This is a genomic window from Streptomyces sp. NPDC050997, assembly GCF_040660135.1.
Classification (GTDB): domain Bacteria; phylum Actinomycetota; class Actinomycetes; order Streptomycetales; family Streptomycetaceae; genus Streptomyces.
On sequence record NZ_JBFAGK010000011.1, the window covers coordinates 115,344 to 171,633 of the forward strand.

A 56,290-nucleotide genomic window follows, 5' to 3' on the forward strand; every position below is an offset into this window, starting at 1 on the left:
GCGCTCCACGCCCTCGTCGATATTGCGGGCCGGGGAGCCGAGGGCGGCCAGGACACCGTAGGGCGCCCAACTGAAGCGGTAGCGGAAGTCGTTGGGAACGGCGGGAATGCCACCGCAGTAGGAGGTGAAGTCGACCGACTCGGCCGTGTCGCCGACCGCCGCGCGAGCGCGTTCGACGAGCTGGTGGGCCATCAGGTGGTCGATGCCCGGGTCGAGTCCGGCCTCGGTGAGCACCACGACGCCGGCGTCCGCCGCGGCCGCGGCCTGTTCGGTGAGGGCGTCGGAGACGTAGCTGGTGCAGGCGAAGTGGGCCCTGCGGTCGAGGGCCAGGCGCAACAGGCGGGGGTGTTCGGCGGCGGGCAGCATGGAGACGATCACGTCGCCGGCGCCGACCGCGTCCTGGAGGGCGTCGTCCGTGAGCGCGCGGGCCTCGGCGCGGCCGGCCAGGCCCAGTGCGGTCAGGCGGTCGGCGGCGCGTTCGGCGGTACGGTCCCACAGCACCACGCGCTCAGCCCGGTCGCACAACAGGCCGAGGCCGGACGAGCCGGTGGACAGGCCGGTGCCGATCCAGTGGACGGTGCCGCTCGCGGGGGCCGGCGCGGGCGCCTCGGTGGTGTTTCGGCTAACGGGCACGGGTGCTCCCCTTGAGGTTGGTGGCGGCCGCGGTCTCGAAGGCCAGCAGCGCGCGCTCCCAGGCCGTGCCGGCGTCGTTCAGTCGCAGCAGCTGGGGGTACAGCTCGGCCGAAAAGGCACGGCTGGCTTCCACGGGCAGCAGCGAGGGCAGGTTGTCGATGGCGATGAGGTCGGCCGGCCGTGCGCCTTCGCGCAGCCGCCGGACCGGGTGCTCCCAGTCGGTGATCTCGTCGTAGACCGGCAGGACGTTGCACTCGGAGGTGACGTCGCAGGTGACATCCGCGATGGTCGACAGGCGCCGCCCGGGGTCGTCGAGGTCCGCGGAGGTGAGGAAGGGCGGTATGGGCCGTGTGGTGAGCACGGTGTTGACAAGGATGTCGTGGTCGAGCAGCGCCGTCCGGTCCAGGGCGCGCGTCTCCGCCACGTCCCAGCGGGTGGGAGTGACGCCCGCCGTCTCCAGGGCGTCGCAGGCGCCGCGGCCGCAGCGGCCGAGCGCACCGATCACCAGGGCCCTCTCGCCCGCCGGTGATCGGGTGGCGGCGAGCCGGGCGTCCAGTGCGGCGCGGTCCGACGGGTGCAGTGGGGCCTGGAGCAGCCCGCGGTGGTGGAGCACGGCCAGTGCCGCGCCGACGTAGCCGGCCCAGTACCCGAACGCGGCCACCCGCCGGCCGTCGTCGTCCGTCAGGTATTCCAGGTCCAGCAGCGCTCCGCCGTCGGGCGTGAACCGGCCGAGCAGCTCCTGGGCACCGCTCTGGCCCTTGTAGGCATGGCCGAAATAGATGTGGCGGTGAACCAGGCGCCCGGGTTCGGCGGGCAGTTCCTTCAGGCCCAGGATGTAGTGGTCTCGCGGGGCATCGGTCCAGCTGCCGGCCGGCGCGGTGCGGCAGCCGGCCGCGACGTAGTCCGCGAGGGGGAAGGCGCGCTGCGGCGCCTCCTCTACGGTGATCTCGACGCCCTGCGCGACGAGCCGCGCGGCGTCCTCGGGGACGAGCGGTGCCCGGCGCTCACCGGCACGGGACTCGTGCCGCATCCACAAGCGTGGCCTGTCCGACATCGGCTTCGTACTCTCTCTTCGAGGAATCTCTTCGAGCAATCTCTTCGGGGGGATCTCTTCGAGGGATTGCTGTGCGTGGGTCGTGCGAGGGCTAGAGCACGGGAATACGGGCGTTGGCCAACGGCCGGTACGTCACCTCGCCCGGCAGCTGAGCCGGGTCGAAACCTGCCGCGAGCAGCTCGCGGACGACCGCGACCGCCACGGTGACGGCCAGGGTCTGCCCGGGGCAGCGGTGGGCCGCGGCGCCGAAGGTGAAGACCGCCGGGTCCGGACGGCCGGGCGAAAAGGCGTGCGGATCGGGGTTGACAGCCGGGTCGCGGTTGGCGGCGGCGAGGACCACCAGCACCTGCTCGCCCGGGGAGATCTCGGCCTCGCCGTGGCGGAACGGCTCGGCGGCGAAGCGGCGGGTGTTCTGGATCGGCGCGTCGTGGCGTACCACCTCGCGGACGAACGCCTCGGCGTCGGCGAGGCCGGACGGCAGCCGCGCACCGCGAGCCAGCGCCACCAGGGTGTTGCCGATCAGGCCGGCCGTGGCGTCGTAGGTCTGGGACAGGAAGCCGACCGCGTTGGACAGCAGCGGCGCGGTACGTGACCAGGAGGCATGGCGCGCGGCCCGTACGAGGTCGGCGAGCAGGCCAGTGCCGTCCTCCCCCCGCTCGATGCCGGGACCCAGCAGCTCCTGGATCCGGCCGGCCGCGAGCGCCGCGGCCTTCTGCTGCTCGGGGGTGGCGGAGGCGGGGATGCACTGGACGAAGTCGCCGATGAGCCTGGCGGCTTCGGCGTCCGCCCCCTGGTCGAGCCCGCAGAGCGCCGCCACGACCCGGGCGGGCACACCGAACATCAGCTCCTCGAACGGCGGCCGGCCGCCTGCCGCAAGGGCGTCGCGAGTCCGTTCGGCGGCCAGCTGGGCCGCGCGCACCGTGTCGACATGCCCGAGGGCGTCGACGACCACGGCCTTCAGGCGGTGCTGCGGTTCACCGTCGGTCATCCGCACCAGGTCGCCGAAGACCTCGCCGGCGGAGGTCCCGGCGATTCCGGCGGGCACCGGCTCGGCGGGCGGGCGCACCCGCAGGGCGGTGGCGCTCAGCACGGCTCGTACCGCCGCCGCGTCGCACGCCACCCAGGCGCCCACGGCCTCGTCGAACGCCAGCGGACGCTCGGCCACCAGCGTCGCGTAGTAGGGGTACGGGTCCGGCTGCCGGACCGCTTCGATCGGGGTGGTCACCCGGGGGACTCCTTGTGGGCTCAACGGCGGGGCTGGAGTGGTCAGAGGTCGCGGGCGGCACGGTCGGCACGACGTGTGTCGAGGGTGCCCGCGATGGTCAACCGCATGATTTCCGAGGTGCCCTCGTAGATCCGCAGCGATCGGATCTGCCGGTACAGGCGCTCGGTGACACTGTCCTTGACGACACCCGAGGCGCCGAGCAGTTGCACGGCGGTGTCGACGATGCGCTGGGCCTCCTCGGTGGCGTGGAGCTTGGCGATGCTGGAGTGGCGGGCGAAGCGGGGGCTGCCCCGGTCGGCCTCCCAGGCGGCCCGGGCCACCAGCAGGGCGGCCGCGTTGAGCTGGACGTCCATGTCGGCCAGGGACGCCTTCGTCAGTTGGTGGTCGATGAGCAGGGACCCGCCGACCTGTCGGGTGCGGGCGCGCGCCAGGGCGGTGTCGGCGGCCCGGCGGGCGAAGCCGAGTGCCGCCGCGCCCACGGTCATCCGGAAGCGTTCGAGCAGGTCCATGGCGATGACGAAGCCCCTCCCGGGCTTGCCAAGCACGGCCTCTGCCGGCACCCGGCAGTCCTCGAAGGCGAGGTGGGCGAACGAGCGGGGGGCGAGGGGGACCGGCCGGCCGCTGACCCGTACACCGGGGGTGTCGGCGGGCACCAGGAAGGCCGTCAGTCCCAGCGGGCCGGGGCCTTCGCCGGTGCGGGCTATGACGATGTACACGTCGGCGATGGTGCCGTTGGCGATCCAGGCCTTGTGCCCGTTGAGGACGTAGCCGCCGTCGTCGGTGCGTTCGGCGGCGAGACCGACGGCGGCGACGTCGGAGCCCGCCTGTTCCTCGGAGACCGCGAAGGCGCCCACGAGCGAGCCCTGCGCCATGCGCGGCAGGTAGCGGAGCTTCTGGTCCTGGTTGCCGAAGCGGATCAGGGGCGTCGCGGCCAGTGCCTGGATGGAGAAGGCGAAATCGGCGAGGTCCTCGGCGTAGGCGAGCGCCTCGCGCATGAGGCAGATGGTGCGGTAGTCGCCCGGCTGTGCCTCAGGATCGGCGCCGGGATCCAGGAAGGCGAGCCAGCCGTCCTCCCCCAGTTGTCGTACGAGGCGCAGGCCGGCCTTGTCCGGTTCCTCCGCTCGGACCTCGTCCCACAGGGCGGTGCGGTCGTCGCACCAGGTGCCGACGGCGTCGGCGAGGCGACGGTGCCGGTCGTCGTAGAAGGGGAGGCCGAGGATTTCCGGGTCGAAGCTCGTGCTCGGGTCCAAGGTGGTTCTCCGTGCTGGAAAGAGGGGTGGAAAAGAGGGGTGGAGGGGCGGTGGTCGTGCACGGAAAGTCAGATGAGCAGGTCGATGTCGCCGGGCGGGGCTGTGGGCGCCGAAGCCGCCGGTGTGCGCTCCTGTGCCCGGATCTGCTTGACCAGTTGATGCTCGACGAAGTAGGCGAAGGAGGCGTAGCCGCGCCAGATTCGGCGCCATTCCTGCTGGACGGCCGCCTCGCCGGAGCCTCGCCGCACGTCGTCGAGGTAGGAGACGATGATGTCGGCCGACTGCCGGGCGTGTCCGGCGGAGAAGTTGTCGATCGACAGATGGGCCTCCTCGTAGGAGACGTCGAGGTTGTGCCGGCGCAGCTTCTGTATCTCGTGGAGCCGCATCTCCCCCAGTCCGAACATCTCGATGCCCAGGTTGTAGCCGAGGATCTCGTTGTAGAGCGTGTCGGGGAAGAGCGACAGGCAGACCTGGTGGATGGAGAACCCGTAGAGGTGGTCGGGGAGGTCGCCCTGATCGAGGAATTCCGTCTGCCGGATGTGCGGCAGGTGGATGTCCATGCTGGCGAGGACCTGGTGGATGAGCGTGATGTGGTTCTTGGTGACGTCGCCGCGGCCCATTTCGTCGGCGTAGATCCCGAACAGCATGGCGTCGCTCTGCCGGTGGTTGCGGCCGAGGTTGCCGATGCGGTGGGCCCAGCTGCCGTCGATGAGGCTGCCGAGTGCGAAGGTGGTCTGCTCGAAGATGACCTCGTCGCGGTGCGGGATCTCGGTGAGCGGCTGGTAGGGGTCGACCAGCTTGTCCCAGTAGACGCGCTCGACACGCTCCATCAGCGCCTCGGGCGTGTAGTCGAAGTACTCGGCGTTGGTGAGCCGTCCGCCGGCGCCGTGGGTGAAGAGGACTTCCGCGTCGGTGAGGCCCGCCTCGGCCCGGTCCCGGGCGGCGGCCAGGATGTGGGGATACTGCTCGACGTTGACGACGCGGTGGAACAACTGCCGGTCGTCCAGACCGCTTTCGGCGTCTTCGAGGACGATGTCATCGAGGTCCTCGGATGCGGTGTCGCGCAGGGCCCGGGCCCAGCCGTCGGCCCGGTCGTCTCCCGCGGTGTTGGGGGCGAAGTCGAGATCGGCGGGTTCGCCGGCTTCCACGGCGTGCGCCCATGCCGTGAAGGTGGCCGCCTCGCGCTCGTCGAAGATGCCGAACATCGGGCCGCCGAACTTGATGGACTTCAGGAACCGGCAGGTTCCGTCGCGGCCGGGCCTCAGCTGCCGCGAGGCGCGGAATTCGGCGACGAACGCGGCCAGGTCGACGGGTTCGTCGCCGAGCCAGTCGGACAGCCGCCGGTCGCCCATGCGGACGCTGCGGTGCTGGCGTCCGGCGAACGGCGCGTGGCGGGCCACGATCTGCGCGACCCTGGCGTCCAGGGAGAGCCCCTCGTGCCAGGCGGCCAGTTCGGTGAGCAGGGCGGTGTGCTCCCGCTCCAGCCTGAGGACGAGGGCGATCGCGGTGAGCGTGCGGCGGCGGTCCTCGTCCCCGGTCGGCGACTGGTCGGCGAGCGAGAGGTAGTCGGCGAGGACGGTACGGGCCTCGGCCTCCGGCAGGTGCGGCTCGGTGCCCAGGAGCAGATCGTCGATGCCCAGCGCGGCCATGGCGTAGTGCACGCCGATCACTTCCGGCAGGAAGGAGGCCGGCAGCCGGGAGAGCGCGAGGTGGAAGGAGGCGTGCAGGACGGTCAGGGGGCGGGCCGAGGCCTGCCGCAGGAAGTCCGCGGCCTCGATCTCCGGCAGGTGGACGCCCAGTTCGGTCAGGGCCCGTCGGCGCCGGGCCAGCTGCCCACGCTGCGGGATGCCCTCACCCTGCATGAGGAAGTACTGGCCGAAGAGGCGGTTCACGATGACGGACGGCTGGGTGGCGGCCTGCGAGACGGTGTCGAGCCAGCAGCCGCCGAGCAGTGCGAGGGGGGCGCGCTGACGCAGCACGAGTTCGCGCGTCTCGGGGGCGGCCTCGCGCAGCGCGATGAGGTCCGGCGCGAGCTCGGTGCGGGTCTGCTCCACCCACGCGGCGATGGCGTCGGCGTCCGTGCCCGGCTGCGACGGGGGCTGCGACTCCGACCGCGCGGCGGTGAGGAACGTGTCCAGGGTGCGGCGGGAGACGAGCAGGGTGGTCTCGCTCTCCTGGTCGCCGAGTAACTGCCGGAAGACACCGGCGGGTTCCCCGGCGATGACCGCCGCGGCCTCCTCGGCGGCTTTCGGGCTGAAGTGGAAGGGGGCGCGGGGCAGCGACGTGGTCAGGTCGGGAAGGGGGAATCCGGTGTGTGCGTTCATCGAAGCTCCCGGGTCTCGGTTGCCGCCGCCTCGGTTGTCGGTGCGGTCGGCAGCTTGCGCAGCAGCACGCCGACCCGGACGCCGGGCACGCTTGCCGCCAGCAGGTAGTGGCCGTCGTCCCGCAGCTGCCCGGCCGTGGCCCGGTCCGCGAGGTTGATGAGCGGATCGGCGGCGAAGCAGTGGCCGATGCGGGGGATGTTGTCGAGGAACAACTGCTCTTTCGTGAATCCGGCCTGACGTTCCTTCAGCACGACTATGGGCTTGTATAGGTTGAGGTGCAGGACACCGTCGATGTCGCCGATCTTCATGTCGGCGGCGTCGAGGATGCGTTCGTTGACCACGCGGGCGAGGTCCGAGCTGATCTCGTTGGTCCACTCCAGCGCCCGGGGGTTTTGCGCGGACGCCCCGGCCACGATCTCGTATGCGTCCGGGCCCTGGGGAACGTCGCTCACCAGGACGGCGGCGGCGCCGTCGCTGAACAGGGCGAAGTTCTCCATCCGCGCCGCTTCGTCGGAGATCCGGTCGGTGGTGACGACCAGCACCCTGCGGTGGTGTCCGGCGGCCACGAGCGCCTGTGCGGTGCGCAGGCCCACCAGGAGGTTGGTGCAGCGGTTGAGGGTGATGCCGGTGAACGCGGCGTTGTCCAGGCCGAGTCCGGACATCACGGTCTCCATGAACTTTCCATGGGTACGCGGGCCGCCGGGGAAACGGGTGGAACACAGCACGAGGCAGTCGACGGACGCGGGGTCGGTCCCGGCGGCCTCCAGCGCCGCCAGACCGCTGCGCACGGCCAGGGCCTCAAGGCTTTCCTTCGTGATCCTGACGCTGCCCCAGCCCCACAGCGATGCCTTGGGAGGCATGCCGAACTCCCGGGCCTTGCGGGGCAGGTCCTTGACCGAGGTGTGGTCGGCCTCGGTTTCGCCGATGACGTAGCGGGGGGCGGACAGATGTACCTGTGCGACATTCACGGTGCGGGATCACTCTCCGGGCCGGCCGGTCGGGCAGGCGCCATCATCGCGTTGGCATCGGGGTACGGGACGGCTTCGGCCCCGAACCCGAAGGTGCCGAGGTCACGGATCTCTGTCGCCGCGCGGACGACCGCGCCGAGCGCGGCCCGGGACAGCGCCGAGCCGACGCTGATCCGTCGCACCCCCAGAGCGCCCAGTTCGGCCACGGTCAGCGGCAGTGCGGGCGACCCCATCAGGACGTTGACCGGGCGTTGGACGGAGGAGCACACCGCGCGGATCGCGTCGGCGTCCGGCAGCGCGGGCGCGTAGAGCACATCGGCGCCGGCTTCCTCGTACGCCTTCAGCCTGCGGATGGTGTCGGGCAGATCGGGCCTGCCCTGGAAGAAGTTCTCGGCCCGCGCGGTCACCGTGAAGGGGAAGTCGAGCTCCCTGGCGGCGGCTACGGCGGCGGCCACCCGCTCGACGGCCTCCTCCAGAGGACGTACGGGGTCGTCTGCGCGGCCGGTGGAGTCCTCGATCGAGCCGCCGACCAGGCCCGCGGCGGCGGCGCGCCGGATGGTCTCGGCGACCTCCTCGGGCGTGTCACCGAATCCGCTCTCCAGGTCCGCGGTCACCGGCAGGGTGGTCGCGGCGACGATCGACCTGGCGTTGTCGAGGACGTGTCCGCGGGTGAGAGAGCCGTCGGGCAGGCCGCAGCCGTGGGCCAGGCCCGCGCCGGTGGTGGCGAGCGCGGAGAACCCGAGCCCGGTCAGGACGCGCGCGGTGCCCGCGTCCCACGGGTTGGGGACGACGAAGGGGTCGGGGCCCTCATGGAGGCTGTGGAAGGTGACGGCCCGTCGGTACTGGTCGGTGGCGGACTGGCTCATGGTCGTATCCCCTATGCGGTGCTCGTGAGGCAGGTGTGAGGCACTGCTCAGATAACCTCAACATGCGTGCCGCCAGGTGGATTCGCGCCACGATCGGTGCTCAGGAGCGACCGGAGGACATCAGTGACGGCGCTGGGCCGGCCGTCGAAGTAGAAGTGGCCGCCGTCGGCCCGGTGCTGGGCCGGCTCGTCGGCGCATTCGCGCGCCCACGCTTCGAGTCCGGCCTCTTTCACGTGCGGGTCGTCGACTCCGTTGATGAGGGTGACGGGCACGGACAGCGGGGCGCCGGGCCGGTAGGTGTACTGGGCGACCATGCGGAAGTCGGCCTTCAGATGCGGCAGCAACAGCTCCTGCAAGGCCTCGTCGGCGACCACTTCGGGCGGCAGCCCGCCGAAGAAGCCCACAGCCTCGGTGAACGCACGGCCCTCCAGGCGCGCGGTCTCCACCACGCGTCTGCTGGGCAGCAGCGAGGGCGCCGAGCAGCCGGAGGCGACCAGATGGCGGCAGTCGGGCAGGCCGCCGACACGGCGTGCGACCTCGAAGGCCAGGACCGCGCCGAAGCTGTGTCCGAAGAGGGCGAAGGGCCGGTCGGCGGTGGCGACGATGGCGGCGGCCGCACCGTCGGCGAGCTCCATCACGTCAGTGGCGGAGGGTTCTTGGTATCTGGGGCCACGGCCCGGGGGGCAGACTGCGACGATCTCGGCGTCGTCTCCCAGATCCCGCTGCCAGGCGAGGAACGAGCGCGGGTTTCCGCCCGCGTGGGGGAAGCAGTAGATGCGGGCAGCCGACTCGGACGCTGCCGGGTCACGCAGAAACCACGGAGAAGAACTCACAGGATTTTACCGATCTCTTGCGCCTTGGAGCGGTCAGACAGCCAGCCGAGAACCGACCGCATTCCAGCCGACATCGCCGAGCGTGACAGCTTCGGCCGGATGCCGGGAGTCCGAGTGCGGGAGTTCACAGACTCCCAGTGTTCCCGTCAGTGCAACGGTAGCGACAGCGAATCCGACGCTGACCGCGCACAATGCCCTTTGGGGCATACGGGAGGGCAAAGAATTCGGCAACATGTACCCAAACCTCTCTTGCCAAACGCGCAGCAGGAATCGAGGGGAATTTCTAGGGGATGGCAAGGCGGCTCGCCCGACACCAACCACTGAGGCGATCTGCGGCTCAAACCGACCACCTGGCTTCAGACTTCCTTGCTTCGAGCCCGGACTGAAGTTTTAAGATGGCTCAGGTTTCCGCACCGCCGAAAGCCGAGGGATGCATTCCGGGGGAAAGTTGTCGATAACGGACACCAGGGGGTAAGATCATGATGTCAATCGAGCACCCAAATGACGACATAGCAGAGCAATTTGGGAGCGAAACGGCTACACCGCAGGAAGGGCCGGAGGGTGCACTGCGAGCCATTGCTGAACAGTTGGACACGCTGTCCCGGCTAACGACTGGCCGCCTCATTGACATCAGCAGAACGAAGAAGTCGATGAGTGTGTCGATCTCCGAAGCATCCCGCATCACATACCTTCGTGGGCTGGACGCGATCAACTCAGCCATCGACGACGCACTCAACAGCGCGCAGCACGAAATACTGACCGCGCAGCCCGATGGCCCCCGCCCGGGCCAGGTCCTGGACAACGCCCTGGAATCCGTACGTCGCCACATCGAGGCCGGGGTTGCCATGCGTACGCTCTATCAGCACACCACGCGTTTCGATGAGGCGACGAAGAGCTACGTGCGGTCGGTCACCGATTACGGAGTCCGAGTACGGACCTTGGCAGAATTCTTCGACCGCCTCATCATCATCGACGACTCAGTAGCGTTCATTTCCGCCAACGAGAGCCGGACCGTGGGACTGGCCATCAGGGAACCAGCGATCGTGCGCTTCCTCAAGGACATCTTCGAACGCTCCTGGGACCGCGCGAAGTCCTTCCCGTTCGTGCCCCTGCACGCCGCGAAGGCGGCCGACGACGTCATCCCGTCGCTGCGCGAGTCGATCAGCGGGCTCCTCATCGGCGGCTACTCCGACAAGCGGATCGCGCGCCGCCTCGGTATCAGCGAACGGTCGTTACAGGGTCATATCGCGGCGATGAAGCAGCAGTTGGGGGCGAACACGCGGCTGCAGCTCGGCTATCTGCTGGGCAGGGACGAGACCACGCTGGTGCTGTGAGCGCCATGCTGTGAACGCCATGCTGTGAACGCCACAAGACGAGCGCCCCCGGAGGACAGGGGAACCCCTGGGGGCGCTCGTGTGTACGCGGGGAAGGCGGGGGCGAGGACCCCCGATGTCCTGCGCTTCGCCGCGCCCAGGTCAGCGCGTCGGCTCCACCGCGGAAGCCGGAGTGCCGTCCTGTACCGGCGGGGCAGCCGGCGGGGGCGTCTGAGAGGGGCGGGGGCGCAGCCGGGAAACGGCCACGCCGCCCAGGCAGATGGCGCCGCCCAGGAGCGTGACCCAGCCGGGCACTTCCTCCAGGGCGATCCAGGAAATGAGGATGACGATCGCCGGCACCGCGTAGGTGGTCGCACCCAGCCGACCCGCGGTGGTCCGCGACAGCGCGTAGGCCCAGGTGCTGAACGCCAGAGCGGTCGGGAACAAGCCCAGATAGACGACGTTGAGGACCGCCGAGAGCGGAGCCGCGGACAGATCCGAGACAAGTTGCCCACTGAACGGCAGGCATGCGACGGTGCCGATGAGGCATCCGAACGTCGTCACCTGTATCGGTGTGGCATACCGCAGCGCAGGCTTCTGCGACACCACTCCGGCCCCGTAGGCAAGGGCCGCCAGCAGGCACAGCGCCACGCCCAGCACCGATGACGAACCGCCGCCGGACGTGGAGAAGCCCACCACGACCGCGCCCACGAACGACACTCCCATGCCGGCGAGCAGCAGCGGCGGGAACCCCTCCTTGAGCAGCCAACCACCCAACAGCGCGATCACCATGGGTCCGACGTTGACAACCATGGCGGCGGTGCCGGCGTCCACCTTCGTCTCGCCCCAGTTCAACACCACCATGTAGCACCCGAACCAGAGCACTCCGGAGCAGACGATCCCGGGCCATGCCTTACGCGGCGGTATACCGCCCCGCTTGACCAGGAGAACGCACACCAACGCGAGGGAGCCCGTCGCAAGCCGCCCGAGGGCCAGAGCACCAGGTCCGAAATAGTCCGCTGATGCACGAATGGACACAAAAGCCGAAGCCCATAAGAAGACCGTGACCGAGACCGCAAGCAGGGCTCCACGGTCCATTTCGGAACGCTTACTCAGTGGATTCATGCGAGCGATCTAACCATGTGTAGGTGTCACCAAACGGATCGTCGCCGGATCCCGCTCCCGCACGCCGGGGGAACCTCACGACGGCATTCACGATGCGCTGACCAGTTGCGCCGACCAGTACGGAGTGTCGGCGGTGATCCGGCCGATCGGCAGCAGGATGCCGTCCAGGGATCAGGAATGCCTTCGCCGAAGCCGCCGTCATGGCCTCGGCCAAGGCCCGCGCGAGGGCGGCCAGCACGCAGTCAGGTCGAGGGACCTTTCTCCGCCTGACACGGCAAGCCCCCGAAAGGTCGGAAAGGGCCTCCGACGCGGGTCAGAGGTCCTTTCAAAGCAAAGCCGCAGGTGGCGGCAGACGAGTCGGGCTATACGCCGGGTTCTGTCACCCAACCGCCTCGCGGCGGCCGGGGAGACGGCCATCCATCTAGGGCCGGCGTTGCCACCGGCCTCGTGCGGTCTACCCAAGGACTCGGGCGGGCAGCCCTCGAACGTCCTCGCAGAAACACCGGGGTGTTTCCTTTTGACCTTGCTCCGGGTGGGGTTTACCTAGCTGCCCAGGTCGCCCTGGGCACTGGTGGTCTCTTACACCACCGTTTCACCCTTACCGGGGGCCGAAGTCCCCGGCGGTCTGTTTTCTGTGGCACTGTCCCGCGGGTCACCCCGGGTGGCCGTTAGCCATCACCCTGCCCTGTGGAGCCCGGACGTTCCTCGGGAAGCCCCCTAGGGGGACTCCACGCGGCCGTCCGCCCGGCTCGTCTGCCGTGTCGACCATGCTACCCGGCGTGTGCCCTTGTCCGGACCGGCAGGAGGACCGTCAGGCGCGGCGGCCGTAGCCAGTACCGAGCCCGCCAGGATGAGGGTGAAGGCGATCGCGATGCCCGTCGTGAACGGCTCGTCCAGGAGCACCGCTCCCGCCGCCACCGCCACCGCCGGGTTGACGTAGGTGAAGACCGTCGCCCGGGTCGGGCCGACCTCCTTGATCAGTTCCAGGAAGGCGACGAAGGCAAGTGCTGTGCAGATCACGCCCAGTCCGATGAGGGCCGTCAGGACCGACGTCGAGGGCAGCTCGCTCGGCCAGGTCATGGCCGCCGCCGGCGCGTAGACCAAGGCCGCCAGGGTCAGGCAGGGGGCAATCAGCTGGAGCGTCGGGACGTCCCTCAGCCACCGCGCGGCGATCAAGGGCGCCGTCGAGTAGCCCAGCACCGTCAGGAACACCTCCGCCAGGGAACGGGCGTCGCCCCCGGTCAAGTGCGGCACCGTGAGGACGCCGACGCCCGCCAGGCCCAGGGCGAGGCCCGTCACCCGCCGCGTGCCCAGGCGTTCCGTGTCGCCGAAGAAGCGGGCCAGGACGACGCCGACGATCGGGACGCCCGCGATCAGCAGACCGGCGGTCGAGCTGGACAGGTGGCGTTCGGCGTCGGTGAGGGTGAACCACGGGCCGATGATCTCGATGCACGCGAAGCCCAGCATGGGCAGCCAGTGGGTGCGGACGGTCCGGATCAGGCCGCCGCCGCGTAGCGCGAAGGGGAGCAGCAGCGCCGCGCCCAGGGCACAGCGCGTGAACACCACCACGGACGGGGAGAGCGGGGCGTCCACCGCCACCTTGATCATCAGGTAGGGGATGCCCCAGACCACTCCCATCAGGGAGAACAGGAACCAGCCGCGTGCAGTCATGCGGCCATGCTCACCGCATCAGCGGCGCCCGTCTTGAACGCTGTTGCGGTACGCCGCCGGGGTGACCCCGAGGACCCGCCGGAACCAGCGGGTGAGGTGCGCCTGGTCGGCGAAGCCCACAAGCCCCGCGACCTCGGCCGGCTTGAGTCCGGACTCCAGTAGGCCGCGGGCCCGGTGCACCCGGTACTGCGCCAGCCAGGCGTACGGGGGTATCCCCATCGTCGTACGGAAAGCCCGGAGGAGTTGGTAGCGGGACAAACCCTGCTCGGCGGCGAGCAGAGCGAGGGAGGGCGGTGCCAAGAGGTCGTCGGCGAGACGGTCGCGTACCGCGTGGGCGATGTGGGCGGCGCCGGGCACGGTGTCGTTCGTGGCGCGGGCGGTGGAGTGGCGGCGGGCCAGGGCGGTGAGCAGCCAGGGGAGGCGGGACTCCGTCTCCAACGGGTCGGGGCAGACGCTGAGTTCGGTGTGCGTGGCGCGGAGGGCGGCGGCCAGTTCCGGGTCGTCGAGGAGGGGCTCGCGGAAGTGCGGGATGCCCTCGGTGAGGGTGCCGTCGGTCAGCAGCGAGGGGCCTGCGTACAGGGCGCGGTACGCGTAGCCGTCGGTGGCGTTGCCGGGGCCGCCGGTGTGCATCTCTCCCGGCGCCAGGACGACGATGGAGCCCGGGCCGGTGCGGATGTGGCCGCCGCGGTAGTCGATGATCTCGGATCCGCCGACACACACGCCGATGGTGAACTCGTCGTGCGCGTGCGGGGCGTAGACGTGCTGGTCGAAGCGGGCGGTCAGCAGGTCGAGGGGCGGACCGTCGCGGCCGAGCCGCGCCCTCGTCCACAGGGCCTGTTCCCGTGCGCTCATCGTCGTCCCCCTCACGTCCTTGGGGGTGCAACGCCTTCAGGCCCTGATTTCATGCCGTGCGGCTCAGAGAAGGTCGGCTCAGAGGAAGTCGCTCGTGTCCAGGTCGAAGGCGAAGGGCTCGGGGAGGGTGAGCGGTTTGCCGAAGGGGAGGGTGCTGTGCTGGCGGTAGTCGTCCTTCTGCGGGTCGCTGAACAGCGTGACCTGGGAGGTGTCACGGTCGACGAGCAGGTAGAGAGGGACGCCTCCTCGGGCGTAGCAGCGGCGTTTGGCCTCGCGGTCGGCCACCGGCTTGGTGGATGTGACCTCGACGACCATGGCGACGCCCTCGCACGGCATCCAGGCGTCGGCGCCCCGGAAGAGCAGCAGGTGCGCGGGCGCGAGGGTGACGTCCGGAATCGCATGGTTCTTCGGGTAGGCGCCCTCGCCCTTCAGCTTCAGGCCCTTGTTCCCGGAGAAGTCCATGTCGGTGTCGGACCGCCGGATCACCTGCTTCGCGATCCGGCTGATGTAGTGCTCGTGATCCCCGTCCGGCGGCGGCGTCACAACGATCTCCCCCTCGATCAGCTCCGCCCGGAAACCCTCCGGGGTGTCCAGGGCGAGGAAGCCCTCCAGCAGGACCTCCGCCGGCGTGAGCGGCTCATGGGCCATGGCAGTCATGTCACGCCCCTCCTTCGGTCGCTCGCCATGCTGGGACATCGGCTGATCACCTGGCCGTGAGATCGGGAACCGTTCCCTCGATCGTGGCACAGGACCGGCTCCCACGTCAGGCACCGCCCCGCGTCCTTGACCCTGCCGCAGCGTCAGCGTTTGTACTGGTCCCATGCGAATCGGAGAACTCGCCCGGGCCGTCGGCGTCACCACGCGGACCGTCCGGCATTACCACCATCTGGGGCTGCTGCCCGAGCCCGAGCGGCGTGCCAACGGCTATCGGGACTACACGCTCCGGCATGCCGTCGTGCTGGCCCGGATCCGGCGGCTGACCGAGCTGGGGCTGGGGCTCTCGGAGGTGCGGGACGTGCTCGCGGAGGACGCCGGCAAGGATCTCGTCGAGGTCCTCACCGAACTCGACGAGGATCTGGCGCGCCAGGAGGCGGCGATCCGGGAGCAGCGGGCGCGGCTGCGGGACCTGCTGGAGGGCGGGGTGCTGCCGGCCGAGGGGCCGGTGTCGCCGGAGCTCGCGGCGCTGTTCAGCGAGGTGGGGCAGGTCTCCGACTCCCCCATGGCGGCCAAGGACCGAGAGGTCCTCGCGCTGTTCGACACCGCGGCGACCCCCGAGGGCCGCCAGGAGCTGATCGGGCTGGTGGGCAGCGCCTTCGGTACGCCGGACGGGGTGGAGCGGGCCCGTGCCGCGTACGCGCTGCTCGACGCCCTCGTCGACGCCGATCCGGCGGACCCGCGTGTGGACGAGGCCGCGCGGGCCCTCGCCGACTGTCTGCCCGGTGAGCTGCTCCCGAAGGCCGGCATCGACGACGACCACAGTTTCCTGCGCGCCTTCTACGCCGACTTCGCGCCCGCGCAGGCGGAGGCCATCCGGCGGACGCTGAGGATCATCACGGAGGGAGGGCCATGAGGACTGCCCGTGTTCTGCTCCGGCATGAGCTGCGGATGCTGGTGAGTCTCGCGCTGTGGGTGGCGAGGCGGAGTCACGGCACGAGCGGCGGGCGCGGCTTCGGGTACGCGCGCGGGCAGGGCGCCGTGTTGGTCGGCTTCGGCTTCGTGTGCCTGGTCGAGACGGTGATGATGTCCGTGCTGCTGCGGAACTTCCCGGTCGTGCACGGGGTGGTGTTCGTCCTGGACGTCTACACCGTTCTATTCATCGTCTCGTTGCACGCGGCGAACGTGGTCCGGCCGCATGTGCTGGAGCCCGACGCGCTCCGCGTCCGCCGGGCCGTCCACGTCGATCTGCGCATACCGCTGGAGCGGATCGCCTCCGTGCGCCGCGAGACGAGGTGGGTGCACACGCGGACCGACGGCGAACTCGACGTCGCCATGGGGGCGCAGACCTCCGTCACTCTCGAACTCACCGAGCCCGTCGGCCACTTGACCTTCTTTGGTCGAAGCCGGGAGGTCAGTCTGGTGCGCTGCCACGCCGACGACGCCGACGCACTCGTACAGGCCGTCAGGCAGGCGCGAAGCGCACGGTCGCCGCTGCCGGATCGGCCCGCGTGAGCCGTGCGGTGAGGGCGGCCCGGAGCGGGGCCTCGGGTGCGCCGGTCACGCCGATGTGGCGTCGGGGCATACGGCGAGCGTGGGGCCGGGGCGGCCAGGTGGCACGCCGTACGCTGTCTCGGAGCTCAACCGAAGGAGATCGATCCCGTGCTTGTCCTGCTGCCGCCCTCCGAAGGCAAGGCGTCCTCCGGTCGTGGCGCCCCGCTGAAGCTGGAGTCGCTGTCGCTGCCGCGGCTCACCGAGGCCCGTGCGGCGGTGCTCGACGAGCTGGTCGAGCTGTGCGCCGCCGACGAGGACAAGGCGCGCGAGGTGCTCGGGCTGAGCGAGGGCCTGCGCGGTGAGATCGCGAAGAACACGGAGCTGCGGACGGCGGGCGCGCGGCCGGCCGGGGAGGTCTACACGGGGGTGTTGTACGACGCCCTCGACCTGGCGTCCCTGGATACGGCGGCGAAGCGGCGCGCGGGCCGGTCCCTGCTGGTCTTCTCAGGGTTGTGGGGCGCCGTCCGGGTCACCGACCGGATCCCCTCCTACCGCTGCTCGATGGGCGTGCGGCTGCCCGGGCTCGGCGCGCTGGGCGGGCACTGGCGTACGCCGATGGCGGCGGCGCTGCCCGAGGCGGCCGGGGCCGGGCTGGTGCTGGACCTGCGGTCGTCGGCGTACGCGTCGGCGTGGAAGCCGAAGGGCGAGGTCGCCGGGCGGACGGCGACGGTACGGGTGCTGCACGCGCCGACCCGGAAGGTCGTCAGCCACTTCAACAAGGCGACCAAGGGGAAGATCGTCCGGAGTCTGCTGTCGGCCGGGGCCGTGCCGAAGGGCCCGGCCGAACTGGTGGAGGCGCTGCGGGACCTGGGTTACGTCGTCGAGGTGGAGCCGCCGGCGAAGGCGGGGACGGCCTGGGCGCTGGACGTGCTGGTGACCGAGGTCCACTGAGCGCGACGAAACCGAACGCGTTGCACGGTACGCAACGACCATTGCGCAGAGTGGCGCGCCGGGGCACGATGAGGCCATGTCCGCCTCCGTGCCCTCCTCGCCGTTGCCCGTGTCCGTACTGGACCTCGCTCCCGTCATCCCCGTGGTGGTCGTACACGACGTCGCCGACGCCGTACCGCTCGCCCGGGCGCTGGTCGCCGGCGGGCTGCCCGCGATCGAGGTGACCCTGCGGACGCCCGTCGGCCTCGACGCGGTCCGGGCGATCGCCGCGCAGGTGCCGGACGCCGTGGTCGGCGTCGGCACCGTGATCACTCCGGCGCAGGTGCGGGAGTCGGTGGCGGCCGGGGCGCGCTTCCTGGTCAGCCCGGGCTGGACGGACGTACTCCTTGAGGCCATGCGGGAGTCGGGGGTGCCGTTCCTGCCGGGGGTGTCTACGACGTCCGAGGTGGTCGCGCTGCTGGAGCGCGGGGTGCGGGAGATGAAGTTCTTCCCGGCCGAGGCGGCGGGCGGCACGGCGTATCTGAGGTCGCTGGCCGGGCCGTTGCCGCAGGCGCGGTTCTGTCCGACGGGCGGGGTCGGTCCGGGGAACGCGCCGGAGTACCTGGCGTTGCCCAACGTCGGTTGCGTGGGCGGCACTTGGATGCTTCCCCAGGACGCGATCGAGGCGCGGGACTGGGAGCGGGTCGAGGCGCTGGCGCGGGCCGCGGCCGGACTCAGGGACGGTTCAGGGGCGCAGGTGTAGGGACGCAGGCGTAGGGACGGTTCAGGGGCGCAGGTGTAGGGACGCAGGCGTAGGGACGGCTCAGGGGCGCAGGTGTGACGTGTCGTTGAGGAGCCGGACGCTCGCGTTGCCGTCGGCGTAGTACGCCACCACCGACAGGGAGGCCGCCGACAGTTCCATGCGGAACAGGGACTCCGGCGGGGCACCGAGGGCGAGCCGTACGAACGTCTTGATCGGGGTGACGTGGGTGACCAGCAGGACCGTGCGGCCGGCATGGGCGGTGACCAGCTTGTCCCGGGTGGCGGCGATCCGGGTGGCGGTCGCCACGAAGCTCTCGCCGCCGCCGGTCGGTTCGGCGTCCGGGTCGGCCAGCCAGGTGTTCAGGTCGTCCGGGTAGCGCTCGCGCACCTCACCGAAGGTGAGCCCTTCCCAGGCGCCGAAGTCGGTCTCCCGCAGTCCGTCGTCGATCGTGACGCCGAGACCTAGGCGGGCGGCGACGGTCGCGGCGGTCTCACGGGTACGGGTCAGGGGCGAGGAGACGATCTCCTGGATCGTGCCGCGCCGGGCCAGCGATTCGGCGGCCCGCTCGGCCTGCCCGCGCCCCACGTCGGAGAGCGAGGGATCGCTGCCGCCGCTGCCGGAGAACCGCTTCTGCGGAGTCAGCGGGGTCTCCCCGTGCCGCAGCAGCACGAAGGTCGCGGGCGTCCCCATGTCGGCGGGGGCCCAGCCGGGGGAGGCCACCGCGCGGGCGGCGCGGACGTCGGTGCCGGCCTTGTCGCCCGCGTCGGCTCCCGACCGAACGGACGACTCAGGAGCTGCTACGGCCCCCTGCGGGCCGGACGGCTCGGGAGCCGCCGCCCGGGTGGCCGCACGTGCGGCCGCCGCATCCAGCTCGGCCGTCGACGCCGAAGCCGACCACCGCTCGCCCCGCTTGCCCGCGTCCATGGCCTCGTTGGCCAGCCGGTCCGCGTGTTTGTTCCGCTCCCGGGGGATCCACTCGTACGTCACCTGGGACGACGGGAAGACACCGGCCGCCTCGGTCGCCAGGGGCTTGATGTCGGGGTGCTTGATCTTCCAGCGGCCGGACATCTGCTCGACGACGAGCTTGGAGTCCATACGGACGTGGACGCGCGCCGTCGGGTCCAGGGCGTGCGCGGCGCGCAGGCCGGCCAGCAGACCCCGGTACTCGGCCACGTTGTTCGTGGCGGTCCCGATGAACTCGGCCGCCTCGGCGAGCGTCTCGCCCGTCGCCGCGTCGAGCACCACTGCTCCGTAGCCCGCGGGCCCCGGGTTGCCCCGTGACCCGCCGTCGGCCTCGACGATGAACTCCCGCACGCCGTCAGCCCCTTACCGAAGTCTCTTGCCGCTCACCGAAGTCTGTCGCCGCCTACCGACGCCTCTTGCCGCGGTCGCCTACAGGCCGGACTCGGACGTGCGCACCAGGATGCGATGGCAGTTCTCGCAGCGCACCACCGTGTCCGGCGCCGCCGCGCGGATCTCGTTGATGTCCGTGATCGCCAGCTCCTGCCGGCAGCCCTGGCAGGAGCGCTGGTACAGCTTGGCCGCGCCGACGCCGCCCTGCTGGCCGCGCAGCTTGTCGTAGAGCTTGAGCAGGTCCGCGGGGATCGTGCCCGCGATGACCTCGCGCTCCTTCGTCGCCTTGGCGGCCTCGCCGTCCAGCGACTCGGTGGCCGCGTCCCGGCGGGCGGTCGTGTCGTCGATCTTCGACTGGACGGAGGAGACCCGCTCGGTCAGTTCGGCGGCCCGCTCCTGCGCGGACTCGCGGCGCTCCATGACCTCCAGGACCACATCCTCCAGATCGCCCTGTCGCTTGGCGAGGGAGGTGATCTCGCGCTGGAGGTTCTCCAGGTCCTTCGGGGAGGTGACCGCGCCGGAGTCCAGACGCTGCTGGTCGCGGACGGCACGCTGGTGCACCTGGTCCACGTCCTGCTCGGCCTTGGTCTGCTCGCGGGCGGTGTCGCTCTCCTCGGTCTGCGCGGCCACGAGCAGGTCGCGCAGCTGCGTGAGGTCCTTGGAGAGCGACTCGATCTCGGCGTGCTCGGGCAGCGACCTGCGCTTGTGCGCGAGCTGCTGGAGGCGTACGTCGAGGTCCTGGACGTCGAGGAGTCGGATCTGGTCGGCAGGCGCGGCGTTCAGTTGGGGGCTCCCAGGGGGTCAGAAGAAGACGGGCGCGAAGCGCTCGTCGGAAGTGCGGCGGACGCCGCGTGGGCGGTCCAGGGGTCGGTGACCGTCCTGGAGACGTGGACCCTCAGGTCCCATCCCTCGCGGTCGGAGATCTCGTCGAGCTGTGCGGCGGCCAGCTCGCACCAGGGCCATTCGGTGGCCCAGTGTGCCGCGTCGAGCAGCGCGAGGGGGCTGTGGGCGCGGGCCGCCATGAACTCGGACGCCGGGTGGTGGCGCAGGTCCGCGGTGAGGAAGGCGTCGACACCGGACGCGCGGACCTGGTCGAACAGGCTGTCGCCGGAGCCGCCGCTGACGGCGACCTTGCGCACCAGCGCCTCCGGGTCGCCGGCCACCCGGATGCCCTGCGCGGTGGCGGGCAGCCGTTCGGCGGCGCGGGCGGCAAGCTCGCGGACGGTCACCGGGTGGTCGAGTTCGCAGATCCGGCCCAGGCCCCGGCGGCCCTCCGGGTCGGTCGGGTCCGGCACCAACGGGCGGACGACCCGCAGGTCGAGCGCGCCGGCGAGGGCGTCGGAGACACCCGGGTCGGCCGTGTCCGCGTTGGTGTGGGCGACGTGCAGCGCGATGTCGTTCTTGATCAGTGTGTGCACCACGCGGCCCTTGAAGGTGGAGGCCGCGACCGTCGTCGTACCGCGCAGATAGAGGGGATGGTGGGTGACCAGCAGATCGGCGCCCAGCTTCACCGCCTCGTCCACGATCTCCCGGACCGGGTCGACGGCGAAGAGGACCCGCGCGACCTCCTGGTCGGGGTCGCCCACGACGGTTCCGACCGCGTCCCAGGACTCGGCCCGCTCGGCGGGCCACAGGTTCTCCAGGGCGGTGATGACTTCAGACAGACGGGGCACGGGCAAAGGCTACCTGGCTGTCCTCCCCAGCTGAACCGGTGCCGCCGCCTGCCGCCCAGCGCCCTCCCAGCCAGCACAGTCGCCCCGCGGTCCTCAGGCGAATCGTTCCTGGGCCACCCCTTTGTGTGAAGTGACCGTCTGTCGGTCTCACGTCCGTGCGTACGAAAACTACCTTCGTCGCCGGAGGTGACCGAGCGATGACAGCCTGTGCGATTGAGCCCACCGCGGCGGACGAGGACGGCTGGACCCCGCTGGCAGGGTGCGCGATCACGGTCGACGGCTGCTACGCCGCCCGGCTCGCGCGGGACGGCGACTCCCTGTTCCCGGAGCGCTGGACCCTGGACGGCCCCGAGCCCTACGCGGTGCCGCTGCCCGGCAACCAGCCGGAGGAGCCCGGCACCGAGGTCCAGCCGATGGGTGACGGGCGGGTGCTCATCCGGCGGCTGGTGGCCGGACGGCACGCCTTCTCGCTGCTCTACCCGACCGGGCCGGACACCGGTGAACTGCCGCTGGGCGCGGTCGAGTGCACCGACGAGGGCACCCGGCTGCGGCTGCTGCCGCCCGCGCCGGGCGGCCGGAAGGCGTACGCCCTCGCCGTGGGCCGGCACTCGAGCGCGGTGTGGCTGGTGGCGGGGGGCGGCTTCGGGCCGAGGCACCTCGCGGAGATCCCCGGGCGGTGCTCGGGCGGGGTGTGGCTGGACGGGACGGCACGGATGCTGGCGCTGGACCGGGAGGCCGGCGGGCGGACCAAGACGGTCGTGGTGGACCTGGAGCGCGCCGGCGAGGTCTCGCCGCTGCTGCAGATCGCGGCGGACAGCGACGACCGGCTGCTGCTCGCCGACCCGGACAGCGGGCTGCTGCTGATCCGCTCGGACGCGCCCTCGCCGGGGCGGGAACGGTTGGGCTGGGGTGTGCTGGGCAGCATGCTGCCGGTGCGCTTCCCGGCCTGTCTGCGGGCGGACGGCTGCACGGTCACGCCGTTCGCGATCCAGCCGGGGCAGGTCCTGATGCCGGAGGGCTGCGCGGTGGCGCTGCGGATCGACGGCCCGCTCGGCAGCTGGGTCGGCGTGTGGCGGCCCGCGACCCGGCGGGTCCTCCATCTCCCGGCGCCCGAGGGGTGGTTGGCGGGTGCCGGGCACTGGACCGAGGACGGGGTGCTCCACCTGCCGTACGCCACGGCCCAGGCGCCGTGCGGCGTGGCTCGGGTGGCGGCGCCCTCGGGGGAGACGGCGGCGGCGACGGGGGACGGGGGTCCGGGGGGTCCGGGCCCGGTCGAAGGCGACGGCGACGGTACGGCCGTACGCGCGATGTCGGGGAGTGTGCCCCCGGGGTCGGGCGAGCCGTCGGAACCGGATCCTCCGGCCCCGGTCGCGACGCGTCCGGTGCCGTTGCAGCAGGCGCCGTTGGGGTCGTTCCGGCGGATCAGGCCGGAGGAAGGCCACGGTGCCTGATCAGTACGGGTGAGCGGGGGGGGCTGGGTGCGCGCGGTCACATGGCGCATGGCGCATGAGGGAGTCGATGCGGGGCATCGGAAAGTGAGGACACCGCGGCAGATGTGGGCGCCGGGCCCACGTCTCCGGCACGGTCCGCCGGGCAGTCCCGTCGGCTTGTAACGAACTCGTGCCGGTTGGCGTGGCCGCCTGGATTCGGCCCGTGGGATGCCGGTTAAACTCGCCCGGCTGTAAGAAAGATCATGTTGACGGGGAGAGTTACTTCCGATGAACGACGCCAACACGACCCAGCGGACGCCCGACGTCCAGGAGCCCTCCGGCCACGGCCGGCACAGGGGTCCGGTCGCGGCCCACGACGGCGAGGCGGCCCCCCAGGGCCGTCACCGCAAGCCGGTCGAACAGACCGAGTGGGCGGCCTGAACGACACACTGCCCCGCCCCTTCACGTAGGGGGCGGGGCCGTGGTGTGTCGTCTCCCCTGATGCCCTACTCCCGCTTGAGGCCGAGCACTTCGGCCGCCGCGAACGTCTCCCCGTCCGGCCGTCCCGCGTAGTGCGGGGTGAGCAGCGCGTCCAACTCGTCGTACGTGAACGTGTCCTGCTTGCTGTCGAACTTCGCGGCCACTCGCGGCCGTTCGACGACCGCCACCATGCCTCCGTGGACGACGAGCAGCTGGCCGTTGACCCGCGCGGCGGCGGGTGAGGCCAAGTAGCCGACGAGCGGGGCGACATGCTCGGGAGCGAGCGGGTCGAGACCGTCCGCGGGGCGTTCGAGGCCGGCGAAGACGTCCTCGGTCATGCGGGTGCGGGCCCGGGGGCAGATCGCGTTGGCCCGCACGCCGTACTTGGCGAGCGCGAGGGCCGTGGAGGTGGTGAGCCCGACGATTCCGCCCTTCGCCGCCGCGTAGTTGGGCTGCCCGGCCGACCCCGCGAGGAACGCCTCCGAGGAGGTGTTCACGATCCGCCCGTACACCGGCCCGTCCGCCGCCTTGGAGCGGGCGCGCCAGTGCGCGGCGGCGAAGTGGGTGGTGTTGAAGTGGCCCTTGAGGTGGACCCGGATCACCGCGTCCCACTCGTCCTCGGTCATGGAGAAGACCATGCGGTCCCGCAGGATGCCCGCGTTGTTGACCAGGATGTCCAGCTTCCCGAACTCGGCGATCGTCAACTCCACGAGTCGCGCCGCCTGTTGGAAGTCGGCGACGTCCCCGGTGTGGGCGAGAGCCGTGCCGCCCGCGGCCCGGATCTCGTCGGCGACCTGTTCGGCGGGCGCGGCGGAGGCCTCGCCCGAGCCGTCCCGGCCGGGCTGCCCGTAGTCGTTGACGACGACGGCCGCGCCGAGCCGGGCCAGCTCCAGCGCCTCGGCCCGGCCGAGCCCGCGGCCTGCACCGGTGACGATCGCGGCGAGCCCTTCGAGTGGCAGCGACATCCCGCGCCCTCAGATCTCGATGCAGGTACGCAGGGACGCTCCCGTGCGCATCTGGTCGAGCGCCTCGTTGATCTCGGCCAACGGCACCCGGTGCGTGATCAGGCCGTCCAGGTCGACCCGGCCGGCCCGCCACAGGTCGATGGTCCGCTCGTAGGAACGCAGGACGTCCCCGCCGCCGTACAGGGACGGCAGGATCCGCTTCTCGTCGAAGAACAGCTCGAACATGTTGAGCTGGAGGAAGTCGTCCATGGCGCCCGCTCCGACGACGACGAGCGTGCCGCCGCGCCGGGTGTAGTCGTACGCCGTCCGGGCGGTGGCCGCCTTGCCGACGACCTCGAAGACGTAGTCGAACCCCTCGCCGGCGGTGACCTGTTGCTTGGCGTCGGGCAGCTCGTCCGGCGAAACGGCCCGTGTGGCACCGAACTTGAGGGCGGCCTCGCGGCGGGAGAGGACCGGGTCGACGGCGACTATCTCGGCGGCGCCCTTGAGTCGCGCCCCCTGGATGGCGGAGATGCCGACCCCGCCGCAGCCGATCACGGCGACCGACGAACCGGCCTCCACGTCGGCGGTGTTGAGGGCGGCGCCCAGCCCGGTCGTCACCCCGCAGCCGATGAGGGCGGCGATGTCGAAGGGCACGTCGTCGGGGATCGGCACCGCGCAGGCGGCGTCGACGACGACCTCCTCGGTGAACGTGCCGGTGCCCGCGAAACCGAAGACGTCCCCGCCGGGGCGCTTGAAGTTGGGGGTGCCCGCGTTCATGAACCCGGCGAGACAGAGTTCGGTCTGGCCGCGCTTGCAGGCGGGGCAGGCGCCGCAGGCGGGCAGCCAGCACACGACCACCCGGTCGCCGGGCTTCAAGTGAGCGACTCCCTCGCCGACTTCGAGGATCTCGCCCGCGCCCTCGTGGCCGGGCACGAACGGCGCCGGCTGCGGCAGGACACCGTTCATCGCGGACAGGTCCGAGTGGCACAGCCCCGTGGCCCGCACCCGGATCCGTGCCTTGCCCGGGCCGAAACCCACCGCCTCGACGTCGTCGAGGACCTCCAGCTTGTCCTGGCCGATCTCGTGCAGTACGGCTGCGCGCATGGTGCGGCTCCCCTCAACGGTGGGCAGACGAACGGGCGTTCTCAGTACGTTCTCAGTACGTGCTCGGTGCGGCTCAATGCGGCTCAGTGCGTGCTCAGTGCGTGCTCAGTGCGTTCTCAGGAGTGTTCGACGACCGTGTCGGCGAGGGCGGGCGCGTCGTCCCGCTCGGCGACGGTCACGGCCACCCGGACCGCCGCCGGGGAGTCCTGCCGCCACATGCGGACGCGCAGGGTCTCCCCCGGGTACACGACCCCGGCGAACCGGGTGGCGTACGCACGCACCCGGGACACGTCCCCGCCGAGCAGGGTGTCGACGACCGCCTTGAGCGTGATGCCGTAGGTGCACAGCCCGTGCAGGATGGGCTGCTCGAAACCGGCGAGCTTGGCGAACTCGGGGTCGGCGTGCAGCGGGTTCCAGTCGCCGGAGAGACGGTAGAGGAGCGCCTGGTCCGCGCGGAGCGGCCGCTCGACGGTCCGGTCGGGCTCCCCGGTGGGTGGTTCGCGGCGCACGGACGGGCCGCGGTCGCCACCCCAGCCGCCTTCTCCCCGTACGAAGATCTGGGCGTCGTTGGTCCACAGCGGGCCGTCGGCGTCGGCGACCTCGGTGCGCATCACGAGGACGGCGGCCCTGCCCTTGTCGTACACGGCGGCGATCCGGGAGGTGGCGGTGGCGGTGCCCTGCGCCGGGATCGGGCGGTGGACTGCGAGCGCCTGGCCGGCGTGCAGGACCTTGGCGAGATCCACGTCCACGCCCGGCATGGACAGGCCGCTGATCACGCCCGGCGAGCCGGCGCCGGCGACGGTGGCGAAGCTCGGCAGCACGTGCAGCCGGGACTCCAGGGTGTAGCGCAGCTCGTCGGTGTCGGTGGCGGGGCTGTCCTTGTCGGGGTTCGCGCCCGCTCCGACACCGAGGTGGTAGAGCTGGACGTCCTTGGTCGTCCAGGAGAGCTCACCCGAGCGGGGCTCGGCGGCCAGGGCCTTGGCTGCGTCGATGGGCATGAGGCTCCTGATCACAGGGTCACGGGATCGCGGGTCACGGATCGCGGGTCACGGGCACGGGTCACGGATCACGGGTCGCAGGTCACGGCGGTCGCTGACAGGAGAGACCTCGGTACGGCCGTCCGCACCGTCGGCCGCACCGAGGCGTCATCGGCCGATCTAGAACGCGTTCCAGTCCGGCGCCCTCTGTATAGCCGAGCGCTCCGCACTTGTGAAGGCTCCTGACGAGTCGTCAGCTCAGGGTGTCGCGGCAGTCGGCCGGCATGCCGTGACATTTGTCCTGCCGGAGTCCGTACATGCGCCTCTGCCGCGCTGGACCTTCGACTCATACGCTGAGCTTTCGTACCGGCCCGACGCCGGGAGGGTCTGATCGGGGGGCGGAACATGTCGTGGTTGCGTAAGTGCTCCTGGCGCCGGCACGCCGCGTGTAAGGCCGGGAAGGCCGGGAAGGCCTCGGAGAACCCGGGCCCGCCCCCGACCGGCTTCACTCTGCTGCCGTGGCTGCTGCTGGGCATGGGCGCGTTCTCCAACCTCTTCCAGGGCGAGACCCCGAACCCGTGGATCGGCGGGCTGGGGCTGCTCATCTTCAACTCGCTCTACATCCACGTGGTGTTCCGCGCGTTCGTGAGGGAGGCGCGGGAGTCGACCTCGACGCGGGTGGCGCTGGTGCTGCTGGGCCTGGTGACCTGCGGGCTGGCCCTCGGGTACGGCGGCAACTGGCTGCTGTTCTTCCCGCTGTTCGGGCTCGCTACGGGTGCGGTCGTGCGGATGCCGCATCTGCGGTGGGCCGGTGCCGGGGTGGCACTGCTGTCCGGCGTCGCCTCCGTCACCCGCGACGGCTGGGGCGGGCTCGACATCGCGTACGCCACCTGGATCTCGACGATGGTGACGGCGGCGATCCTGTCCCTGTCCGACGCGGTACGGGAACTGCGGGCGGCCCGTGAGGAGTTGGCGCGGCGGGCGGTGGAGCAGGAGCGGCTGCGGTTCTCCCGGGATCTGCACGATCTGCTCGGTCACACGATGTCGGTGATCGTGGTGAAGGCGGAGGCGGCCCGGCGGCTGGCCGCCCGTGACCTCACGGCGGCGCTGGACCAGATCACCGACATCGAGTCCGTCGGCCGCCAGGCCCTGACCGAGATCCGCGAGGCGGTGACCGGCTACCGCGACGGCAGCCTGATCACCGAGCTGGACCGGGCCCGCTCGGCGCTGTCCGCGGCCGGCGTCGAACTGGTGTTGAGCCAGTTGGGCCCGCCGCTGCCGCCACAGACGGAGGTCCTGTTGGGGTGGGTGGTGCGGGAGGCCGTCACCAACGTCGTCCGGCACAGCGGGGCGGACCGGTGCGAGATCACGGTGGCGGGTGCGGCGGAGCGCGTACGGCTGACGGTGACGGACGACGGCACCGGGGCGGATGCTTCGGCATCCACAGCGGCCTGGGATTCGGATCCGGGTGCGGCTGCCGGTCCGGCTTCGGGGGGCGCGTGGGTCGGCGCCGGGTTCCGGGAAGGTCTCGGCGGCACAGGGCTCAAGGGGCTGACGGAACGCCTGGCCGCGGCCGGCGGGTCACTGACGGCCGGGCCGGGGACACGGGGCGGGTTCGCGGTGACGGCGGAGCTGCCGGTGGAGCCGACGGAGTCGGTCGAGGCGGCGGAGCCACTGGGAGCGCCGACAACGGTGGGGGCCTCGGAGTCGGTGGGACATCGGAGTTGACGGGTGCCGCGCGGGGTACGGATCCGTCGGCCCCGCTGAGAACGCCGATGTACCGCCGAGGCCGCGGATCCGCTGCCGAGGCCGCCGATGTACCGCTCCGGCTCCCGTACCGCTCTACGCTTGGGCTGTGAACGAGATGCCCCGGGAGCGTCGGCCCGCCAAGTCCATCAGGGTTCTGCTCGCCGAAGACCAGGGGATGATGCGCGGGGCGCTCGCGCTGTTGCTCGGGATGGAGGCGGACATCGAGGTCGTCGCCCAGGTCGCGGCCGGGGACGCGATCGTGGACGCGGCCCTGCTCCACCGCCCGGACGTCGCGCTCCTCGACATCGAACTGCCCGGAAAGAGCGGCCTGGACGCGGCCGCCGAACTGCGCGACCAGGCGCCGGACTGCCGGGTCCTGATCCTGACCACCTTCGGCCGGCCCGGCTATCTGCGGCGGGCCATGGAGGCGGGAGCCGCCGGTTTCCTCGTCAAGGACGGTCCCGTGGAGGAACTGGCCGTCGCCATCCGCCGTGTGCTGACCGGCGAGACCGTGATCGACCCGGCGCTCGCGGCGGCGGCCCTCAGCGCCGGGCCCAACCCGCTCACCACCCGCGAGTGCGACGCCCTCAAGGCATCGACGGACGGCGCGACCGTCGCCGACATCGCCGTCCGCCTCCACCTCTCGGAGTCCACGGTCCGCAACTACCTCTCCGCCGCCATCGGCAAGACGGGCACCCGCAACCGTATGGAGGCGATGCGGGAGGCCCGCCGCCAGGGATGGCTGTAGAGCGGACCACCAGAGCCCTTCCCCGGCGACGCGGACCGCCCGGACGTCGCCTCAGTTCGCCGAAGTCCTCCGCGGCAGCGCCACCAGCATCAGCGCCACCCCGCCGAGCAGCACCCCCGTCCCGACCCGGAACACCAGCGCGTATCCGTCCGTCAGGGCCCGCGGGGTGTCGTCGCCCGCGGTTCGGGCCGCGGCGATCGTCGACATGACCGCGAGGCCCAGGGAACCGCCCATCGTGCGGGAGGTGTTGACCAGCCCGGACACCAGGCCCGCCTCCCCCGGTGCCGCCCCGGACGTGGCCAGCGCGGCCAGCGGGGTCGTCGCGAGGCCCGCGCCGAGCATCATCAGGATCCCGGGGACCATGATCGCGGTGACGTAGGCGCCGTCCACCCTCAGCGTCGACTGCCAGCCGAACCCGACCACCGCCACCGCCGTCCCCAGGACCGCGACGGTACGCGGGCCGAGTGTCCGCATGAACCGCGGTGCGAGCTTCGAGCCGAGGACCACCGCGAGCGAGCTCGGCACCAGCGCGAGTCCGGCGTCCAGCGGGGAGTAGCCGAGCACGTTCTGGGCGTACAGCGTCATGAAGAACCACATGCAGAACATCGCGGAGCCGCTGAGGAACATCGCCGCGTTCGCCGACCACACCGCCCGCGCCCTGAGCAGTCCGAGCGGCATCAGCGGGGCCGTCGTACGGGACTCGACGACGAGGAAGAGGGCGATCAGCGCGAGACCGGCCGACAGCGGCACGAGGGTGGCCGCCGCCGTCCACCCGGCGGCCTCGGTCTGTGAGATGCCGTACGCCAGCGTCGCGAGGCCCCCGGTCGCCAGCAGCGCGCCCGGCAGGTCGAGGCGGCGCCCGTCGCCCGCGCGGCTCTCGGGCAGCCGGATCACCGACCCGAGCAGCACCACCGCACCGATCGGCACGTTGATCAGCAGCACCCAGCGCCAGGACAGGACCTCCACCAGCGCCCCGCCGACGAGCGCGCCGACCGCGCCACCGCCCGCACCAACGGCCGTCCAGGTGGCGATCGCCCGGGCGCGGGCGGCGCCCTCCGGGACGGCGGAGGTGACGATCGTCAGGGTGGCGGGCGCCAGGACCGCCGCGCCAAGACCCTGCACGGCCCGCGCCACCAGCAACTGCCGGCCCTCCTGGGCGAGTCCGCCGCCGAGCGAGGCCAGCGTGAACAGGCCGAGGCCCACCAGGAACATCCGCTTGCGGCCGAAGAGGTCCCCGGCCCGCCCGCCCAGCAGCATGAACCCCGCGAAGGCGATCGCGTACGCGTTGACGACCCATTGCAGGCCCTGCTCGCTCAGCCCCAGGTCGGCGCGCATGGACGGCAGCGCCACATTGACGACGGACACATCGAGCACGACCAAGAACTGTCCGACACAGGCGAGCGCCACCACCAGCCAGGGGGGAGGCGTGACGTGGCGGCGGGTACGGGCGATGTCCTCGGCTCCCAGCATGGATGTCATGCTCTCAATCGCCTTACGCCCCTTGCATCAGGTTTCAGCGCCGCCACCGATGACTGACGCAGGGTCACTTTCCCATGAGAAGGTCAAGAATTCGTTAGTACGCCGAAGCATCGGAATAGTTGCCCGGGCACACGGGGTTCAACCTGCACGTATCCCGTACGGCTCAGCCGGCCCACCCTCTCCCCTGGCCTGGAGGCCTCACTCCATGACGCACACGTCGACCGACCAGCCCGCACGCAGGGCCAGCGGGGCCGTAGTCCCGGTGCTCGCGTTCGCGGGCATCGTGGTCGCGGTGATGCAGACCCTGCTCGTCCCGGTCATCAAGGACCTGCCGCAGTTGCTGGGCACCGAACCCAGCAACGCCACCTGGGTCCTGACCTCCACCCTGCTGTCCGGCGCAGTCGCCACGCCGATCATGGGCCGCCTCGGCGACCTGTACGGCAAGCGGCGCCTGATGATCTTCAGCCTCGCGGTGATGGTGGTCGGCGCCCTGGTCAGCGCCCTCACCGACGATCTGCTCACCATGATCGCCGGCCGCGCCCTCCAGGGCTTCGCGATGGGCGCGATCCCGCTCGGCATCGGTCTGATGCGCGACATGCTGCCCCGCGAGAAGCTCGGCTCGGCGATGGCCCTGATGAGCTCCTCGATCGGCGTCGGCGGTGGCCTCGCGCTGCCCGCCGCGGCCCTGGTCGCCCAGCACGCCGACTGGCACGCCCTCTTCTACGGCGCCGCCGGCCTCGGTGTCTTCGCCATCGTCCTCACCCTGCTCGTCGTTCCCGAGTCCCCGGCGCGCGCCGAGGGCACCTTCGACTTCCTCGGCGCGATCGGCCTGTCCGCCGGTCTCGTGCTCTTCCTGCTGCCGATCACCAAGGGCAGCGACTGGGGCTGGACCTCCGGCACCACGCTCGGCCTGTTCGGCGCCGCGGCGGTCGTGCTCGTGCTGTGGGGCGTGATGGAGCTGCGCCTCAAGGCCCCCCTCGTGGACCTGCGCACCACGGCCCGCCCCGCCGTGCTCTTCACCAACCTGGCCTCGATCATGGTCGGCGTCTCGTTCTACGTCGTCTCGCTGGTCCTGCCCCAGCTGCTCCAGCTGCCGAAGGCCACCGGCTACGGCCTCGGCCAGTCGATGGTCACCGCGGGCCTGCTGGTGGCGCCGCTCGGCCTGACCATGATGCTCACGGCGCCCGTCTACGCCCGTCTGTCGGCGAAGTACGGCCCCAAGTTCACCCTCATCCTCGGCATGCTGATCATCGCCATCGGCTACGGCGCCGGCCTCGGCCTGATGACCGCCCCCTGGCAGAGCCTCGTCATCGCGGTGATCCTGGGCGCGGGCATCGGCCTCGCCTACTCCTCGCTGCCCGCGCTGATCATCGGCGCGGTCCCGGCCTCGGAGACGGGCGCGGCCAACGGCCTCAACACCCTGATGCGGTCCATCGGTACGTCGGTGTCCAGCGCCGTGATCGGGATGGTCCTCGCCAACACCGCGAACGACGTGAACGGCGTGGCGGTCCCGACCATGCACGGCTTCCGGGTCTCCTTCCTGATCGCGACCGCCGCGGTCGCCCTCGGCCTGGTCCTCGCCCTCTTCCTGCCCCGCACCCGCCCGGCCACCAAGCCGCAGCTGCGGGCCAGCAGCGAGGAGGAGGCCAACCTGGAGCGTGCCGAGGAGGCGCTGCGCGGCTTCCGCGGGCGGATCCTGGACGCCGCCGGAACCCCGGTTCCCCGCGCCAAGGTCACCCTGATCGACCTCCGCGGCCGGCAGGCGGGCGCGACCCTCTCCGCCGAGGACGGCAGCTACGCCCTCACCGTCCCGGCCCAGGGCGCCTACGTCCTGGCCGCCCGCGCCACCGGCCACGGCCCGCTCGCCTCGTCCGCCACCCACGCGGGCGACCACCGCGCGGTCGACCTGGACCTGTCGCTGCCGGGCGAGACGGTCTCCGTCTGACGTCCGACGTCCACGGCTCACGTCCACGGCCTCCGCACCCCCTGTCGCACGCGCGGCGGGGGGTGCGGCAGCATGGGCGCCGCACACCCACCCACCGGTTCGCCGATACGACCGAAAGGACCCCCATGCCCGCGGTCCCCAAGCCCGAGATCCTGGCCGCCTTCGAGGCCGCGAAGGGCTTCATGCCGGTGCACGAGGGGCTCGCCCTGTACGCGGCGGCCGTCGAGGCCGGGCGGCTCGGGCTGCCGTTGCTGGAGGTCGGCACGTACTGCGGGCGGTCCGCGATCCTGCTGGCCGACGCGGCGCGCGGGGCCGGGGTCGTGGCGCTCACCGTGGACCACCACCGCGGCAGCGAGGAGCAGCAGCCGGGCTGGGAGTACCACGACCCGGAGACGGTCGACCCCGAGCTCGGTCTGATGGACACTCTGCCCACCTTCCGCCGCACCCTGCACCGGGCCGGCCTGGAGGAGCACGTGGTCGCCCTCGTCGGCCGCTCGCCCCAGGTGGCGAAGGTGTGGGGCACTCCGCTCGGCCTGGTCTTCGTCGACGGCGGTCACACCGACGAGCACGCGGGCGCCGACTACGAGGGCTGGGCTCCCCATGTCGCCGAGGGCGGACTGCTCGTCATCCACGACGTGTTCCCGGACCCGGTCGACGAGTTCACCGGCCAGGCCCCCTACCGCGTCTACCTCCGGGCGCTGGAGTCCGGCGCCTTCACGGAGGTCTCGGCGACCGACTCGCTCCGGGTGCTGCGGCGAACGGGGACGGGCCGCCCCTGATCCGCACGCCGCGCACGCCGCCACGGCCCGGTGCGCCGACTCCGTAGGGGTGTCCACGGAGCTCGTGGTCGGCCCGTAAGGTGGCTGTCGTGTCGTATGTAGGCCCGGACTTCGATCCTCCCCAGCCCCGCCGTTCCCGGCGTCGTCCCCTGACTGTGGCGGTCGCCGCGCTGGTGCCGGGAGCACTGCTCGGCTGGCTGGTGTACGAGACGGTCGGCGGCACGGGCGGGGGCTCGAAGGAGACGGCCGGGGCGCCCGCGTCGTCGAGCGCGCCCGTCTCCCCGACGGTCTCCGAGCCGAGGACGGCCGGGGACGACAACGACAAGCAGCCCAGCCCGACGCCGCACACGACGACGTCCGCGCCCGCCGCGTCCGGCCCGCTCAGGGGCAAGGTGATCGTCATCGACCCGGGGCACAACCTGGGCAACTTCAAGAACGCGGCCGCGATCAACCGCAAGGTGGACATCGGGACCAACTCGAAGGAGTGCGACACCACGGGGACGGCCACCAACTCCGGTTACGAGGAAGCCCGGTTCACGCTGGACGTCGCCCACCGGATGCGCACGGTCCTCCAACGGCAGGGCGCCACGGTGAAGCTGACCCAGGACGGCGACCGGCCCTACGGCCCGTGCGTGGACGAGCGTGCCCGGATCGGCAACGAGGCGCACGCGGACGCCGTGGTGTCGATCCACGCGGACGGCTCGGCGGTCGGCAACCGCGGCTTCCACGTCATCCTGCCGGGCAGTGTGCACGCGGGCGCCGCCGACACCCGTGCGATCGTCGCCCCTTCGCGTGAGCTCGGCGAGCGCGTCGCGGGCACTTTCGTGCGCGTCACGGGCAGCGCGCCCTCCAACTACATCGGCGGCCGCACCGGACTTGTCACCCGCACGGACCTGGGCGGTCTCAATCTGTCAACGGTTCCCAAGGTGTTCATCGAGTGCGGCAACATGCGCGATAGCAAGGACGCGGCATTGCTGACCAGTGATGCCTGGCGACAGAAAGCGGCGCAGGGGATCTCTGAGGGAATCGTGAGTTTCCTGCGCGGGTAGGGATCAGCGCGCTGATCCGGGCGGACACCCCCTCAGGGCGGACGATAGTGTCGTCCCAACGATGAGGGGCTCACCCCCCGCGCTTCACACCAGGGCCTGAAGGCGACATGGTGACAGCGACGCCTCCACCGACGACGAGACGACTGAACCGAAGGACCTTGAAGTGAATATCCGCTCCCTCACTCGAGGCGACGGCGTGGTGATCGGAGCAGCGGTGTTGCTGTTCATCGCGTCGTTTCTCGACACGTACTCCAGCGACAGCGGCGGCGGCGACATCCCCAGCGCCTGGGACAACCTCGGCCTGGTGATGAGCCTGTACATCGGCGGCATCATCGGGGCGGCCCTGATCGTCGCCGCACGCGCGCTGCCGCAGCCCCTCAAAGTCGTCGGACTCGACCTGGGGCAGGTGGGCGTCGCACTGACGATTTTCGCCGCGTGGACCTCGTTCTGGACGATCATCGACCCGCTGGGCGCGTTCAGTGACAGTTTCAACGGAGCGGACATCGGTGCGGGCGCCGGCCTCATCCTCGGGCTGATCGGCGCCCTGGTGCTGGCCGCCGGTGCGATCGCCACCCCCCTGGTCCCCGCCCTCAAGGGCGCCCTCATCCCCGCCCCCAAGCCGGCCGCCCCGCAGCCCTACGGAGCCCAGCCCGCCGGCGGTTACGGCTACCCCGGTGCCCAGCAGGCCCCGTTCGGCGGTCAGCCGCAGCCGGGGCAGCCCTACGGCGCCCAGCCCCAGCCGCAGCAGGCGCAGCCTCCGGCCCCGGCGCCGGACTTCTCGCCGTTCTGGTTCGCCGTGCCGGTGGCGCGTCCGCTGTTCGCGGAGGACGGTTCGCCGACGCCGATCGCCGAACTCGCCCCGGGTACCTGGTACCTCGCCGTCGAGCAGCGCGGTCCGGCGCTGGTCGCGCAGACGCAGGACGGCCGTCGTGGCGTGCTGCAGGACACCACGGGGATCCAGCGCGGCTGAGTCCCGAGGTCCGCGTACGAACGGCCTCCCGCCCTTCCGGGTGGGGGGCCGTTGTCGTACAGTCGCTGCCCGGACCGGTAACTGACACATCGTCAGACACCTGGAGGGCGTATGCGGCTCGGGCTGGCACTCGGTTACTGGGGCCGTGGCCCCGGCGCGGACCATGTGGCGCTGGCCCAGGAGGCGGAGCGGCTCGGCTACGACTCCGTGTGGACCGCCGAGTCCTGGGGCTCGGACGCGTTCACCCCGCTCACCTGGATCGCCGCGCGGACCTCGACGATCAGGCTGGGTACGGCGGTTGCCCAGATGGCGGCCCGGTCCCCGACCACCACGGCGATGCACGCCCTCACCCTGGACCATCTCTCCGGCGGCCGGATGACGCTCGGGCTCGGTCTGTCCGGTCCGCAGGTGGTCGAGGGCTGGTACGGGCGGCCGTTCCCGAAGTCGCCGCTGACCGCGACCCGGGAGTACGTCGACGTCGTACGGCAGGTGCTGCGGCGTGAGGCGCCGGTGGAACTGGACGGACGCTTTCATCCCCTCCCCTACCGCGGCCCGGACGCCACCGGACTCGGCAAGCCCCTGAAGTCCATCACCCACCCGCTGCGCCCCCGTCTCCCCGTGCTGCTGGGCGCCGAGGGACCGCGGAACGTGGCCCAGACGATCCGGATCGCGGACGGCTGGCTGCCGCTGTACTGGTCGCCGAACCGGCCCGAGGCGTACGGGGACGCGGTGGGCGACCTGCCGGAAGGCTTCCGGGTCGCTCCCATGGCCCAGGTGCGGGTCTGCGAGGACGTCGCCGAAGGGCTGCTGCCCGTCAAGGCGATGCTCGGCTTCTACATCGGCGGGATGGGCCACGCGGCCCGTAACTTCCACGCCGACCTCATGGCCCGCATGGGGTACGAACAGGAGGCCCGGCGGATCCAGGAGTTGTTCCTGTCCGGCCGTCGGGAGGAGGCCGTGCTGGCCGTGCCGGACGCGTTCGCCGACGAGATCTCCCTGGTCGGGCCGCGTGAACGCATCGCCGAACGACTGGAGTCGTGGCGCAAGGGGCCGGTGACGGACCTGCTGGCCGTGGCACCGGACCGGACCACGCTGCGGGTGCTGGCGGAGCTGAACGGGTAGTCCCGGACGGGGTGTTCGGTGGCCCTCAGTGGAAGACGGACACCGGGTCCAGGGTCAGTTCCCCGGTCGCTCCGTTCCAGACGCGTACCCGGCCGAGGCAGGTGGCCGGGAACTCGCCCTCCGCGTAGTCCTCGACGCGGAACTCCTCGCGGACCCAGTTCTCCCGGCAGGTGATCCGCACCCGCGCGGCCGGCGTGCCCGGGCCGTAGCGGGCCCGCAGCACGATGCCGCCGCCGTCCGCGCGGTCGGCCGTGAACAGGCCGGTGACCAGCACGAAGTCCGACCGTACGGCGGTCAGTGGCGCCCCTGTCCGGTCCGGCGCGGCACGCAGCGTCCTGGCGAGGGTCCCGTTGGCGTCGAGGCGCCCGGCGGCGAGGTCGGCGTCCACCACCCAGTCCCTGGCCCGCAGTTTCTCCATGATCAGGCTCAGCGCCTTCATCGGGGTGTTCTGCTCCAGGTACTCGACCACGCGTTCCTTGGTCTCGTCGTGCTGTGCCTTTCCGCCGCCGGCGCCGAACCGGGCGAACACCCCCAGCCCACGGACGGTGGCGACCTTGGCGGCGACCGCCATCTCGTCGGTGTGGGGGATGCCGTGCATGTCGGCGATGTCCTTCACCCAGGTCTCGTTGACGTAGATGCACATGCCGGAGATCACCGGCCGGTCCGCCCGGCGCCCCCTGCGCGGCAGTCCCCAGCGCGCCACGGCGTACTGGAGCAGCACGCCCAGGCACACCACCGTCCCGAGCCAGACGGCCATCCAGGGCCACCACAGGCTCCACCACTGACTGTCAATGACACCCACGGATCTCCTTGAACGCGTCGGAGAGCGAGGACCTGTCGGCGTCGACCACGCGGCCGCCGGTCGCGTCGGCGGCCTTGCGCAGTGCGGCCGGGTCTGCCTCGCCGAAGTGGACGGGGAAGGTGGGCACTTCGCGTGCCGCGGCGCCGAGCCTGCCGTACCGGCGCAGGAACTCCTCGTAGCCGATGCCCGCGTTGTTCTCGCCGTCCGTCATCAGCACGATGGAGACGGGCCGCCCTGGCTCGTCGCGCACGGCGTCGGCGGCGATGCGGTAGCCGTGGTCGAGGGCCGACCAGAGGGCGGTGGAGTCGCCGATGCCGCCGTCGGCCACGGTCGCGTCGAGCGTACGGAGGTCCTTGTCGCCGCGGACGGTCACCGTGCGCTCCTCCAGCACCCGTCCGCCGAACCGCACCACCGTCAGCCGCTCCCCCCGGTAGAAGCGGGCGAACTTGCCGGTGGAGGTCGGGTCGGCGCCGCTGAGCCCGGCGAACGCGGCCCGTAGTGCGGCGATCCGCTCCCCGCGCATCGAGCCGGAGAAGTCCAGTACGAACACCACCTGGTCGGTGGTGTGCCGGGCCGGGTCCCCGTAGTCGGCGACCAGGCGTCGCACGGTGGACAGCCGGTCGGGGAAGGACAGCGCGTTGCCGATCGCCGCCCGCAGCTGTGGCGCGGGGGGCACGTCCTGGTTCACCGGGCGCCGCCAGGTGCGCTGGGTCAGTTCGCGTTGTGTGTCGGCCCCGAGCAGCCAGTCCACCACCTTCCCGTACGCGGACCGTTGCCGGGTGTCGAGCAGGAGCAGCGGGAAGTCGGACAGCACCATGCCGTCCTCGGGGTACACGAGCTCCAGGGGTTCCGGCAGCTTCTTCGTGGCGTTCAGGGACAGCAGTTCGGACTCGTGGGCGATCAGCGCGTCGGCCCGGTCCTGATGGCGTACGAAGGTGTCGACCAGGTCGCGGGAACTGGCGCCGGTGAGGGTCTGGCCGGAGCGGAAACCGCGTAACCGGTCGCAGGAGACGTCCTGTTCGCGCAGCGCGCTGCCGGTGCCGGCGGCCGCGGTGGCGACGCCGACCAGGGCCGCACGGCCGGTGTCGCTGGTGCGCGGGTCGGCCATCCCGAACCGTACGGTGCCGTCGGCGGCCGCGTCGGCGAGGTCCGCCCACGAGAGGTGTCCGCCGGGAGTCCGGGCGCGTAGGGTGCGCGCGGTCCCGGGGGTGAGGCCGACGACCACGGGTGAGCGCATGATCGCGGTCGACTCGGGCCGGCCCGCCTGGTCGCCGGAGTCCCGCAGTCCCAGCAGGAACGAACGGTCGGACACGGGCCAGGCCAGGTCGTAGCCGTCGCTCCGGGCGTCCGAGAGGTCGGCCGTCGCCTTGTAGTCGATGTCGAGCCGGACCCCGGTGTCGTCGTCGAGCTGGTCCAACAGCGGTTCCAGGTCGGCGAGTTCGGGGCTGGCCAGGACCCGCAGGGTGATGTCGTGCCGGCCCTGTGTGCAGGAGGGGGCGAGGGAGGCGAGCAGGGTCAGCGCGAGGCCGGCGGTGAGGGCGCGGGCGCGGCGCCCCCGGTGGCTCACGGGGTGTCCCGGACGGGCGGCGGGCAGTCACCCACATAGGTGATGATCTTCTCCAGGACGTCCAGGTCGGGTTCGTAGACCTTGGTCTGGTCGCGGTTCGGCTGCGGGACCTGTATGCCGTGGCCGTCCAGGTAGGCGTTGAGCTGCTCGCTGGTGCCGTCCTCGCCGGAGAAACGGACACGGAAGCCCAACTCGACGGCACGTCGGCGTAGTTCGGGGTCGGTCTCGATCAGGGTGACCAGCCTGTCGCCCTTGCCGCCGAGCGAGATGAGCTGCGGCTCGGTGAGCGCGTACGGGGTGGGATAGAGCAGTACCCGGTTGGTGTCCTGGCGGTGGTGTCCGCGCTCGTAGTCGATCTGGTGGGCCAGGTACTGGTGTTCGTAGATCAGGGAGATCGGCGCGATGCTCTCGCCGATCTCGGAGAGATAGCTCTCGGCCTGATCGTCGGCCCACATGCCCTGGGCGCCGATGAGGGGTTTGATCTGGCCGGCCAGGTCCAGGGCCTTTTGGGCGGCCTTCTTCTCGTCGGGCTCGCCCGCGCCCGGGGCGCTGTCCTCGTTCTTCACGAAGGCGAGCATGCTCAGGTAGGTGCCTGCCGCGTTGGACTCGCAGACGTTGGAGGTGCGTACGAGGACGCGTCCGCTGTTGCTGTGTGCTCCGCCCTTGTCGAAACCGATGCCGTTCCAGGTGTCGGCCCGTTCGGGTGTGCCGTCCCGGTCCTGGTCGGCGGTGTCGCGCTCGCCGTCGCGGCCGTCGCGGCCGTCGAGCAGGCCCATGAACTCGTTCATGTCGAGGTCGTAGTAGAGCGTTCGGCCGCCGCCCTGGACCGGTTGCGGGGTGGCCACGCCCGCTCGCACCAGTGTCTCGGCGTAGTCCCGGAACGTGCCGAGGACCAGCGGTGTGACGAAGGGCCGTACCGAACGTACGGAGCGGTCCTGCCGGTCGAGGATCAGCTTTGCCGCGGGCTGGCCGGACGGGAAGACGACGTCCATGCCCCGCAGGGACTGCGTGGCGATGCCCCGGGAGCCGAGCCGGTGGATGTCGACCCGTATGCCGTGCTCCAGCAACAGCCGCCGCACCTCGGGGTCCCTGAAGTAGTCCGACTTGGAGGCCATGCGGGCCTCGATGGTCACGATGGTCTCGAAGGGGCGCAGCGCGTTGCCGGAGAGGAGGAGCGAGATCAGCCCGGTGAGGGCCAGCGGGAGTGCGAGGACCACATGACGCGGTAATCGCCGGCGTTCCCGGTGCCGGGTGGCCAGTCGGGGCTCCGCGAGGGGACGCGGGGTCTCCGGGGCGGACGGGGCGTGCGGTCTGTCTGTGTCGGACACCGGCTCTCCTGCCTCTCCCGGAAGCAGGAGCATGAGCCATCATCTCGAACGCGGGGCGCCGTCAGGAAGTACCGCGACAGAACGGATGAGAACGCCCGGCCGCCGCGAACACTCCAGGTTTCAAACAGGGATTCGGGGCCATCCGGAAGACATGTCCTCTCGATATCGCAGCGGTTCCAACTCTGCGGGGACGGTCATCGCGGTGGTCGCGGACGTCATGGCCGTCATCCTCGGACTGTGGATCCTCATGTATCTGTTGGACGCGAACCGGGCCAACGACCTGGTGCAGTTCGTCCACGACGTGGCAGCCTGGCTCGCCGGCTGGTCGCGTGACCTGTTCACCTTCGACGAAGCCTGGGCACGGGTCGTGGCAGGCTACGGACTGGCCGCCGTGGTCTACCTGTTCATCGGCCACGCCATCGCCAACCGGATGCACCGGCACTGAGCGTCCCACCCTCACAGGCCCCCGGCAAACAACCGACCCACCAGCTGGTCGCGTGACCCGGGGGTCTGGGGGGCACCCCCAGAAAACACAGCACCGTCGACGAGGCCTGGGCACGGGTCGTGGCAGGCTACGGACTGGCCGCCGTGGTCTACCTGTTCATCGGCCACGCCATCGCCAACCGGATGCACCGGCACTGAGCTTGTGGGAGCCCCTGGTCGTACCGGTTGCACCGGCACTGCTCCTGCCTTGAGACCCCGGTCGTGCCGGGGGCTCAGGCGCAGCAGTCCGGGTCGAGGCCTCTTGGTAGTTGGTGGCCGCTGAAGACCGTGCAGGTCGCCTCGTCGCCGCCGAGGGCGGCGACGGCGAGGAGCAGGGAGCCGGCTGTCCAGGTGGTCAGTTCCCTCGGCCAGACGGCCTTGTCCTCGAAGACGTAGCCGGTCCAGTACAGGCCTGACTCGGCGTCACGCAGGTGCTGGATCGACTGAAGGATCTCCAGCGCCCGGTCGGACTCGCCCAACGCCCACAGGGCGAGGGCGAGTTCGGCCGACTCACCGCCCGTCACCCACGGGTTGGGATCGACGCAGCGCACCCCGAGGTCCGGGACCACGAAACGGTCCCAGCCCTCCTCCACACGGGACTTGGCCTCGGCGTCGGTCAGCGCGCCGCCCAGCACCGGGTAGTACCAGTCCATCGAGTAGCGGTCCTTGTCGAGGAACCGCTCCGGGTGCCGGCGTATCGCGTGCCGGAGCGCCCCGAGGGCCAACTCCCAGTCGGGCTGCGGCTCTTCACGCTGTTCGGCGATCGCGAGGGCGCAGCGCAGCGCGTGGTGGATGGAGGAGGAGCCGGTCAGCAGCGCGTCCGTGACGTCCGTACCGTCGTCCTCGCGCTTCCAGCCGATCTGCCCGCCGGGCTGCTGGAGCCGCAGCACGAACTCGATCGCCGCGTAGACGGTCGGCCACATGCGGTCGAGGAACAGGTCGTCGCCGGTGGCCAGGTGGTGGTGCCAGACCCCGACGGCCACATAGGCGACGAAGTTCGTCTCCCGGCCCCGGTCGGTGACGTCGTCGAAGTCCCCGTCCGCGTAGGCCGCGTACCAGGAGCCGTCCTCGTTCTGGTGCCGCGCCAGCCAGGTGTACGCCCGCTCGGCGGCCTCGTGCTCACCGGCAGCGTCCAGCGCCATGGCCGCCTCGGTGTGGTCCCACGGGTCGAGGTGGTGCCCGCGGAACCACGGGATCGCCCCGTCCTCCCGCTGCACGGCGAGCACACCGGCGACGGTCGCGGCGGCCTGCTCGGCGGTGAGGACCCCGGGCAGGACGAGGTGTTCTGTCCGGGGGGTGGTCACTGGGCGGCCGCCTCGGTTTCGGTCTCGGTCCCGGCTGCGGTGTCCGACAGCCCGGGCAGGTGTGGCTTCGTCGCGTACGCCACGAAACTCTTGCCGATCAGCGGGTTCAGGGCCTGTTCGGCGACTCGGGTCGCGAGGGGCTTCTTCATGATGTCCCAGACCAGCAGCTTGTGGTACGCCCGCACCGGCAGCGCCTTGTCGTTGTCGACGCCGAACGCGCACTTCAGCCACCAGTACGGGGAGTGCAGGGCGTGCGCGTGGTGGGTGCCGTACGGCTTGAGGCCGGCCTCGCGGATCCTGGCGAGGAGTTGGTCCGCCTTGTAGATACGGATGTGGCCGCCCTCGACCTCGTGGTACGCGTCGGAGAGGGTCCAGCAGACCTTCTCGGGGCCGTAGCGCGGGACGGTGATCGCTATTCGGCCGCCGGGCCGGAGCACCCGCACCATCTCGGCGAGTACGCCCTTGTCGTCCGGGATGTGCTCCATCACCTCGGAGATGATGACGACGTCGAAGGACTCGTCCGGGAAGGGCAGTGCGAGGGCGTCGCCCTCCATGGCGGTCGCGGTGGCGCCCTCGGGGGCCTCCCCGGCTTCCTTCATCGCCGCGAACCACTTCGCGACCTCGCGGATCTCCTCACGGTTCTGGTCCAGCGCCACGACCTGGGCGCCGCGCCGGTAGCACTCGAACGCGTGCCGGCCGGCACCGCAGCCGAGGTCCAGGACCCGGTCGCCCGGGGCGAGCGGGAACCGGGAGAAGTCGACGGTCAGCACGTGGCCCTGCTTTCGCGATCGGATACAACGTCAACAACCTCTGCGACCGCGGGGCGGCCGGGAGGCGCGGGCTCGGAACGGTCGACGCCCTCTCCCGCGGCGGCGGCCATGGCCGCGCGGTACCGGGCCACCGTGCCCTCCGCGGCCTTCGCCCAGGTGAACCGCTCCAGCACCCGCTCGCGCCCCGCGCGGCCGAGCCGGGCGCGCAGTTCGGGGTCGCCCAGGAGTCGGCTCAGACCGGCGGCCAGCGCTCCCGCGTCGCCCGGCGGTACCGCCAGGCAGGTCTCCCCGTCGGCTCCGGCGACCTCGGGGATCGCGCCGCCGGTGGTGGCCAGCAGCGGGGTGCCTGTCGCCATGGCCTCCGCGGCCGGCAGCGAGAAGCCCTCGTACAGCGACGGCACGCACGCGACCTGGGCCGAACGCACCAGGTCGACCAGTTCGGCGTCCGAGATGCCCTTCACGAAGTCGACGGCGCCTTCGAGGCCGTAGCGCTCGACCGCCTGGGCGACCGGTCCCTCCGTGGGCCGCTTGCCGACGACGACGAGGTGGGCGTCGGGGCGCTCGGTGCGGACCTTGGCGAGTGCCTCGACGAGGAAGACCAGGCCCTTGAGGGGTACGTCCGCGCTGGATGTCGTCACGATCCGGCCCGGCACGACGGGTACCGAGGGGTCGGGCGAGAACAGGTCGGTGTCGGCGCCGATGTGGACGACGTGGATACGGTCCTGACGTACTCCCAGGTGGTCGACTATCTCCGCACGGGACGTGCCGGAGACCGTGAGCACCGAGGGCAGCCGGCGGGCGACCCGCTTCTGCATCCGGGTGAAGGCGTACCAGCGGCGCACCGAGCAGCGGCGCGTGAAGCCCTCGGCGGCGTCCAGCTCCAACTGCCGGTCGACGGTGATGGGGTGGTGGATGGTGGTGACGAGCGGGGCACCGATGTCGCCCAACAGCCCGTATCCCAGCGTCTGGTTGTCGTGCACGACGTCGAACTCACCGCGTCGGGAGCGCAGTTGGCGGCCGACGCGGAGGGAGAACGTCAGCGGTTCCGGAAACCCGCCGGTCCACATCGTCGCCACTTCCAGCGCGTCTATCCAGTCGCGGTACTCGGCGCGTTTGGGGGTGCGGAACGGGTCCGGCTGGCGGTAGAGGTCGAGGCTCGGCAGCTCGGTGAGGGAGAGTCGGTCGTCGTGGCCCTCGTCGAGGACGGGGTAGGGCTGGGAGCCGATGACCTCGACGCGGTGGCCCAGCCGGGCGAGTTCACGCGAGAGGTGTCGTACGTAGACGCCCTGGCCGCCGCAGAACGGGTTTCCCTTATAGGTGAGGAGCGCGATCTTGAGCGGTCGCCCGCCGTCGGCAGCGAGGTCATGCTGGGACCCCACCTGACTGGCCTCAGCGGTCACTCCGAGCCCCCTTCTGCCTGCCATGTCCCGCGAGACTACGACGGGACGCTAATCTAGAACAAGTTTCAGACTTGATCGTTAAGTCGGCTTTGAATCTACCGGCTGGTAGGGGTGCTGGGAGCAGTGGATCAGGTGATTCACGCCACGACCGGCCCGCCCTGTCATCCTGTGCGATCACCGACCCTCACCGACTGTCACGGAACGGGACCCATGCCTGCGGAAGCCAAGGCGAACAAGGCGCAGTCCTCGCCTCTCACCGAGCGGCAGGAGGCGCGCCGTCGCCGCATCCTGCACGCGAGCGCCCAACTGGCGAGCCGGGGCGGCTTCGACGCGGTGCAGATGCGCGAGGTCGCCGAGTCCTCCCAGGTGGCGCTCGGCACGCTGTACCGCTACTTCCCGTCCAAGGTGCATCTGCTGGTCGCCACGATGCAGGACCAGTTGGAGCACATGCACGGCACGCTGCGGAAGAAGCCGCCGACGGGCGAGACGGCGGCACAGCGGGTGGCGGAGACCCTGATGCGGGCCTTCCGCGCGCTGCAGCGCGAGCCGCATCTCGCCGACGCGATGGTCCGCGCCCTCACGTTCGCGGACCGCGGTGTCAGCTCCGAGGTCGACCAGGTCTCCCGTCAGACCACGGCGATCATCCTGGACGCGATGGGCCTGGAGAATCCCACCCCGGAGCAGCTCTCCGCCGTCCGCGTCATCGAGCACACCTGGCACTCGGCCCTGACCACCTGGCTGTCGGGGCGTGCCTCCATCGCGCAGGTGAGGATCGACATCGAGACGGTGTGCCGGCTGATCGATCTGACGTCCACCGACGACTGACAGCTGACTGACGGTTGAGTGCGCTCCCGGGGAGAGGGCCGGGTCAGATCACGCGGAAGAGGTCGGCGGCGGCGTGGACGTCGGAGAGGTCCTCGATGCAGCGGAGGTTGTCGCACAGGGCCTCCAGGACCGAGCCGGCTTCGGCGGCGCGCGGGGCGCCGATGGCCACGCCGAAGACCCGGAAGCCCAGCAGGTGCTTGGCGTCGTTCCAGCCGCGCATCCATTCCTCGGTGACGTCGCATTCGTCGTCGGTGAGCATCACGATGTCGCCGCGCCCGCGGGCGGCGTCGTCGAACTCCTCCGCCAGCAGTTCGCGAGCCACTGTCAGCGGCCTCTGGTAGCTGGTGCCGCCGCCGAGGAAGGTCTCCGCGAAGTCGAGGACCTGGGCGGTGCCGGCGGGCTGGTCGGCCGGGAAGCGGAAGACCTGGATCTTGTCTGCGGCGGCGAACAGGATGCCCACGAAGTCACGCCCCGCGTGGCGGGCCTGATCCAGCAGCGCCAGGGCGCACGCCTTGGCCCACGCCTCCCGGGTGACTCCGCCGGGCCCTGCCTCGTACATGGAGTGCGAGGTGTCCACACACGCGATGACGGCGCCCTGACCGGTGGTCTGCTCTCCCTGGCTGTCGTAGAGCATCAGCTCCCCGGCGGCGTAGCGCGCGGCGAACACAGCGCGCAGTTCGGGCAGGCCGAGATTGGCCAGCTCGGAGGGGATGACGCGGGAGAGATCGTTGCCCAGCGTGACGCCGACCAGTTCCCCGACGGTGTTCTCCACCTTGCGGGCGCGCTCACCGTCGGCCATCTGCCGGAAACGGCCGATCAGCTCGGCCCACTGTGCGAGACGGCCGGTGCGCAGCCGCTCCGCGAGCCGGGCGCGCTGGTCGAACGGCATCCGCTCCAGCTCGCCGGGACCAACGCCCCATGCCCGCATCAGCGCGGCCTCCCCCCTCGCGGCCTCGGCGGCCTTCGCCGCCGCGTTCCGCGCGGCGACACGGATGCCGGGGACCGCCGCCGTGAGGGCCTGCGCGGCGTCCTGGGCGGCCTGTCGCGCGGCGGTCCCGGCGGCCTCGGCGGCTTTGATCGCCTGGTGTACGGCGTCGGCGGCCGGAGTCGGCACGGTGCCGGGCTCGTCGGTTTCGTCGGTTTCGTCGCCCCTGGTGGCCTCGGCCGCGGCCTGCTGGAGCGCCTCGCTCACGGCGGTCGCCGCGTCCTCGGTGTCCTGGCGGGCCTCCTTCGCCTGCTCGGCCAGTTCCTGGGCATACCGGGAGCGCTCCAGCATCCGGCGCAGCGCGGCGGCATGGGCGAGCACGGCCATGGCGGCGGCGTAGGGGTCACCGGCCGTCTCCCGGCGCAGCTCGGCGAACTCTGGTGACTCCTCCAGTGAGGTGATGACCTGGTGGTTGACCAGCCGGGAGGGATCCATCTCCGCGCGCTCGCGCAACCGCGGGCGGATCTTGTAGGCGGCCAGGAACACGTCGGTCAGGAGGTCGGTGGTGTGGTCGTGGCGCTCGTTCAGTTCCTCGGCCAGGTCGCGCAGTCCGGCCGACTGCTCGTAGGTGTCGCGCCAGGTGATCCGGTCGAACCGGTCCGCGACCACGGCTGCGGTGTGCCGCTCGGGAGCCGCGGCGGACAGGCCCAGCCACTTCCCGGCCGGGCTCGCCAGCTCGTCGAGCCTGCTCGGTGTCCCGCCCATGGTCCCGGTCCCTTCCTGATCCCCTCCTGGTCCGCCGGTGTTCAGAGTTGAGCCTGCACCGTGCTCGCGTCCACGCCGAGGGCCTCGGTGAGGACGCGGGCGCGGACGGCGCGCTGGCGGCCGGTGACCCGGTCGATGGCGGCGGTGGAGCGGCCGGCGCCCGCCGCCTCCGCGCGCAGCTTCTCCAGGCGCTTGCCCGCCATGGCGAGCCTGTTGTGGGCCTTCTTGATGACCCACTCGCTCAGCGCCTCGCGGGACTGCCCGGCCATGGCGTCGAGTTGGGCCTCCAGCTCCTCGATGGTGTCGGCCAGGTCGAGCGCCTCCTTGGCGTCGGGGTTGACCAGGTGCAGCACCTCGCGCTCGACGGTCGGGCGCTGGGCGGGGGAGTCCCACAGCACATGGGTCAGCACCGACAGGTCGCTCTCGGCGACCGCCGGACGGCCGTCGAGGTACGCGGACGCCTGGAGCAGGCCCACCGCCTGCCGCCAGCGGCGGTCGGAGGCGACGAGTTCCTTGCGGCGCAGAGCGGCCCGCAGTGTGCACATCGCGTCCACGATCGCGTCGGGGACGTCCACGGCCGGCACGGCTTCGGTCACCGCGTGCTGTAACGCGGCCAGTTCGATGGTGGTCCGGGTCGGCGCCGCCGGGCGACTGACGGCGGAGCGGACCAGCGCGGCGAAGTTCGAGGGGTCCGCGAGGTACCCGACCTCTATGCGCACCAGCAGCCGGTCGTAGATCGCGGCCGAATCCTCACCGCCTGGCAGTTCGTTGCTCGCGGTGATGGCCCCGATCAGGGGGCAGTGGATCGGCTCGCCGCCGCTCTCGGGGTGGTAGATCCGCTCGTTGAGGTAGCCCAACGTCTCGTTCAGCGCCGCCGTGGAGCACTTGAAGATCTCGTCGATGAACGCGACATGCGCGGTCGTGGCACGGCCGTCGTAGACCTGGCGGTACTCGCCCCGGGCCAGCGCGGCGACGTCGATGGGACCGAACATCCTCGTCGGCGCGGTGAACTTCGACAGGAGGATCTCCCAGTACGACGCCCCCTCGACCCTGCCCGTGAGCTCCCGGGCCAGCTCGGACTTCGCCGTTCCGGGCGGGCCGAGCACCAACGAGTGCCGTCCGGCCAGCAGCGTCACCACCAGCGTCCGCACCACGTCGGCCCGCTCGTAGAAACGGTCCGACAGCTCGTCGCCGATCGCCCGCATCCTCCTGGCCGTGTCCTGCGCGTCCATGCTCAACTCCTTGCCCGTGGCGCCCTGTTGGGCTGACGAGACGACCCCCTTGCCCGAGCAAGATAGCGGTCGACCCCGACACCGGAGCGCGGACATCCATCGCCCCCGGCGACAGACACAGGCACAGGCACAAGCACAGGCACAGGCACAAGCGAGCAGCGGGCAACGTCACGAGCGGCGGCCCCGCCGGAAGAGAACCTCACTCCTCCGGCGGAAAAACCGGCTCCCCGCTCCCCAGCAGCGTGATCATGATCGCTTCCACCGGGCAGCCCTCCGCCGCCGCGAGGATCTTCTCGTTGGCGTCGGCTTCCGCTCGGACGGGGCGGGACTGGCGGCCCGCGTCGAGGCGGAAGCCGTCGGGGGCGTGGTGGAGGCAGCTCGCGGAGCCGATGCACAGGGAGCGGTCGACCTCGATCTGCCAGCGGTCGCCCGCCCCCACGCTCGACTTCGCTCGCGCGGGAGGTGCCCCCATCGGTCAGCCCTCCCAGCCCGCCGGGAGGTGGATCATCTTGTGCTCCAGGTACTCCCCGTAGCCCTCCGGCCCGAACTCCCGTCCCAGCCCGGAGTTCTTGTAGCCGCCGAACGGGCCGAGCATGTCGAGGCTGAAGGTGTTCACCGAGTACGTTCCGGTACGGACCTGTCGGGCGATCTCGATGCCGTGCTCGACGTCCGCCGTCCACACGCTGCCGCTGAGGCCGTAGTCGGAGTCGTTCGCGATCTTCAGCGCCTCGGACTCGTCGCCATAGGGCAGCAGACAGATCACCGGGCCGAAGATCTCCTCGCGGGCGATCCGCATCGAGTTGTCGACGTCGCCGAAGAGGGTCGGTTCGACGTACCAGCCCCTGTCCTGGCCCGGCGGACGCCCGCCGCCGATGAGGATCTTCGCGCCCTCCTCCTGGCCGATACGGATGTAGTCGAGGTTGCGTCGCTGCTGGCGCTCGGCCACCAGCGGGCCCACCTGTGTCGTCGGGTCCAGCGGGTCGCCGACCACCAGCGCGCCGGCCGCCGCCGCGAGGGCCTCGGCGAACTCGTCGTAGCGCGACCGGGGCAGCAGGATGCGGGTCTGCGCCACGCACGCCTGCCCGTTGTTCATCCAGGCCGCCGGGACGATCCCCGCCACGGCCGTCTCCACGTCCGCGTCCGGCAGCACCACCGCCGCCGACTTGCCGCCCAACTCCAGTGTCACGCGGGTGAGATGGCGGGAGGCGACCTCCATGACCCGTCGGCCGGCGGCCACCGAGCCGGTGAAGGAGACCTTGTCCACGCCCGGGTGCCCGACCAGGTACTCGCTGACCTCGCGGTCCGCCGGGAGAACGGAGAGCACACCCTCCGGCAGCCCGGCCTCACGGGTGATCTCGGCGAGCAGATAGGCGTCCAGCGGCGACTCGGGCGACGGCTTGAGCACCACCGTGCAGCCGGTGAGCAGCGCGGGCGCGAGCTTGGCGGCGGCCACGAACTGCGGGACGTTCCAAGGGGCCACGGCGGCCACCACTCCCACCGGCTCGCGCCGGACGAGGATGCGGCCGAGCACGCCGTCGCGTGTCTCCTCGTAGGTGAAGTTCCGCGCGACCGTGATCGCCGAGTCCCACACCATCATCGCGCCGAGCGCCTGGGCGAGGACGCTCCAGGAGTACGGCGACCCGTTCTCGGAGGAGATCACCCGGGCGATCTCCTCGTGCCGCACGGCGATGGCGTCCTTGATCCGGGTGACCACCTCGATCCGCTCGTCCAGCGACATCCTCGGCCAGGGACCCTCGTCGAAGGCCGCGCGCGCGACGGCCACCGCCCGGTCCACGTCCGCCGTCGAGGCGTGCGGCACGCGTCCGATGACCTCTTCCGTGTGCGGGGAGATCACCTCGATGACGTCCGCGCCCAGGGGGTCGGTCAACTCCCCGCCGATGAACAGCTGTCCGTGTTCCACGAGCTCGGTCATGGCGACTGCCTCCCCGGAGCGGCTTTCTCTGACGGTTCATCAGATAGGGAACTGATACCAGTTCCACTCGGAGGAGTCCACGGGCGGGACACGGGCGGGACACGGGCGGGACAGGCACGAGAAGGTCGTCCCGGGCTCCCATCGAAACGCGTTCTAGTTATACTCGGCCTCCCATGGCCGGAACACGGCGATCACGCGGCGATTGGGGAGCCCATGGCGCAGGTGAACGACCACGGCGGCGGCGTCCGGTCCCTCAGGGTCCCCATCCCGGACAACCCCCTCGGCCACACCCTGGTGTACGTCGTCGACACCGACCGCGGCCCGGTACTGATCGACACCGGCTGGGACGACCCGGCCTCCTGGGACGCCCTCGCGGACGGGCTGACCGCCTGCGGCACCTCCCCCGACGAGATCCACGGCGTGGTGATCACCCACCACCACCCCGACCACCACGGCCTGTCCGGCCGGGTGCGCGAGGCGTCCGGCGCGTGGATCGCGATGCACGCGGCGGACGGCGCGATCGTACGGCGGACCCGATCGACCCGCCCCGAACGCTGGTTCACCTACATGACGACGAAGCTCGAAGCCGCCGGCGCCCCCGAGAACCACGTGGCGCCCCTGCGCACCGCACGCCACCGCCCGTTGCCCGGGCTGGCCCCCGCGCTGCCCGACCGGGAGATCGTCCCCGGCGAACTCCTCGACCTCCCGGGCCGCAGGCTGCGCGCGATCTGGACCCCGGGCCACACCCCGGGCCATGTCTGCCTGCACCTGGAGGAGGAGCATCCCGCCCGACTCCCGGGCCACGGCCGCCTGTTCTCCGGCGACCACCTGCTCCCCGAGATCACCCCGCACATCGGCCTGTACGAGGATCCCGACGACGCCACTGTCACCGACCCCCTCGGCGACTACCTCGACTCCCTGGAGCGCGTCGGCCGCCTCGCCCCCGCCGAGGTGCTCCCGGCCCACCAGCACGTCTTCACCGACGCGGCGTCCCGCGTACGGGAGTTGCTCACCCACCACGAGGACCGCCTCACCGGCCTGCTGACCCTCCTGGCCGAGCCCCTCACCCCCTGGCAGCTCGCCGAGCACATGGAGTGGAACCGCCCCTGGGAGCAGATCCCCTACGGCTCCAGGAACATCGCCGTCTCGGAGGCCGAGGCACATCTGCGCCGACTGGTGAAGCTGGGCCGGGCGGAGGCGGTCCCGGGGACCGAGCCGGTGACGTACGTGGCCGTGTGAGTACGTGCCCTGAGGTGCGACACCTCGCGTCCGTAGTGCTTCGTCACCCCCGGGCGGCCCCCGTAGGGCGTTTCCTACGGGCCGGTAGAGTAGCCAGGTCGTCATCACGCCCGTACGGGGGGAAGCCGGTGTAAATCCGGCGCTGGCCCGCAACCGTGAGCCGCCGTCGAAAGCGGCGAGCCGGATTGCCCCGTACGGACGTGACCGGCTCACGTGCACCGGCGACCGGCCGGTGTGCGGCACCGTCGAGGTATACGGAGCCGAGCCGCCGGGGTGTCCCGTGCTGTTTGACTCCCCTCAGGGAGAGGCACCCGCCGATCATGAACGTCCGCCGCAACGCCTCGGTTCTGGCCGCCGCCACCGCCGTGATCGGCGCCGTCACCGCGCCCGCCGTCGCAGCCGGCCCGTCCCCGTCCGCGAAACCCGCGCTCCCCTCCGGGCTCTACGGCAGCACCGACCCGACGTACGACGGCGTCTGGCGTCAGTCCCTCGCGCTGCTCGCCCAGCACACCGTGGGCGTGCGGCCCGCCGCTTCGGCGGTGGACTGGCTGACCGGGCAGCAGTGCGCGAACGGCGCCTTCGCGCCCTTCCGCGCGGACGTCTCCAAGGCGTGCGACGCCAAGGTCATGGTCGACACCAACAACACGGCCGCCGCTGTCCAGGCCCTCACCGCGCTCGGCGGCCACCAGGCCGCCACCGGCAAGGCCGTCGCCTGGCTGAAGTCGGCGCAGAACACGGACGGCGGCTGGGGCTACACACCCGGCGGCGCCAGCGACACGAACTCGACGTCCGTCGTCGTCGGCGCGCTGACCGCCGTAGGGGAGAAGCCCGCGCAGGTCAGGAAGGGCGGTCGGTCGCCGTACGACGCCCTGATGAAGCTGGCGTTGCCGTGCAAGGGCGCCGGTACCGGTGCCAGTGCCGGTGCCTTCGCCTTCCAGCCCGACAAGAAGGGCACGTTGGCGGCCAACGCGGACGCCACGGCGGCAGGTGTCGTGGGCGCGCTCGGAAAGGGACTGGTGGTCGAGCCCGCCGCGCGGGACGAGGCCGCCGCCTGCTCGGACTCCGGCTCGCTCGCCCCGCGGCAGGCCGCCGCCAACGGCGCCGCCTACCTCACCAAGGCGCTCGCGAAGGACGACCACCTCATGTCCGCCCTCCCCGGCGCCACCGACCAGCCCGACTTCGGCAACACCGCCGACGCCGTCGTCGCCCTCGCCGCGCAGGGCGGGGCCGGGCGGGCCGCCGGGCCCCTGAAGTGGCTGGAGCGGAACTCGTCGGCGTGGGCGAAGCAGAGCGGGCCGGCCGCCTACGCCCAACTGGTCTTCGCCGCGCACGCGACCGGCACGGATCCGCGTGACTTCGGCGGCACGGACCTGGTGAGGCAGCTCAACGCGACGGGGCCCGCCCCGCGGACGGCGACCGCGCGGTCCGGCGAGTCCGGCGAGAGCGCCGAGTCCGCCAAGGGCGACGACTCGGACAGCGGGAACATCTGGTGGATCGTCGGCGCGGGTCTCGCCGCCGGAGCGGGCATCGGCTTCCTCATCAGCGGCCGCAACAAGAGGAAGCGGCCGTGACCCGCCGCCGTGCCGGCACGTTGTTCGTGACCGTCCTGTTCCTCCTGGTGGGGGCCATGGGCCAGGCGCAGGCCGCCGGTTACCGTTACTGGTCCTTCTGGGACCGCGACGGCGACCAGTGGGCGTACGCGACCCAGGGCCCCTCCACCGCCCGCCCCTCCGACAAGGACGTCCAGGGCTTCCGCTTCGCGGTGAGCGAGGACTCCGGCGACGCGGCACAGCCGCGCGGCACGGCGGACTTCGGCACGATCTGCGCGGACTCGCCCGCGCGCGCCGGCAAGAAGAGGGTGGCCCTGGTCATCGACTTCGGCACGGGGACGGACGCCCCGTCCGGCGAGAGCCCGCCGACGCGACGAACGGCATGCGCCGTCGTCTCCCCCGACGCCACGACGGCCGAGGCCCTGGCCTCGGTCGCCAAACCCCTGCGCTACGACACCAACGCCCTGCTGTGCGCGATCTCGGGCTACCCGAGGACGGGATGCGGGGAGCAGGTGGCGACGGGAGGGACGCCGGGGGCCACGGCCGAGGAGCAGACCCCCAAGGACGAGAAGGGCTCGGCGGGCGGGGGGCCTTCCGTGGGCCTGTTCGCGGGGGTGGCCGTTGTCGCCGTACTGGGCGCGGCGGCGATGTGGCAGGCGAGGCGGCGCGGGGAGCGGCGCGGGGATGCGTCGTAGCCGCGAGTGGTCCGGCCGCCGGTACCAGCGCCGGGCGGTGCTGCACCCCGGTGCCTGGTGGCTGTGGGCCCTGGGCCTCGGCACCGCCGCCACCCGCACCACCAACCCGCTCCTGCTGGCCCTCCTCATCGCCACCTCCGCCTACGTCGTGGCCGCCCGCCGCCCCGACACCCCCACCGCGCACTCCTACTCCGCGTTCGCCAAGCTCGCCGTGGCCGTCCTGCTCATCCGCCTCCTCTTCGCCGTGGTCCTCGGCTCCCCCATCCCCGGCTCGCACGTGATCGTCACCCTCCCCGAAGTCCCCCTCCCCTACTGGGCGCAGGGCATCCGCCTCGGCGGCAGGGTCACCGCCGAGGGGCTCCTCTTCGCGCTCTACGACGGTCTGAAGCTGGCCGCGCTCCTCATCTGCGTCGGCGCGGCGAACACGCTGGCGAACCCGGCCCGGCTGCTCAAGTCCCTGCCGGGCGCCCTGTACGAGATGGGCGTGACCGTGGTCGTCGCCCTCACCTTCGCCCCGAACCTCATCGCCGACGTCCAGCGGCTGCGCGCCGCCCGCCGCCTGCGCGGCCGCCCGGACAAGGGCGTCCGCGGCCTCCTGCACGTGGGGCTTCCGGTGCTGGAGGGCGCCCTCGAACGCTCCGTCTCCCTCGCCGCCGCGATGGACTCCCGCGGTTACGGCCGTACCGCCGACGTCCCCGCCCCCGTCCGCCGTACGACCGCCGCCCTCACCCTCGGCGGCCTGCTCGGCGTCTGCGCGGGAACGTACGGTCTGCTGACCGCGGAAGGCGGCGCCTACGGTCTGCCGGTCCTGCTCGCCGGGCTCGCCGCCGCCCTGGCCGGTCTGCACCTCGGCGGCCGGCGTTCCCCGCGCACCCGTTACCGCCCCGACCGGTGGGACGTCCGCGCCTGGCTGGTCGCCGGGTCCGGTGTCGCCGTCGCCGTCCTGCTGACCCTCGCCTCCTCCCACGACCCCGAGGCGCTGCACCCCGGCGTGGTCCCCCTCGTCACCCCCGCCCTCCCCGTGTGGCCCGCGGCGGCCGTCCTCCTCGGCCTCCTCCCCGCCTTCGTCGCACCGGCCCCCGCTTCCGCTGTCGCTCCCGCGTCCTCGCCCGGTTTCCGGCCCAGGTCCTCGCCCGAGTCCTCACTCAAGTCCTCACTCAAGTCCTCACTCAAGGAACCGTCGTGATCCGCTTCGAGAACGTCTCCGTGACGTACGACGGCGCCACCGAACCCACCGTCCGGGACGTCGACTTCGAGGTGCCGGAAGGCGAACTCGTGCTCCTCGTCGGCCCGTCCGGCGTGGGCAAGTCCACCCTTCTGGGCGCGGTCAGTGGACTCGTCCCGCACTTCACCGGGGGCACCCTGCGCGGCCGGGTCACCGTCGCCGGCCGGGACACCCGCACGCACAAGCCGCGCGAACTCGCCGATGTGGTCGGGACCGTCGGCCAGGACCCGCTCTCGCACTTCGTCACGGACACCGTCGAGGACGAACTCGCGTACGGCATGGAGTCGTTGGGCCTCGCCCCGGACGTGATGCGCCGCCGCGTCGAGGAGACCCTCGACCTCCTGGGCCTCGCCGACCTGCGCGACCGACCCATCGCCACCCTCTCCGGGGGCCAGCAGCAGCGGGTCGCGATCGGCTCGGTCCTCACCCCGCACCCACGGGTCCTGGTCCTCGACGAGCCGACGTCCGCGCTCGACCCGGCGGCGGCCGAAGAGGTCCTCGCGGTGCTCCAGCGACTCGTGCACGACCTCGGCACGACGGTCCTCATGGCCGAGCACCGCCTGGAACGCGTCATCCAGTACGCCGACCAGGTCGCCCTCCTCCCGGCGCCCTCAGCCGCGCCGGTCCTCGGCACCCCGGCCGAGATCATGGCCGTATCGCCGGTGTACCCGCCAGTGGTGGGCCTCGGCCGCCTCGCGGACTGGTCCCCCCTGCCCCTGACGGTCCGGGACGCCCGGCGCCGGGCCGGTGACCTGCGGGAGCGGCTGACCGGACGGGAGGGAACCCACGACGAACCGGTCACCGGGCCCGGCCCCGACCCCGTCACGGGACCCGTCGCCGAACCGCTCCCGTCGCCCGCTCCCCACCCCGCCACCACAGCCACGACCACCGCCAACACCCCCGCCCCTGCCTCCCGCTGGCGCCTCCGCAAAAAGCCCCCGCCCATCCCTGCCACCACGGCCGGCAGGCCCACGGCCGACGTCCGCTCCCTCGCCGTCCGCCGCGACCGCGTCCAGGCCCTCCGTCACATCGACCTCACCGTCTCCCCCGGCGAGACCGTCGCCCTCATGGGCCGCAACGGCGCCGGGAAGTCCACGCTGCTCTCCGCGCTCGTCGGGCTGGTCGCGCCGGCCGCCGGATCCGTCCGGGTCGGCGGAGCCGTACCGCACCGGACACCCCCGCGTGACCTCGTACGCCGGGTGGGTCTCGTACCGCAGGAGCCCCGGGACCTGCTGTACGCCGACACGGTCGCCGCCGAGTGCGCGGCCGCCGACCGGGACGCGGGCGCCGCGGCGGGCACCTGCCGGGCGCTGGTGTCCGAGTTGCTGCCCGGCATCACCGACGACACCCACCCGCGTGACCTCTCCGAGGGGCAGCGACTCGCGCTCGCCCTGGCCGTGGTGCTGGCGGCCCGCCCTCCACTGCTGCTCCTCGACGAGCCGACCCGGGGCCTGGACTACGCGGCGAAGGCGCGCCTGGTCGCCGTTCTGCGGGGGCTGGCGGCCGAGGGGCACGCGATCGTGCTGGCCACGCACGATGTCGAGCTGGCCGCCGAACTGGCCCACCGGGTGGTCCTGTTGGCCGACGGCGAGGTGATCGCGGACGGGCCGACGGCGGACGTGGTGGTCGCGTCCCCGTCCTTCGCCCCGCAGGTCGCCAAGATCCTGGCGCCGCGGAAGTGGCTCACGGTGGCCCAGGTGCGAAAGGCCCTGTCATGACCGCCGCTCACGGCACCCGCCAGGCCCGCGCCGTCCGTCTCGGCCCCCGTTCCCTGCTCGCCCTCGCCCTGGTCAGCGCGGTCGGCGTGGTCGCTTTCTGCTGGCCGTTCCTCGCCCCGCCGACCTCCCAGGTCAGCGCGCACGCGCAGGACGCGCCCTGGCTCTTCGCGGGTCTGCTGGTCCTGCTGGTCGCCGTCGTCGCCGCGACGATCTCCGAGTCGGGGCTCGGCCCGAAGGCGGTGGCGATGCTCGGCGTGCTGGCGGCGACGGGGGCGGCGCTGCGGCCGATCGGGGCCGGGACGTCCGGTATCGAGCCGATGTTCTTCCTGATGGTGCTGAGCGGGCGGGTCCTCGGCCCCGGCTTCGGCTTCGTGCTCGGCTCCGTGACGATGTTCGCGTCGGCGCTGCTCACGGGCGGGGTGGGCCCGTGGATGCCGTTCCAGATGCTGGCGATGGGCTGGTTCACGATGGGTGCGGGCCTGCTGCCGGGTCCGGACCGTCTACGCGGCCGGCCGGAACTCGGTCTGCTGGCCGGGTACGGCTTCCTCGCCGCCTTCGCCTACGGCACGGTGATGAACCTGGCCGGCTGGCCGTTCATGCAGCAGAACGCGTCGAACATCGCCTTCGCCCCGGACGCGGCGGTGCCGGCCAACCTGGCCCGCTTCGTCGCCTACTGCCTGGCCACCTCGCTGGGCTGGGACCTGGGCCGGGCCCTGGTCACCGTCGTGCTGACCTTCCTGGTCGGCCCGGCGATCCTCCGCGCCCTGCG

General features: G+C 71.7%; 50 protein-coding genes, 1 other RNA gene, 1 pseudogene and 1 riboswitch (2 of these 53 only partly in view). Of the genes and pseudogenes, 22 read left to right on the forward strand and 30 right to left on the reverse strand.

Annotation, left to right across the window (positions count from 1 at the left end):
* From AB0H86_RS24920 to AB0H86_RS24955, 8 genes are all read right to left on the reverse strand, one after another.
* On the reverse strand, positions 1 to 633 hold the 5' portion of the coding sequence (locus AB0H86_RS24920) for a saccharopine dehydrogenase C-terminal domain-containing protein (RefSeq protein ID WP_362442758.1). 573 nt of this gene lie to the left of the window's left edge; only the first 633 of its 1,206 coding nucleotides appear in the window; the start codon lies at positions 631 to 633; its stop codon lies beyond the left edge, outside the window.
* Positions 623 to 1,687 (reverse strand): saccharopine dehydrogenase, encoded by a 1,065-nt coding sequence (locus AB0H86_RS24925; RefSeq protein ID WP_362442761.1) that lies wholly within the window; start codon positions 1,685 to 1,687, stop codon positions 623 to 625. The genes AB0H86_RS24920 and AB0H86_RS24925 overlap by 11 nt, the downstream gene beginning before the upstream one ends.
* A gap of 91 nt (positions 1,688 to 1,778) precedes the next feature.
* Positions 1,779 to 2,912 (reverse strand): cytochrome P450, encoded by a 1,134-nt coding sequence (locus tag AB0H86_RS24930; protein ID WP_362442764.1) that lies wholly within the window; start codon positions 2,910 to 2,912, stop codon positions 1,779 to 1,781.
* Positions 2,913 to 2,953: 41 nt separating this feature from the next.
* On the reverse strand, positions 2,954 to 4,162 hold the full coding sequence (locus AB0H86_RS24935; protein WP_362442767.1) for an acyl-CoA dehydrogenase family protein: 1,209 nt from the start codon (positions 4,160 to 4,162) through the stop codon (positions 2,954 to 2,956).
* 68 nt (positions 4,163 to 4,230) lie between these two features.
* The gene (locus AB0H86_RS24940) at positions 4,231 to 6,486 is read right to left on the reverse strand and encodes an iron-containing redox enzyme family protein (RefSeq protein ID WP_362442770.1); all 2,256 of its coding nucleotides are present in this window, start codon (positions 6,484 to 6,486) and stop codon (positions 4,231 to 4,233) included.
* A complete protein-coding gene (locus AB0H86_RS24945) occupies positions 6,483 to 7,454 on the reverse strand; it encodes a 3-oxoacyl-ACP synthase (RefSeq protein ID WP_362442773.1) in 972 nt (323 codons plus the stop codon). The genes AB0H86_RS24940 and AB0H86_RS24945 overlap by 4 nt, the downstream gene beginning before the upstream one ends.
* A complete protein-coding gene (locus tag AB0H86_RS24950) occupies positions 7,451 to 8,320 on the reverse strand; it encodes an isocitrate lyase/phosphoenolpyruvate mutase family protein (protein ID WP_362442776.1) in 870 nt (289 codons plus the stop codon). The genes AB0H86_RS24945 and AB0H86_RS24950 overlap by 4 nt, the downstream gene beginning before the upstream one ends.
* A 47-nt stretch (positions 8,321 to 8,367) precedes the next feature.
* Positions 8,368 to 9,153, reverse strand: a complete 786-nt coding sequence (locus AB0H86_RS24955) for an alpha/beta fold hydrolase (protein WP_362442780.1) — start codon at positions 9,151 to 9,153, stop codon at positions 8,368 to 8,370.
* 479 nt (positions 9,154 to 9,632) lie between these two features.
* On the opposite strand from AB0H86_RS24955, the gene AB0H86_RS24960 reads away from it, so the two are divergent.
* The gene (locus AB0H86_RS24960; RefSeq protein WP_362442784.1) at positions 9,633 to 10,487 is read left to right on the forward strand and encodes a LuxR C-terminal-related transcriptional regulator; all 855 of its coding nucleotides are present in this window, start codon (positions 9,633 to 9,635) and stop codon (positions 10,485 to 10,487) included.
* A 141-nt stretch (positions 10,488 to 10,628) separates the two neighbouring features.
* On the opposite strand, the gene AB0H86_RS24965 is transcribed toward AB0H86_RS24960, so the two are convergent.
* The 5 genes and pseudogenes from AB0H86_RS24965 to AB0H86_RS24985 form a co-directional block, all read right to left on the reverse strand.
* A complete protein-coding gene (locus tag AB0H86_RS24965) occupies positions 10,629 to 11,591 on the reverse strand; it encodes a DMT family transporter (RefSeq protein ID WP_362442787.1) in 963 nt (320 codons plus the stop codon).
* Between the two features lie 349 nt (positions 11,592 to 11,940).
* Positions 11,941 to 12,343: RNase P RNA component class A (gene rnpB, locus AB0H86_RS24970), an RNA gene on the reverse strand.
* Positions 12,344 to 12,479: 136 nt separating this feature from the next.
* Positions 12,480 to 13,262 (reverse strand): annotated as a pseudogene (locus tag AB0H86_RS24975) (DMT family transporter); the annotation flags it as partial.
* Between the two features lie 18 nt (positions 13,263 to 13,280).
* Complete coding sequence (locus AB0H86_RS24980) at positions 13,281 to 14,114, reverse strand: AraC family transcriptional regulator (RefSeq protein ID WP_362442790.1); 834 nt, start codon at positions 14,112 to 14,114, stop codon at positions 13,281 to 13,283.
* A gap of 78 nt (positions 14,115 to 14,192) precedes the next feature.
* Positions 14,193 to 14,771 carry a Uma2 family endonuclease gene (locus tag AB0H86_RS24985; RefSeq protein WP_362442793.1) on the reverse strand — a complete coding sequence of 193 codons (579 nt, stop codon included), beginning with the start codon at positions 14,769 to 14,771 and terminating at the stop codon, positions 14,193 to 14,195.
* Positions 14,772 to 14,934: 163 nt separating this feature from the next.
* Between AB0H86_RS24985 and AB0H86_RS24990 the strand changes: the two genes are divergently transcribed.
* The 4 genes from AB0H86_RS24990 (at position 14,935) to eda (ending at position 17,955) form a co-directional block, all read left to right on the forward strand.
* Positions 14,935 to 15,684: a MerR family transcriptional regulator gene (locus tag AB0H86_RS24990; RefSeq protein ID WP_362442796.1), complete on the forward strand. Its 750-nt coding sequence runs from the start codon at positions 14,935 to 14,937 to the stop codon at positions 15,682 to 15,684.
* Positions 15,681 to 16,283 (forward strand): hypothetical protein, encoded by a 603-nt coding sequence (locus AB0H86_RS24995; protein WP_362442799.1) that lies wholly within the window; start codon positions 15,681 to 15,683, stop codon positions 16,281 to 16,283. The genes AB0H86_RS24990 and AB0H86_RS24995 overlap by 4 nt, the downstream gene beginning before the upstream one ends.
* Before the next feature lie 147 nt (positions 16,284 to 16,430).
* A complete protein-coding gene (gene yaaA / locus AB0H86_RS25000; RefSeq protein WP_362442802.1) occupies positions 16,431 to 17,213 on the forward strand; it encodes a peroxide stress protein YaaA in 783 nt (260 codons plus the stop codon).
* A gap of 76 nt (positions 17,214 to 17,289) precedes the next feature.
* A complete protein-coding gene (eda, locus tag AB0H86_RS25005) occupies positions 17,290 to 17,955 on the forward strand; it encodes a bifunctional 4-hydroxy-2-oxoglutarate aldolase/2-dehydro-3-deoxy-phosphogluconate aldolase (protein WP_362442805.1) in 666 nt (221 codons plus the stop codon).
* A 60-nt stretch (positions 17,956 to 18,015) separates the two neighbouring features.
* On the opposite strand, the gene AB0H86_RS25010 is transcribed toward eda, so the two are convergent.
* The 3 genes from AB0H86_RS25010 to AB0H86_RS25020 all read right to left on the reverse strand — a co-directional run bounded on the left by AB0H86_RS25010 (position 18,016) and on the right by AB0H86_RS25020 (position 20,981).
* The gene (locus tag AB0H86_RS25010; RefSeq protein ID WP_362442808.1) at positions 18,016 to 19,269 is read right to left on the reverse strand and encodes a bifunctional RNase H/acid phosphatase; all 1,254 of its coding nucleotides are present in this window, start codon (positions 19,267 to 19,269) and stop codon (positions 18,016 to 18,018) included.
* Positions 19,270 to 19,347: 78 nt separating this feature from the next.
* Positions 19,348 to 20,091: a C4-type zinc ribbon domain-containing protein gene (locus AB0H86_RS25015; RefSeq protein WP_362443213.1), complete on the reverse strand. Its 744-nt coding sequence runs from the start codon at positions 20,089 to 20,091 to the stop codon at positions 19,348 to 19,350.
* Positions 20,088 to 20,981 (reverse strand): Nif3-like dinuclear metal center hexameric protein, encoded by an 894-nt coding sequence (locus AB0H86_RS25020; protein ID WP_362442811.1) that lies wholly within the window; start codon positions 20,979 to 20,981, stop codon positions 20,088 to 20,090. Before AB0H86_RS25020 ends, AB0H86_RS25015 begins: the two co-directional genes overlap by 4 nt.
* Before the next feature lie 197 nt (positions 20,982 to 21,178).
* On the opposite strand from AB0H86_RS25020, the gene AB0H86_RS25025 reads away from it, so the two are divergent.
* Both AB0H86_RS25025 and AB0H86_RS25030 read left to right on the forward strand, forming a co-directional pair.
* A complete protein-coding gene (locus AB0H86_RS25025; protein ID WP_362442814.1) occupies positions 21,179 to 22,432 on the forward strand; it encodes a hypothetical protein in 1,254 nt (417 codons plus the stop codon).
* A 267-nt stretch (positions 22,433 to 22,699) separates the two neighbouring features.
* Positions 22,700 to 22,852, forward strand: coding sequence for a hypothetical protein (locus AB0H86_RS25030; RefSeq protein ID WP_362442817.1), 153 nt, complete (start codon positions 22,700 to 22,702; stop codon positions 22,850 to 22,852).
* Positions 22,853 to 22,917: 65 nt separating this feature from the next.
* On the opposite strand, the gene AB0H86_RS25035 is transcribed toward AB0H86_RS25030, so the two are convergent.
* The 3 genes from AB0H86_RS25035 to AB0H86_RS25045 all read right to left on the reverse strand — a co-directional run bounded on the left by AB0H86_RS25035 (position 22,918) and on the right by AB0H86_RS25045 (position 25,940).
* Positions 22,918 to 23,856, reverse strand: coding sequence for a 3-oxoacyl-ACP reductase (locus AB0H86_RS25035; RefSeq protein WP_362442820.1), 939 nt, complete (start codon positions 23,854 to 23,856; stop codon positions 22,918 to 22,920).
* A 9-nt stretch (positions 23,857 to 23,865) separates the two neighbouring features.
* Positions 23,866 to 24,942 carry a Zn-dependent alcohol dehydrogenase gene (locus AB0H86_RS25040; protein ID WP_362442822.1) on the reverse strand — a complete coding sequence of 359 codons (1,077 nt, stop codon included), beginning with the start codon at positions 24,940 to 24,942 and terminating at the stop codon, positions 23,866 to 23,868.
* Between the two features lie 116 nt (positions 24,943 to 25,058).
* Entirely contained in the window at positions 25,059 to 25,940 is an 882-nt protein-coding gene (locus AB0H86_RS25045; RefSeq protein ID WP_362442825.1) for a MaoC/PaaZ C-terminal domain-containing protein, read from the reverse strand.
* Between the two features lie 384 nt (positions 25,941 to 26,324).
* On the opposite strand from AB0H86_RS25045, the gene AB0H86_RS25050 reads away from it, so the two are divergent.
* Both AB0H86_RS25050 and AB0H86_RS25055 read left to right on the forward strand, forming a co-directional pair.
* Positions 26,325 to 27,647: a histidine kinase gene (locus tag AB0H86_RS25050; protein ID WP_362442828.1), complete on the forward strand. Its 1,323-nt coding sequence runs from the start codon at positions 26,325 to 26,327 to the stop codon at positions 27,645 to 27,647.
* Between the two features lie 136 nt (positions 27,648 to 27,783).
* Complete coding sequence (locus tag AB0H86_RS25055) at positions 27,784 to 28,416, forward strand: response regulator transcription factor (protein ID WP_362443216.1); 633 nt, start codon at positions 27,784 to 27,786, stop codon at positions 28,414 to 28,416.
* 51 nt (positions 28,417 to 28,467) lie between these two features.
* Here AB0H86_RS25055 and AB0H86_RS25060 read toward each other — a convergent pair whose 3' ends face one another.
* Complete coding sequence (locus AB0H86_RS25060) at positions 28,468 to 29,895, reverse strand: MFS transporter (RefSeq protein ID WP_362442831.1); 1,428 nt, start codon at positions 29,893 to 29,895, stop codon at positions 28,468 to 28,470.
* A 205-nt stretch (positions 29,896 to 30,100) separates the two neighbouring features.
* On the opposite strand from AB0H86_RS25060, the gene AB0H86_RS25065 reads away from it, so the two are divergent.
* The 5 genes from AB0H86_RS25065 to AB0H86_RS25085 all read left to right on the forward strand — a co-directional run bounded on the left by AB0H86_RS25065 (position 30,101) and on the right by AB0H86_RS25085 (position 35,760).
* On the forward strand, positions 30,101 to 31,840 hold the full coding sequence (locus AB0H86_RS25065) for an MFS transporter (RefSeq protein WP_362442834.1): 1,740 nt from the start codon (positions 30,101 to 30,103) through the stop codon (positions 31,838 to 31,840).
* Positions 31,841 to 31,965: 125 nt separating this feature from the next.
* Positions 31,966 to 32,619, forward strand: coding sequence for a class I SAM-dependent methyltransferase (locus AB0H86_RS25070; protein WP_362442837.1), 654 nt, complete (start codon positions 31,966 to 31,968; stop codon positions 32,617 to 32,619).
* Positions 32,620 to 32,708: 89 nt separating this feature from the next.
* Positions 32,709 to 33,668 carry an N-acetylmuramoyl-L-alanine amidase gene (locus AB0H86_RS25075; protein WP_362442840.1) on the forward strand — a complete coding sequence of 320 codons (960 nt, stop codon included), beginning with the start codon at positions 32,709 to 32,711 and terminating at the stop codon, positions 33,666 to 33,668.
* 163 nt (positions 33,669 to 33,831) lie between these two features.
* Positions 33,832 to 34,638: a hypothetical protein gene (locus AB0H86_RS25080; RefSeq protein WP_362442843.1), complete on the forward strand. Its 807-nt coding sequence runs from the start codon at positions 33,832 to 33,834 to the stop codon at positions 34,636 to 34,638.
* Between the two features lie 111 nt (positions 34,639 to 34,749).
* The gene (locus tag AB0H86_RS25085; protein WP_362442846.1) at positions 34,750 to 35,760 is read left to right on the forward strand and encodes an LLM class F420-dependent oxidoreductase; all 1,011 of its coding nucleotides are present in this window, start codon (positions 34,750 to 34,752) and stop codon (positions 35,758 to 35,760) included.
* A 25-nt stretch (positions 35,761 to 35,785) separates the two neighbouring features.
* Here the strand turns inward: AB0H86_RS25085 and AB0H86_RS25090 are convergent, their stop codons facing one another.
* From AB0H86_RS25090 to AB0H86_RS25100, 3 genes are read right to left on the reverse strand one after another with little or no spacing between them, the layout of a single operon-like run.
* Positions 35,786 to 36,562, reverse strand: coding sequence for a hypothetical protein (locus tag AB0H86_RS25090; protein ID WP_362442849.1), 777 nt, complete (start codon positions 36,560 to 36,562; stop codon positions 35,786 to 35,788).
* Entirely contained in the window at positions 36,549 to 38,129 is a 1,581-nt protein-coding gene (locus AB0H86_RS25095; protein WP_362442852.1) for a VWA domain-containing protein, read from the reverse strand. The genes AB0H86_RS25090 and AB0H86_RS25095 overlap by 14 nt, the downstream gene beginning before the upstream one ends.
* Positions 38,126 to 39,457, reverse strand: a complete 1,332-nt coding sequence (locus tag AB0H86_RS25100) for a hypothetical protein (protein WP_362442855.1) — start codon at positions 39,455 to 39,457, stop codon at positions 38,126 to 38,128. The genes AB0H86_RS25095 and AB0H86_RS25100 overlap by 4 nt, the downstream gene beginning before the upstream one ends.
* Before the next feature lie 151 nt (positions 39,458 to 39,608).
* On the opposite strand from AB0H86_RS25100, the gene AB0H86_RS25105 reads away from it, so the two are divergent.
* Positions 39,609 to 39,902, forward strand: a complete 294-nt coding sequence (locus tag AB0H86_RS25105) for a hypothetical protein (RefSeq protein WP_362442858.1) — start codon at positions 39,609 to 39,611, stop codon at positions 39,900 to 39,902.
* A 271-nt stretch (positions 39,903 to 40,173) separates the two neighbouring features.
* Here the strand turns inward: AB0H86_RS25105 and AB0H86_RS25110 are convergent, their stop codons facing one another.
* The 3 genes from AB0H86_RS25110 to AB0H86_RS25120 are packed head-to-tail and all read right to left on the reverse strand — an operon-like array spanning position 40,174 to position 43,414.
* Entirely contained in the window at positions 40,174 to 41,244 is a 1,071-nt protein-coding gene (locus tag AB0H86_RS25110; RefSeq protein WP_362442861.1) for a prenyltransferase/squalene oxidase repeat-containing protein, read from the reverse strand.
* Entirely contained in the window at positions 41,241 to 42,014 is a 774-nt protein-coding gene (locus tag AB0H86_RS25115) for a class I SAM-dependent methyltransferase (protein WP_362442864.1), read from the reverse strand. The genes AB0H86_RS25110 and AB0H86_RS25115 overlap by 4 nt, the downstream gene beginning before the upstream one ends.
* Positions 42,008 to 43,414 carry a glycosyltransferase family 4 protein gene (locus AB0H86_RS25120; protein WP_362443219.1) on the reverse strand — a complete coding sequence of 469 codons (1,407 nt, stop codon included), beginning with the start codon at positions 43,412 to 43,414 and terminating at the stop codon, positions 42,008 to 42,010. Before AB0H86_RS25120 ends, AB0H86_RS25115 begins: the two co-directional genes overlap by 7 nt.
* Before the next feature lie 210 nt (positions 43,415 to 43,624).
* Between AB0H86_RS25120 and AB0H86_RS25125 the strand changes: the two genes are divergently transcribed.
* Positions 43,625 to 44,239, forward strand: a complete 615-nt coding sequence (locus AB0H86_RS25125) for a TetR family transcriptional regulator (protein WP_362442867.1) — start codon at positions 43,625 to 43,627, stop codon at positions 44,237 to 44,239.
* A 43-nt stretch (positions 44,240 to 44,282) separates the two neighbouring features.
* On the opposite strand, the gene AB0H86_RS25130 is transcribed toward AB0H86_RS25125, so the two are convergent.
* From AB0H86_RS25130 to AB0H86_RS25145, 4 genes are all read right to left on the reverse strand, one after another.
* Positions 44,283 to 45,929 (reverse strand): VWA domain-containing protein, encoded by a 1,647-nt coding sequence (locus AB0H86_RS25130; protein WP_362442870.1) that lies wholly within the window; start codon positions 45,927 to 45,929, stop codon positions 44,283 to 44,285.
* 41 nt (positions 45,930 to 45,970) lie between these two features.
* Positions 45,971 to 47,161 (reverse strand): AAA family ATPase, encoded by a 1,191-nt coding sequence (locus AB0H86_RS25135; protein ID WP_362442873.1) that lies wholly within the window; start codon positions 47,159 to 47,161, stop codon positions 45,971 to 45,973.
* A gap of 199 nt (positions 47,162 to 47,360) precedes the next feature.
* Entirely contained in the window at positions 47,361 to 47,633 is a 273-nt protein-coding gene (locus AB0H86_RS25140; RefSeq protein ID WP_362442876.1) for a ferredoxin, read from the reverse strand.
* 3 nt (positions 47,634 to 47,636) lie between these two features.
* On the reverse strand, positions 47,637 to 49,094 hold the full coding sequence (locus AB0H86_RS25145; RefSeq protein ID WP_362442879.1) for an aldehyde dehydrogenase: 1,458 nt from the start codon (positions 49,092 to 49,094) through the stop codon (positions 47,637 to 47,639).
* Between the two features lie 213 nt (positions 49,095 to 49,307).
* Between AB0H86_RS25145 and AB0H86_RS25150 the strand changes: the two genes are divergently transcribed.
* The 6 genes from AB0H86_RS25150 to AB0H86_RS25175 form a co-directional block, all read left to right on the forward strand.
* The gene (locus tag AB0H86_RS25150) at positions 49,308 to 50,333 is read left to right on the forward strand and encodes an MBL fold metallo-hydrolase (protein WP_362442882.1); all 1,026 of its coding nucleotides are present in this window, start codon (positions 49,308 to 49,310) and stop codon (positions 50,331 to 50,333) included.
* A gap of 90 nt (positions 50,334 to 50,423) precedes the next feature.
* Positions 50,424 to 50,543: riboswitch (cobalamin riboswitch) on the forward strand.
* Between the two features lie 110 nt (positions 50,544 to 50,653).
* Positions 50,654 to 51,904 (forward strand): prenyltransferase/squalene oxidase repeat-containing protein, encoded by a 1,251-nt coding sequence (locus AB0H86_RS25155; RefSeq protein WP_362442885.1) that lies wholly within the window; start codon positions 50,654 to 50,656, stop codon positions 51,902 to 51,904.
* Positions 51,905 to 51,960: 56 nt separating this feature from the next.
* On the forward strand, positions 51,961 to 52,578 hold the full coding sequence (locus AB0H86_RS25160) for an SCO2322 family protein (RefSeq protein WP_362443222.1): 618 nt from the start codon (positions 51,961 to 51,963) through the stop codon (positions 52,576 to 52,578).
* The gene (locus AB0H86_RS25165; RefSeq protein WP_362442888.1) at positions 52,568 to 53,764 is read left to right on the forward strand and encodes an energy-coupling factor transporter transmembrane component T; all 1,197 of its coding nucleotides are present in this window, start codon (positions 52,568 to 52,570) and stop codon (positions 53,762 to 53,764) included. The genes AB0H86_RS25160 and AB0H86_RS25165 overlap by 11 nt, the downstream gene beginning before the upstream one ends.
* A complete protein-coding gene (locus AB0H86_RS25170; protein ID WP_362442891.1) occupies positions 53,761 to 55,521 on the forward strand; it encodes an ATP-binding cassette domain-containing protein in 1,761 nt (586 codons plus the stop codon). Before AB0H86_RS25165 ends, AB0H86_RS25170 begins: the two co-directional genes overlap by 4 nt.
* Positions 55,518 to 56,290, forward strand: partial view of an ECF transporter S component gene (locus tag AB0H86_RS25175; RefSeq protein WP_362442893.1) — the 5' portion only. 61 nt of this gene lie beyond the right edge of the window; the window shows 773 of its 834 coding nt (coding positions 1-773); its start codon is at positions 55,518 to 55,520; the stop codon falls past the right edge of the window. Before AB0H86_RS25170 ends, AB0H86_RS25175 begins: the two co-directional genes overlap by 4 nt.

Bases quoted from the DNA above. Each gene is read 5' to 3' on its own strand.
- AB0H86_RS24925 (WP_362442761.1), bottom strand. From the start codon at position 1,687: ATGTCGGACAGGCCACGCTTGTGGATGCGGCACGAGTCCCGTGCCGGT.
- AB0H86_RS24940 (WP_362442770.1), bottom strand. From the start codon at position 6,486: ATGAACGCACACACCGGATTCCCCCTTCCCGACCTGACCACGTCGCTG.
- AB0H86_RS24950 (WP_362442776.1), bottom strand. From the start codon at position 8,320: ATGAGCCAGTCCGCCACCGACCAGTACCGACGGGCCGTCACCTTCCAC.
- AB0H86_RS24960 (WP_362442784.1), top strand. From the start codon at position 9,633: ATGATGTCAATCGAGCACCCAAATGACGACATAGCAGAGCAATTTGGG.
- AB0H86_RS24965 (WP_362442787.1), bottom strand. From the start codon at position 11,591: ATGAATCCACTGAGTAAGCGTTCCGAAATGGACCGTGGAGCCCTGCTT.
- AB0H86_RS24980 (WP_362442790.1), bottom strand. From the start codon at position 14,114: ATGAGCGCACGGGAACAGGCCCTGTGGACGAGGGCGCGGCTCGGCCGC.
- AB0H86_RS24985 (WP_362442793.1), bottom strand. From the start codon at position 14,771: ATGACTGCCATGGCCCATGAGCCGCTCACGCCGGCGGAGGTCCTGCTG.
- AB0H86_RS24990 (WP_362442796.1), top strand. From the start codon at position 14,935: ATGCGAATCGGAGAACTCGCCCGGGCCGTCGGCGTCACCACGCGGACC.
- AB0H86_RS24995 (WP_362442799.1), top strand. From the start codon at position 15,681: ATGAGGACTGCCCGTGTTCTGCTCCGGCATGAGCTGCGGATGCTGGTG.
- eda (WP_362442805.1), top strand. From the start codon at position 17,290: ATGTCCGCCTCCGTGCCCTCCTCGCCGTTGCCCGTGTCCGTACTGGAC.
- AB0H86_RS25025 (WP_362442814.1), top strand. From the start codon at position 21,179: ATGACAGCCTGTGCGATTGAGCCCACCGCGGCGGACGAGGACGGCTGG.
- AB0H86_RS25030 (WP_362442817.1), top strand. From the start codon at position 22,700: ATGAACGACGCCAACACGACCCAGCGGACGCCCGACGTCCAGGAGCCC.
- AB0H86_RS25035 (WP_362442820.1), bottom strand. From the start codon at position 23,856: ATGTCGCTGCCACTCGAAGGGCTCGCCGCGATCGTCACCGGTGCAGGC.
- AB0H86_RS25040 (WP_362442822.1), bottom strand. From the start codon at position 24,942: ATGCGCGCAGCCGTACTGCACGAGATCGGCCAGGACAAGCTGGAGGTC.
- AB0H86_RS25045 (WP_362442825.1), bottom strand. From the start codon at position 25,940: ATGCCCATCGACGCAGCCAAGGCCCTGGCCGCCGAGCCCCGCTCGGGT.
- AB0H86_RS25050 (WP_362442828.1), top strand. From the start codon at position 26,325: ATGTCGTGGTTGCGTAAGTGCTCCTGGCGCCGGCACGCCGCGTGTAAG.
- AB0H86_RS25055 (WP_362443216.1), top strand. From the start codon at position 27,784: ATGCCCCGGGAGCGTCGGCCCGCCAAGTCCATCAGGGTTCTGCTCGCC.
- AB0H86_RS25060 (WP_362442831.1), bottom strand. From the start codon at position 29,895: ATGACATCCATGCTGGGAGCCGAGGACATCGCCCGTACCCGCCGCCAC.
- AB0H86_RS25065 (WP_362442834.1), top strand. From the start codon at position 30,101: ATGACGCACACGTCGACCGACCAGCCCGCACGCAGGGCCAGCGGGGCC.
- AB0H86_RS25070 (WP_362442837.1), top strand. From the start codon at position 31,966: ATGCCCGCGGTCCCCAAGCCCGAGATCCTGGCCGCCTTCGAGGCCGCG.
- AB0H86_RS25085 (WP_362442846.1), top strand. From the start codon at position 34,750: ATGCGGCTCGGGCTGGCACTCGGTTACTGGGGCCGTGGCCCCGGCGCG.
- AB0H86_RS25105 (WP_362442858.1), top strand. From the start codon at position 39,609: ATGTCCTCTCGATATCGCAGCGGTTCCAACTCTGCGGGGACGGTCATC.
- AB0H86_RS25125 (WP_362442867.1), top strand. From the start codon at position 43,625: ATGCCTGCGGAAGCCAAGGCGAACAAGGCGCAGTCCTCGCCTCTCACC.
- AB0H86_RS25130 (WP_362442870.1), bottom strand. From the start codon at position 45,929: ATGGGCGGGACACCGAGCAGGCTCGACGAGCTGGCGAGCCCGGCCGGG.
- AB0H86_RS25135 (WP_362442873.1), bottom strand. From the start codon at position 47,161: ATGGACGCGCAGGACACGGCCAGGAGGATGCGGGCGATCGGCGACGAG.
- AB0H86_RS25140 (WP_362442876.1), bottom strand. From the start codon at position 47,633: ATGGGGGCACCTCCCGCGCGAGCGAAGTCGAGCGTGGGGGCGGGCGAC.
- AB0H86_RS25145 (WP_362442879.1), bottom strand. From the start codon at position 49,094: ATGACCGAGCTCGTGGAACACGGACAGCTGTTCATCGGCGGGGAGTTG.
- AB0H86_RS25150 (WP_362442882.1), top strand. From the start codon at position 49,308: ATGGCGCAGGTGAACGACCACGGCGGCGGCGTCCGGTCCCTCAGGGTC.
- AB0H86_RS25155 (WP_362442885.1), top strand. From the start codon at position 50,654: ATGAACGTCCGCCGCAACGCCTCGGTTCTGGCCGCCGCCACCGCCGTG.
- AB0H86_RS25160 (WP_362443222.1), top strand. From the start codon at position 51,961: ATGGGCCAGGCGCAGGCCGCCGGTTACCGTTACTGGTCCTTCTGGGAC.
- AB0H86_RS25165 (WP_362442888.1), top strand. From the start codon at position 52,568: ATGCGTCGTAGCCGCGAGTGGTCCGGCCGCCGGTACCAGCGCCGGGCG.